Source organism: Bacillus massiliigorillae (genome assembly GCF_000380245.2).
Lineage (GTDB): Bacteria > Bacillota > Bacilli > Bacillales > DSM-1321 > Bacillus_AD > Bacillus_AD massiliigorillae.
Genome location: NZ_HG428741.1, coordinates 3,248,044 through 3,305,714, shown reverse-complemented (window position 1 = coordinate 3,305,714; position 57,671 = coordinate 3,248,044). Strand labels below are relative to the sequence as shown.

Here is a 57,671-nt window from a genome sequence, read left to right as displayed (position 1 = left end):
ACATATTTATATTCTGCTGAATTTATTTCACCGCTTTTCAAGCTTTCAGACAGAATAATTCGCAATTCTTCTTCGGAATGTGCCATATCATGTTCGGAGGCAGGCTTTAAACCGAAAATCCCGATAATAAATGCTGCTGAGTGATTTAAAATCCAAATAAATGGGAATAAGATTCGATAAAACCAAATAAGAGGTTTTGAAAAATTTAATGTAACAGCTTCTGCTTTTTGAATGGCTAGTGTTTTTGGTGCGAGCTCTCCAATAACAACATGAAAAAATGTAATCGTTGTAAATGCAATTGAAAAGGATAAAAAAGTCGTTAATGCTTCATTTGCAGAAATACTTTCAAATAAAGGCTTTAGCATATGTTCAACAGTTGGCTCGCCCAACCAACCAAGTCCGAGTGATGTAAGTGTAATACCTAATTGACAGGCTGATAAATACTCATCTAGTGAAGAAATAACTTTTTTCGCAGCGATTGCTTTAGTGTTTCCTTCTGCTAATAATTGGTCAATTCTTGTACTTCTTACTTTAACTATTGCAAATTCAGAAGCAACAAAAAATGCTGTAAATGCTAGTAATAATATGATGATTAGAATATTAATCATAACAAGGAATGTCCAGTTACCTCCTCCTAGAAGCATAGTTCATCTTCTTGTTTTGATTTTGCCCAATGAAATCATAACCATACGAAAAATAAACTATTCATTTTTTGCAAATGTTGTTGCATATATTAAAAAGTAAAATGGTTGCTTGAAGATTAATACATAGCGGCATGATGTTTGTTCGATTGGTATAATGTAAATATCGGAATTGTTAGAATATGTACCGGTGAAATTAATAATTGGGGGTATTAGCTTATGGAAACTGTAGGCATGCTAATTAATGGACAAGAAGTGTTTAGTGAGACAAGTATTGTTGTAACAAATCCTGCTACGGGTGAACAAATAGCTACAGTACCAAATGGGGGAGAGAAGGAGGCAAGAGCGGCAGTTGATGCTGCACATGAATCTTTCTTAACATGGTCGCAAAAAACAGCAGCAGAGCGGGCGACATTATTACGAAAATGGTTTGATTTAATAGAGGCGAATAAAGAAGAATTAGCTAAAATGATGACAATGGAGCAAGGAAAGCCTTATAAGGAAGCATTAGGTGAAATCGCATATGCGAATAGCTTCGTTGAATGGTATGCAGAAGAAGGTAAACGTATATATGGAGATACAATTCCTGCTAGTGATCCATCTAAACGTATTCTTGTATTGAAGCAACCAGTTGGAGTTATTGCAGCTATTACGCCTTGGAATTTCCCAGCTGCAATGATTACAAGAAAAGTTGCGCCAGCATTGGCAGCAGGTTGTACTGCGGTAATTAAGCCTGCGAAACTAACTCCACTAACCGCTATTAAGCTGGTGGAATTAGCGTATGAGGCTGGAATTGATAAAGGAGCAATCAATGTTGTAACAGGAAGTGCGCAAGCTATTTCAGAAGCGTGGATGAAGGATAGTCGTGTAAGGAAGGTATCTTTTACTGGTTCTACTGAAGTAGGAAAGCAATTAATGAAGGATAGTGCGGACACAATGAAGAAGGTTTCATTAGAGCTTGGAGGTCATGCACCATTCATCGTTATGGAAGATGCAATCATTGATGATGCTGTAGCAGCTGTTATTCAATCGAAATATCGAAATGCTGGACAAACATGTATTTGTACAAATCGTGTTTTTGTTCACGAAAACATCTACGAGGAATTTTCTAAGAAAATGGTAGCAGAAGTTAGCGAATTGAAGGTAGGTAATGGACTAGATGAAGGTGTTACAGTTGGGCCTTTAATTGATGAAAATGCTGTTAATAAATTACATGAACATGTTGAAGATGCAATGGATAAAGGTGCTGAACTATTAACGTCTTCGATTAATCAAACGGGATTATTCGTTTCTCCAATCATAATTGGGAAAGCGCAAGATGATATGTTATGTATGAATGAAGAAACCTTTGGTCCTTTAGCACCGATTTCGACATTTAAAACGAAAGAAGAAGTCATTGCGCGTGCCAATAATACGCCTTATGGATTAGCAGCCTATATTTTCACGCAGAATATATCTAATGCAGTTAAAATCGCGGAAGGGCTTGAGTATGGAATCGTTGGATTAAATGATGGATTACCTTCCGTAGCTCAAGCACCGTTTGGAGGTATGAAGGAAAGCGGTATTGGCAGAGAAGGCGGTAAGTATGGAATTGAGGAATATTTAGAAATTAAATATATCTCTTTGAAAATATAGTTTGTCAGAAAGCCAAAATCATAGAATGGTTTTGGCTTTCTAATATCATCTCTTCATATATCTCCACTCTTAATGAAATCATCGTGTTTTAAACATGTATAAACGTAACAGTTTATTGTCCATCATATATATTTCTAGCTTTAGTAATTTTTATAAAATAATCCTAAATTGCTCATGTCCTTACATGATATTTCACTCCTTATTTTTTCATGGATATTGAAGATGAAATGAATAATGAAAAAGGATGAAAGCGATGTTGAGTAAATTAGAAGCTTTTATATTAGGGATTGTTCAAGGGCTGACAGAGTTCTTACCGATCAGTAGTACCGGACATTTATATTTAGGGCGGCATATGTTTAATTTGCAAGAAGCAGGTTTGACGCTGGATACGATGCTGCATATTGGAACATTAGTAGCGGTTTTTGTATTTTATAAACATGAATTTATAGCTATTCTAAAGAATCCTTTTGGAAAGTTAACTTGGCTGTTAGTAGTCGGAACAATTCCTGCGGTCGTGGTTGGCTTTGCTTTTAAAGATTACTTTGATGCGATTTCGAAAACGGGTGTAACCATCGGATGGGAATTCCTTCTTACAGGCTGTTTTCTTTGGTTTGCAGAGAATATCCAGCAAGGTCGAAAAAAAATGAATGATATTACTTATGGTGATGCACTATTTATTGGCGCCTTTCAAGCTGCGGCTATATTTCCTGCTATCTCAAGATCGGGTTTTACAATTGCGGCTGCATTAATACGAAAGTTAGATCGTGAAACAGCTGCTTACTTCTCTTTTTTATTATCTACTCCTGCTATTGTTGGGGCGATTGTTTTACAAATGTTTGATTTGTTTGAAGGAAAGGGAGAGCAGATTTCGATTAGTGCTTTGTTAATTGGAATCCTTTCATCTGCAATTTTTGGCTATATAGCGGTTAAGTGGATGATACATTTCTTGAAGAATCATTCATTGAAGATATTTGCAATTTATGTATGGATTCTTGGTATTTTCATTTTGATAATGCAATATATGGGGAAATTTTAACGGTTTTTGATAGCTGATTTCTTTTCTATATGCTGTGAAAAAGCAAGAGACCGTTCAATACCCAATTGAGGATGTTTTAACAAGTTGAAAATCAAAAAGAGGTTGTTTGATTAACAACCTCTTTTGATATGAAAATACGTGATTAAAATCACATATTTTCGTTATTTGTAATGTCTTTTTTTATTTCAATATATTGAATATGATGTCCATCCATTTGATTTACGGTAAAGATATAACCGCTATCTTCAATAGAATCTCCAAGATGAAGGTCATACTCCTTTGTTAGGAGCCAACCACCGATTGTATCAATGCCTTCTTCTTCTAGGTCAGTTGATAAAACAGTATTCAATTCTTCAAGTAGTAGCTTAGAATCTACAATATAATGATTTTCTGCTATTTTACGAATCTCAGGAATTTCATCTATATCGAACTCATCACGAATTTCTCCTACAATTTCTTCAATAATATCTTCAGCTGTTACTATTCCTGCAGTTCCACCATATTCATCGAAAAGTAATGCCATATGATTTCGTTCTTTTTGCATTTTAATAAGTAAGTCATTAATTGGAATTGTCTCAATCACTGAAATGATTGGGTGGATGTAATCATCTAGCTGAATAGAAGAACGATCAGACTCCATAGCAACTGAAATTAAATCTTTTAAATGAACAACGCCGACGATAGAATCTTTATCACCGTCTATGACAGGATATCTTGTATATCTTTCATGCTGTAACTTTGAAAATATGTCATCCCAACTATCATCAATAGATATACTTATGATTTCTGTTCTAGGAACCATGATTTCTTTTGCAATACGATTATCAAAATCAAATATGCGATCTACATATTTATATTCTGATTGATTAATTTGTCCTTTTTCGTAGCTTTCTGTTAAGATAATACGCAATTCTTCTTCGGAATGAGCCATTTCCCCTTCTGATGCAGGCTTTAATCCGAACGAACGAGCAATCAAATTAGCTGAACTATTTAATATTTTTATAAAGGGGTACATCACCTTGTGAAATATAATAATAGGTTTAGCTATACGTAATGTGACTGCTTCCGCTTTATGGATGGCAAATGTTTTTGGTGTTAATTCACCTAGAACAACGGAAAGAAACGTCATTAAAGATAATGCGATGACGAACGAAATGGCATGTGTAGCAGATTCGGGTATATTTAATTTATTTAATAGGGGAGCAAGGAGTGCTTGAATAGTAGGGTCCCCTAACCAACCTAATCCTAAAGAAGCGATTGTAATGCCCAATTGTGTCGCTGATAAATATTCATCTAATGAAGAAATAACTTTTTTAGCGGAAATCGCTTTTTTATTTCCTTCAGCAATTAATTGGTCTATTCGAGTTGGGCGTACTTTTATGATGGCAAATTCCGTTATAACGAAAAACGAAGTACAAATGATAAGAAATGCCACTAATGCAATGTTAACGATAATCACTTCTTCAAAGAAGACTGTTGAAAAATACAGTCTTCCTTTCACCTCCTGGATGTTAATACTAATATGTAACCTTTTAATGAAAAATTAAAACCATATTATTAGTATAATCTTTATACGGAGGAAATTATATTATTGGATACTGAAAAGTCTAAAATTTCTATTTTGATAAAACAAAATGCGGACTAAAGAGTTCGAGAAGGTAGACTAGTAACTGTTCTTCCTTTACCTTTGCAAGATGGGCAAGACTTATTAAAGATTTGTAAAAATGGAACCTTTCCTTTTCCTCTACAATGCTGGCATAATTCAATATACTTCAAGTGAATCTCTCCTTAGTTGAAAGTTATATAGTTGTAGTATGGGCGGATGACTAAAGTAATATCCCATAATTTGTAATGTTTTCTAAAAAAATAATGCCCAGCGAATTCATAAAATCGCTGGGCATTATCACATTATATTTTAGGATACAACTTCCGTTTTTTGAGTCAATGGAATCTTTTCAGATTGCGATTGTTCTTGTGGTTGAGTTTCAATTGAAATCTCTTTGACTGCTTTTGTAACTTCTATATATTGAATATGGTGGTCTTCCATTTCGAGAATTTGAAAGTTAAAGCCTTCATAGGAGAGAACATCACCTTTTTTCGCTTCATAATTCTCTGTTAAGAACCAGCCACCAATTGTATCTATATCTTCATCAGAAATATCAATTCCAAACAAATCATTTACTTGGCTAATTAACACTTTCGCATCAATAATATAATGATTGTCTGCCATTTTTCGAATTTCAGCTACTTCATCAAGGTCAAATTCATCACGAATTTCTCCAACGATTTCTTCGATAATATCTTCAACAGTAACTAATCCTGATGTTCCGCCGTATTCGTCCATTAAGATTGCCATATGAATGCGTTCCTTCTGCATTTTAAGTAGCAAATCATGAATAGGAACAGTTTCGATGATACGAATAATAGGTCGGACTAAAGGTTCAACGGACTGATCCTTATAATCATCATTAGAAATCATAAATGTGAATAGCTCTTTCACATTGACCATACCAATAACATGGTCCTTATCACCATCAATGATAGGATAACGAGTGAACTTCTCTTCTTTAACGACTGAGAAGGCGTATTCAAGTGTATTGTCTTTTGATAAAGTAATAACTTCTGTTCGTGGCACCATTATTTCTTTGGCGATACGATCATCGAATTCAAATATTTTGTTTACATACTTGAATTCGGATTGGTTAATTTCTCCGCTTTTGTAACTGTCTGACAGAATGATTCGTAATTCTTCTTCAGTATGAGCTATTTCATGTTCAGAAGCTGGCTTTAATCCAAATGCTTTTGTTACTAAACGAGCGGAACCATTTAAAACCCAGATGAATGGGAACATCACTTTATAAAAAAGAGCTAAAGGTTTCGCTACTAATAAAGTAATTGTTTCAGCTTTTTGAATTGCAAGTGTTTTTGGTGCTAACTCTCCAACTACAACGTGTAAAAATGTAACAATGGAGAAAGATAGTACGAAAGAAAGTACGGTTGTTGCTGATGATGGAATGTTCAATTGTGTGAACAGAGGGTGTAGAATGGCTTCTATACTCTTTTCTCCAATCCAACCAAGACCTAGAGCTGTTACAGTAATACCTAACTGGCAGGCAGATAGATATTCATCTAAATGACTAATTACTTTTTTGGCAGCTAATGCACCGGCCTTACCTTCTTCTACAAGCTGATCAATACGCGTGCTTCTTACTTTTACTATGGCAAATTCTGAGGCTACGAAAAATGCTGTTAAAGCAATTAACAGGGCCAAGATAACCAAGTTTAATATGTCGTCCAAATATTTTTCCTTATCCCGCCATTATAACGAGAAAGGAGTCACCTCCTGAAATAATAAAATCTTACTAATTTTCAATACAACACCTAGATGCTAAGATATAAAAATGCATGAAGTTAATGATGTGTTCTATACTTAGATTCAAGGTTAAGAGAATTTTCTCTAATTCTATTTAAGTGAGTGTTATTAACGTTCATAACTGCCCCATCAACATCACCTCTACATAACTCGTAAGATTAAGATAATTATAGAAAAATTTGAACGGTCAGTCAAACTTACTGAAAGTTGAAAATCAGGGTATATTCAGTATATGAGGCGATTTTCTAGAATAGTAGCGGTATTTTCTTACTGATTTAATTTTTATATAATTCTGACTTTTTTATAAAAAATAATTTTTTTATAAAAATGCTGTATTTTCATAAATGCTTCACATTTATATTTTATTATAGAAGTATGAAGATAATAAAGTGCTTACAAATATAATATTTTTTGAAACATCAGTGGAAGTGATTATAGTTAATTCGTTTTAAATGCATGAATGTAATGGATTATATAAGGGGAAATTCTTACACGTATGTATATGTAGATCAATTTATTCGTAATCAAAAGGGGTGAGCAAGTTGATTGACGATATAATGAAGAAGCTTCAGTTAAAAGGAATTAAAGTGGAAAAAACAATATCACGATATGAAGTAATTCGCACTTTGTTTAACCACGATTCAAAGCCTACTATTATATTACATGATTCTTGTTTTGAAGAAAAGAAAGATGCTCTGCATAAATATTTAAGTTAGTGAATACATCATAGGTTTGATACTATAAGAAGTCATTATTATATTGTAAAAATAGAAAAACCTTTATATTTCTGATTAAATCAGTAATATAAAGGTTTTTTTTGATTTTATTAAAACGAAAAATGTTTTCAGTATACTAATTAAAGAAGTATAACTCAAGGGGAAACAGTTGGAAGAGATTACATTTTATGAATGTATTGGTTTTTATGTATAATAGAGTATGCTAAGGATGAATAAATTATGCATATTATACAACTCTTATACTTGGAGCACCGTTGTTACAAAGCACATCTCCTCTAAAAAAATAAACTACCTCATAAAGCAGCAGAAAGTATTCACAAGAATTAAAGGAACCTAAATAGGACAAAATGACGACTATCTGCATATTTGGTAGTTTTTTACTTCATTTCTTTATGTGATATTAAACCATGATTTGAAAGTACAAATGCTCTTTATTGTAAGGCTCAGATAGAATCGTGCGAAAATTATTCCAATTTACACCTTTAATAAATAGAAAAGGACGATGCAAATGAAGCAAATGAGCTTAACAACCAAAATCATTATTGCGCTTATTTTAGGGGCGGTAGTGGGTTTAGGATTAAATATTTTTTCTCCTGAACTATTTGAATATTTCAATGCGTATTTATTTAATCCAGTTGGGAAATTCTTTATCAATATTATATCGATGCTTGTTGTACCAATTGTTTTATTTTCTATCATTTTAGGAACTGCGGGTCTAGGTGATCCGAAAAAGCTTGGAAGAATTGGTTTGAAAACAATCCTTTTCTTTTTAGTTACAACAGCTATTGCGATTGTGATTGCGATGACAATTGCAATTGTTATTTCTCCGGGAACAAAGGGAGAGTTTGATTTATCGAATGCTACTTTTACAGCAGCAGAAGCTCCACCTGTGGGCAATACTTTATTGAATATTATCCCCAAAAATCCATTTGCTGCTTTAATGGAAGGAAATATGTTGCAAGTAATCGCAATGTCTGTATTAATAGGCTTCGCCTTAACTGCGCTAGGAAAGAAAACAAAAGGGATTTTAGATTTAGTTGAGCAAGGAAATGAATTGATGATGTATCTTGTTCATTTAGTAATGAAGCTTGCTCCTTATGGAACTTTTGGTTTAATTGCTACCGCTGTTGGAAGTCAAGGGTTGAGCGCGATGAAAGCGATGATTCTTTATATGGTGGTAGTTGTCATAGCCTTACTTATTCATGGCATGGTTACCTATGGAGGAGCCGTCTACTTCCTAGCGAAGAAGAATCCAATTTGGTTTCTGAAGGGCTTTGCTCCAGCAATGGCGGTTGCTTTCAGTACGTCAAGTAGTAGTGCAACGCTTCCGTTATCGATGGAGACAGCTCAAGAGAACTTAGGAGTTAGAGAATCCATCAGTAGTTTCGTTCAGCCTCTTGGAGCTACAATTAATATGGATGGAACAGCTATTATGCAGGGTGTTGCTACCATCTTTATTGCTCAAGTATATGGCGTAGATTTAACAAGTGTAGAAATGCTTACAGTTGTTTTAACAGCAGTATTAGCAAGTATTGGTACAGCCGGAGTGCCAGGTGTCGGGCTAATTATGTTAGCGATGGTACTATCATCAGTAAGCTTGCCGGTAGAAGGAATAGGTTTAATCTTAGGGATTGATCGTTTATTAGATATGGCAAGAACGGCACTAAACACTTCTGGAGATGCAGCTTGCGCATTAATTATTTCTGAACAAGAGAAAAGAAGAGAAGCAAAAAGTAAATCGTAAATAATAAAAGCGTAAAAGGGCGAACGAAATGTGATTTAAAAAACACTTTTCAGATAGCCCTTTTTTGAAATAAAGCAAATGGGTTTCGCTGTCCATAAAATTACGTTATCATTATAAATGGCATATTATCAAAATAATGTCTACATAATATGCATGCTTTTCATTTTCCTTCTTTATTTTCGAACTCTTCAGATGATAGAATTTATTTCTGTTCAAAACAAAGTAAAGCGCGATAAAAATAATCCTGAATCAATCACTTTTCTTTTAAAAGAAAGTTAGAAAACTAAAGAAGTGAATACATACCTTAAAAAGGACCGGTAACGGTTTTCAAAATATATTTAACAATAGGGAGGATGGTTTGTTGGATACCATAAGGAATGAAACAATCCAGAATATACAAGATCGAGGGATAACAGTTGTACGTATAAATAAAGGACTTCTAGTTTTTAAAAGAGGAATTGGGTGTATTTTATGAATCGTAAACATAAATGGATAGTAAAGACTTTGAGAGTTTTAATAATTATTCTTGGAGGATTGATTGCGGCATATGGATTAGAGGCAGTCTTAATCCCAAATAATGTATCAGACGGTGGCGTGACAGGTCTTAGTATCGTTGCCTCAAGGGTATTAAATATACCATTAGGAATTCTAATCGCTGTACTTAATATTCCGTTTATATTTTTAGGATATAAGCAAATTGGTAAAAGTTTCGCTATTAATTCAATAATAGGTATTGTTTCACTAGCGGCTGGAACTGTTCTAATGCACGGAGTACCAACAATTATACATGGGGATACATTGCTAGTAACTGTTGTTGGTGGTATTATTATCGGTTTTGGTATGGGTATTGCTTTGCGTAATGGTGGGGCACTTGATGGAATTGATATGTTCGCTGTATTACTTTCTCGCAAATTACCGTTTGGTACAAGTGATTTAATTCTGTTCTTGAACGCATTTGTTTTTATTGTTGTTTCAACCGTGTTCGGATTACAAGGGGCATTACTGTCAGCCATTGCTTACTTTATTGCTTCTAAAGTAATTCATATTGTTGAAGAAGGTTTAAGTGGTTCTAAAAGCTTTAAAATTATTACAAATGAACCCGATGTAATGGTAGAGACAATACGTGATCGTTTAGGACGAAGTGCAACGTATAATATTGTTCAGGGTGCCTATTCTCATCAGCAATTCAAAGAAATTACTTGTGTCATTAACCGTTTGGAAGAAAGCAAAATGAAACAAATTATTCAAGAAATTGATCCTACAGCTTTTGTTACAGTCTATGATGTAGTAGAAGTTAGGGGAGGGAATTTCAAAAAACGTAATATTCATTAATTAAAAACTTAGTAGTTGTAGTGCAAAATGATGTGCTGTAATTACAGTTCGTTTTTTATGTCATAGTCGAAAAGAGATTGTCAGAAGAGTTGCTTTTTCTGACAGTCTCTTTTTTAAAAGATAAGAAAGCATATAATTTTGCGTGGTGTCTAACCTTACACCTGCTATGCTCGGAAATAAGCCAACCTGTTTTGAAAACCAAGTGCGGTTTTTCAAGAACAGCTCGTCTTATTTCTCCCGCATAGCTCTTTTTTGATTGGGAGTAAATCAAGGAGCTTAAACATCAATCAAAAAAGACCGGTGCCGGTTTTTCTTATTTCTTAACTTATGTAAAATGGCTAATTGGTAAGGTTATGATGAAAGATGTACTAGTTTCGGTAGATACGCAAATTAATGTTCCATTATGTTTTTCAATAATTTGCTTGCATACGAATAATCCTAGCCCTGTTCCTATGTCCTTTGTTGTCATAAAAGGCTTGAAAATATCTGCAATAAGCTCTTCGCTGATTCGAGGTCCATTATTAGTAATAATTAGTTGAATAATATTTGCTTCATTTTTTTTGCTGGATATGGTGATGGTTGGATTTTGTATATTATGTAACACATCTAATGCATTAAATATAATGTTTAATAAAACTTGCCTAATTTCCTCAAGTTGTCCAAGAATGAAAATATCATTTTCTACAAAAGTTTCAACGTGAACATTAATATCCACAATACTAGGATATAAAAAGGTAATTACTTCATCTATCAATCGATCTAATGAAAAAACAATGAATTTTTGTTCTACTTCACCTTTGCGAGAGAATGCCAAAAATTCAGATATTCTCGTATTCAATTGTTCAAGCTCACTATATATAATATCTAAATAATGTAAGTCAGGGTAATCAGCTTTCAACAATTGAATAAAGCCTTTTATAGATGTAAGTGGATTTCTAAATTCATGAACAAAGCTGGAGGTCATTTGACCAAGTAAGGTTAAACGTTCTTTGTGAGCTTCGGATAAAATTTCATTTTGCTTTTGAATAATTTCATTTTGCAAGTCAGCAAAGTAAGAAGCTGTATGAAATATTAAAGAATCGAAAATAGTTTCTAAATCACTGGTCCACTGATGGGTTTTCGATAGCTCTTTGAAATTTTCCTTAATACTGTTTGCGATTTGTTGTTTTACAGTAGAAATGTTGGCAAGAACATTGCGTATATGTACTCCGGTTTTTACTCTTTCTGATGCAATTTTCATAGATAATGCTTTTATTTCTTCTATTAAATCCATCTCTGAGTGTTGTAACTTTAATAAATATAGAGCGTAGATTGCGCGAGAATTACTCAATATTGTATCCTTCAGAGATTCATCTGGTGAAAAAGTAAATTTATCTTTCCAAGTTTCATAAATATCTTCTTCATGTTTTTGCAAGAATTGAACAATTATATCATTTTCTGTATTCATTATTAAAAAACACCTCCTGTTAAAATAAGATAGTTTGAACTTATTCAAGAGAAGAATAGTAAATAAAAAATAAGTTGTACTCTTTGAAAATGTAAGTTGATGAAAATAAGAATAGATTATACAAATAATAACATTTTTCTTCTGAAATAAGGTGAATAAATTGGTAAGTGTATCTTAGCAATTTTGAAGAGTGGGAGAATAATAGTTGAAGTTAGTAGTTTTTTACTAGATACAAATAGCTCCATCATTTTATAAATATAAATTGAACGGAGCTATAAATTAATTATACCACTTATTGTAAAAAATGTTCTTGCTTTATGATTATAAATACTCTATTTAAATTGTTAACAGATATAAAATTTAGTCTTTTGAACTAATTTTGCTTTTTCTTATTATAAAAATGGTTCAACGTGGATGAGAGCGTGGTGTATACCGTGTTTGTCTAATAATCGATGTTCTACATTGTCAGAAATATTATGACTATCAACTATATTCAAAGATTTATTTACTTGAATAGTAGCTTCGATTAAAACCTCGTTACCATGCATTCTTCCTTTTAAATCGCATGTATATAGCACACCAGGAGTTGTAGCGATGGTGTTCTTAATAGATGCTAGCAATTCTTTATCGAAGCCATCTGTTAAGCTGTGTGAAGCTTCAAAGAAGATGCTCCAAGCTGTTTTACAAATAATAAAACCAACAATAATGGCAGCGACGGTATCTAACCAATTAATCCCGATCCAAGTACCGATAATACCTACCAGGGCACCAATACTGACAAGTGCATCAGACAGATTATCCTTTGCAATCGCAAATAAAGAAGCATTATTTGTTTTAATGCTTAATTGTTTATTGTATTTATAAATGCCAATCATAAATATTGCTGAAAGAGCTGCTGTGATTGCTGTCATGAGAGTAGGCTGTTCGGTTCCTTTATCGACTAATGACTGAAAAGCTTGTGCAATAACACTTATTCCGACTGTCATCATAATAAAAGCCGCAACTAGTGAAGCTACTGTTTCAGCTCGTGTGTGTCCATATAAATGATCTTCATCAGGCGGTTTAACTGCAATTTTTAAGCCAATTAATACAGCTAGAGAGGCGATGATATCAGTGGAGTTGTTTAATCCATCGGCCCATAGTCCTTCTGAATTACCAAAGAAACCAATTGAAAGTTTAATTGTCGACATGAGTATGTATGCGGCTATACTGACCCAAGCTCCTTTTTGGGCTAAATTTTCAAGAGATTTGTCCTTTGTCATTTCGTCCGCCTCCTTTCTGGCGTGACTGAATTTTCAGTCGTTGAGCATGTTCTTTGTTCCAATCCTTTCCTAATAATTATTTATTAGGCTTGTCTTAAATAGGTTACATGGTTTTCAATAGGCAAGTATTGAAGAATAAAATTTTCATAAATACTTCTTATGATTTTTTCTGTGCTAAATAAAGATAACAAACGAAATTCATGTGTGTCTAGAGAAACATTGTGTGTGATATCCACAAGTATTGTGTGCTTTCAGGCTTATTGATAGGAGCTAAAGAAGTTGCGTAAGGTAAAAATATACGGAGATTTTGATAATTAATTTGGAGAGCTTCTAAAGTGAAGAAAGCTATACTAAAAGTGATTGAAGAATACTTTTGGGACAGCTGCAGTGAGAAAATGGGGAAAGTAAGTGATTTAACTATATAAATCCTATTGCATTAAAATAGCAAAAATATTCTGCTATATGTGGATTTCTGTCATTTCGAAAGCTTAAAAGGCTGTGCAAAAAGGTTTTTTCTTTCTGCACAGCCTTAATGTTTATTCCTTGATTATTTATAACTTCCGCCTAATTGTTGCTCAGCCATTTGTACTAATCGTTTCGTAATTTCTCCTCCAACTGACCCGTTTGCACGAGAAGTTGCGTCTGGTCCAAGAGTAACACCAAACTCAGTTGCAATTTCATACTTCATAGAATCAATCGCAGCTTGTGCTCCTTGAACAACTAATTGGTTAGATGAATTTCCTGATGATTGGTTTTGCATAATTAACCCTCGCTTTTTTTATGTTTTTGCTGAAGCTTCAATGCATGACATATGTATTCATTAAAATACTTCAACGTATAATGGTTGGGTTACCTGGAGTTGCACCAGCATTAGTAAGCTATTGAAGTATTGTCATGTATACTACAAAAGCCTCTTGATCCTTTTGTATGATGTAACCCAAAATATTAAGTTCTTATAAGTAGTATGGTAATAGGAGAGTAGAAATATGTTGGTAATTACTGGTTTGTATGAATGGAGTAATTTCACTGAAAATATGTATATAACGAAGTGTGGAAAAGGAATGATGTAATGTGCCGATTTGTCCGTTATGTAATGGTTTACAACAAGTATCATTACCATGTAATAAATGTCAGTCTGTTTTGATAGATAAAGGAAAGTTGACGGATTATCTAGATAATTATAGTGCATATGAAGATATTGAAACTTTAAAACAAGTAGATGGTGTAAGTGATTCCATTCAAAGACATCAGTGTGTTCACTTCTTTTTCTGTGAAAACTGTGGTGGAGAAGAGAGTGTAGTAATTGAAGAGTAAGAAAAAAGTTTTTGTTTATGGAAGAAGAAAATAGTGAGCAATGATATAAATCCAACCATACACCTACCATGCTCGAATATGACACGAGCATGGCTTTTTTGATTAGAAGTAAAAAAAGTGTGAATTCTAATCAAAAAGACCGGTGCCGGTTTTTTGTGGTGTCTAACCTTACACCTGCTATGCTCGGAAATAAGCCAACCTGTTTTGAAAACCAAGAGCGGGTTTTCAAGACCAGCTCATCTTATTTCTGCCGCATAGCTCTTTTTTTATTGGGAGTAAATCAAGGAGCATAAACAATAATCAAAAAAGACCGGTGCCGGTTTTTCTTATTGTCTAGCTCCAGAGCCCAGCTCCTAGTGTGCTTCACCAACTTCCCTACGATAAGTCCACATCGATTCGCTTATCAGCACTTCGTGTTTCCTTTATCTTAAGGAAGCGGGCTCCAGCACATACGGAGCTATGCGGGGCACTTGCGCTTTTCTTATTATCTAATACGTGATTCCGTTTCTTTGTCGAAGAAATGTACTTTGTTCATATCAAGTGACATCTCGATGACATCGCCAGCTTTAACAACCGTTCTTGCATCAACACGCGCTACGAAGTTTTGACCATCGATGTTTGAGTAAAGCATGAATTCAGCACCCATTAATTCAGAAACTTCGATTGTCGCACTGATTTTGCTCTCTGGTGAAGCTTGAATGAATAAAGGCTCATCATGGAAATCTTCTGGACGAACACCCATAATGATTTCTTTATTTACATACCCTTGATCGCGTAATATTTTCATTTTCCCTTCAGGAATCGCCAGTTTTGTTGTTTCGAATTGTACGTATCCGTCTTTTAACGTACCGTTTACGAAGTTCATAGCTGGTGATCCGATGAAACCGCCAACGAATACATTTTCAGGGTTTTCATAAACATCTTTCGGGGTCCCGATTTGTTGGATAATACCATCTTTCATTACTACAAGGCGTGTTGCCATTGTCATAGCTTCTGTTTGGTCATGTGTTACGTAAATAGTAGTAGTCGCGAGACGCTTATGAAGTTTTGCGATTTCAGAACGCATCGCAACACGTAGTTTAGCATCTAGGTTTGATAAAGGCTCATCCATTAAGAATACTTTTGCATCACGTACAATTGCACGTCCTAATGCAACACGTTGACGCTGACCACCAGATAATGCTTTTGGTTTACGATCTAAGTACTCCTCTAAACCTAAGATTTTTGCTGCCTCTTGTACACGACGATTAATTTCATCTTTTGGCATTTTACGAAGCTTTAAGCCGAATGCCATATTATCATATACAGACATATGAGGATATAGTGCGTAGTTTTGGAACACCATCGCAATATCACGATCTTTTGGAGGTGTATCATTAACACGCTTACCATCGATAAAGAAGTCTCCTTTTGAGATTTCTTCTAGACCAGCAATCATTCGTAATGTTGTTGATTTACCACAACCAGATGGTCCTACGAATACGATAAATTCTTTGTCTTCAATGTGTAAGTTGAAATTCTCAACTGCTGTTACTTTATTATCATAAATTTTATAAATATTTTCTAAACGTAATTCTGCCATGTTGTTATACCTCCAAGAATCTGTTTTGGAATGTTTATAAGCTCATTGTAAACGTATTCATGTTTTGTGGATATGTTCACATTGCACAAAATGTGAAAGCGCTTTTTTGTGCATCGTTATTCAGATATAACTTCATAACAGTAAAATACACAAGTATGCTAGCGTAGCATCGTGAAAATCTTTAATATCTAGATTGGTTTTTTCGATGAACTTATCGATGCGATATTGTAAACTATTACGATGAATAAATAATTCCTTAGCAGTAAGAGTTGCATTACGATTTAATTGGATATATGTTTTGACTGTTTTAATTATCTCTTGATCATCAATCGTTTCACCAAGGAGTTGTTGTAAATACCAATCCTTTTGTTGAATTATACCGTTCAATAACAGATATGGGAAAACGGTCTTAAGACAATGATGCTTTGTATGCGAGCAATGTTGCTTAGCGATAGCGAAGCACTGATTTTCCGCACTGAAATGTGTAAGCAAGCTATAAGATACTTCATGAATGTTTCCGACGAATATTTGTACAGTATTATAGAAATCGCTTTCAATAGTACTGATAACTTTGGGGAAATCATGAAACTCGAGCAGATTTCTATGTTTTCCTTCAATAATATAACCGCTCGTTTTATTTTCCCAAACAAGAACGGAATCGCTATGGAAAAATGACAGTATTGCTTGTTCAAAATCAACTAATGAAACGTCCCCATCTGCAATTGTAAAATAGATAAGGCGTATATATTTCCAGTTGGTAAGTGGTAATTCACTTTGTTTAGTGAAGAATTGATACCAATTTTTTTGACTGGCTGTTATGTTTAAAGTATTCTCTAATGCTGAATCATTAAAAAGCGTTGTTAATAGTTTTTGTTCCTGAGAAGTTAGGTTTTCTAATGGGATTCCTAGTTGTTTTCCATCTGTAGAAACCCAAAAGTATTGGTGAGTTAAGTTTTGTGGTGCGCTTTCTACAGCACTAGGGTATTGTTTTTTAAGTTTTTGTAATAACATGATTCATTCCTCACGGTTAGAATTTGATGGCTATTGAAAAGAGCTCGTCTTGAAAGTGTTCCAATCATTTTTAGTTGTTTCGCTTTTCAGGTAGTCTATCAATGAATAAGACAATTTCGATATTGAATAAATTATAATTTATCTTTCTTCAACAAACATACTGTTATATTCAACCAATCAAATAAGTGTGGTAAAAGATATGTATATTCCTTTATTTGCTATTACAGTAGCTTGTACTATAATATTGTACGTATACAATAGAGTTGAAAAATAGACTTGAAGGGGTATGAATATGAATAACTTTCTCACCATACTATTTATGGTTATTATTGGGGCAATCATTGGTGGGTTTACAAATTATTTAGCTATTAAGATGCTTTTTAGACCGTATCTTCCCATTTATGTATTTGGTAAGAAGTTGCCTTTTACGCCAGGGTTGATTCCGAAACGAAGAGCGGAGTTAGCGGAACAACTTGGGAAAATGGTTGTAGAACATTTATTAACAGTAGAAAGTATTAAACAAAAGATTTTTACGCCACAATTTCGTGGTGAGGCTATTCGATGGTTACAAGATAAGCTTAAACAGTATCAGTATAGTGATATTACAGTCGAAGAAGCTATCGGTAAATTAGGTTTTAAGAATGCCCAACAACAATTAGAAGCGAAAATCGTAAATTTTGTTTCAACTAAAGCATCTTCATGGTACTTTGATAATAAAAATGCTAGCCTTCACGAGATTCTTCCGAGCAAAGTATCTGAAGTGGTTGATGAAAAGTTACCGGATGTATCAGATTTTATTTTGCAAAAGGGTCATGATTTTTTTACTAGTATGGAAGGTAAGAAGCAATTAGAGAAAATGATTGAGGATTTCTTTAAAGATAAAGGAATGCTTTGGAATATGTTGCAAATGTTTATGAAGAATGAAAAATTAGTCGATAAAATTCAACCGGCTATTCTTCAATTTCTTAAATCTGAAGGTACAAAGGATTTTCTAACGGAATTAATCCGTAAAGAATGGAATACTTTGAAAGACCGTAAAGTAGAATATGTATATGAACAATATGAATTAGAAAAAGTCGTTGCACCTATGCAACGGGAGCTCATTAACATGTTACAATTAGAGCAGTACTTGAATATGCCGATTGGTAAGGTAGTAGAGCAAAATGCTGACATTCTTAACGAGCGGATTATTCCGGGTGCGATGGATCTTTTCTTTGACGGTATTTCAAATAATGTAGAACAATTTATGGAGAAATTGCATTTACAAGGAATTGTTAAGGGGCAAGTTGACGCATTTCCTGTTGAAAGACTTGAAGAAATGGTATTGTCTATTATGAAGAGTGAATTAGGAATGATTACGTATTTAGGTGCTTTATTAGGTGGCTTAATTGGTGTAGTTCAAGGTGTTATTGCTATACTTGTGTAACGTGAGTGAGCAATGTTAATTAGAAGGAGTGACAGCTGTGAGTGTAAATGTATATGATGTAGCGTATGAATTAGAAAAAGGTATTCGTCAAAGTAAAGAATACATTGAATTACAAAATTTATTAGAAGCAGTTAATAAAGATGAAGTTGCTAAAAAAATGTTTGATAATTTCCGTCAAGTTCAAATGACGTTACAACAAAAACAAATGACAGGTCAGGAAATCACTCAGGAAGAAGTGGAACAAGCACAGAAATTATTACAACTTGTTCAACAAAATCCTACGATTTCAAAACTGATGGAAGCAGAGCAACGTATGAGCATGCTAATTGGTGAATTAAATAAAATCATCATGAAACCATTAGAAGATATTTACGGAATGCCACAAGCATAATACATAGGAAGCACTATCTAAAACAGTATTTTTTAGGTAGTGCTTTTTTTGTGCCAATTTGTTCTATGGTTTTTCTACTAATCATACTATTAAAAGTAGTACATCTTGATTAAGGGGAGATCATCATGATATATAAACTATTGGCAATTAATATAGATGGAACGCTACTACAATCCAATGGGCGTTTTAGTAAAGCTGCTAAAGAAGCAATTGAATATGTGCAGGCGAAAGATGTAGTAATCGTGCTAGTCACTTCACGTAATTATCAATTGGGTAAAAAAGTAGCTAAAGCTTTGAAAATAAATCCGATGATTGTCGCTGCTCAAGGTGCTTACGTTGCTACAGCAGTTGATAAACCATTGTATATCAGAAAAATATCTAAAAAAACGACCGTAGATTTTGTGAGGATATTAGAAGAAATGGAATGCCAGATTAAATTGAATTATGAAGAATCGGAAGTTCGAAATCGCGTGAATTTACCAGAGAACTTATTAAGTAAAGCGGTTATGTATGTGAGTGAACAAAAGATGTTTGCTCAAAACTATGTAGATTCTATTAGTGAATATGTAAAGACGCATGATTCACAGCCGCTAAGTATTGAAGTTAACTTTCAGAGTAATAAAGCTCAACAGGAGCTAATATCCGTAGCTAGAAATATGTTCGATGATATAACGGTAGTTAGTAAGGAAAATCATCGAATCATCATAGTTCCGGAGAATGTGAGTAAGTGGAAAGGCATTCAAACCTTAGCTAATCATTTGAAAATTGCTACACGTGAAATTGTGGCGATTGGTGATAGTAAAGATGATGAGACAATGATTGCGGGGGCAGGAGTTGGAGTAGCGATGGGGAATGCACCTCAAGAAATAAAGCGTGTGGCAGATTGGATTACAAGAGGAAATGATGACGATGGAGTAGCTTATATGGTCAAGGAGCTCTTTCGGAAGCAATATCAGCTACAATTTCTAGAGAAATTGAATTTATTGAAATAATGGAATGAGAGGCTGTCCTAGAAGTGATTAATAATCATTTTCGGGACGCCTTTTACATTTTTATAGTATCTAATAGTTTGCGCTTTACAATCGTAACGACATAATATATCGACATGATAATGTAGGTATCAAGTCTTACTAACCAACCGCTTTCGAACTGGTTGACCTAATGCATGCCTTTCGGTACACTTGTAGCTACAGAAAATATACGAATATAAAGGTGATATGGGTGCGAATTGAAATAAGAGGACTGCAGGATGAACGTTTTCAAAGACCATTGCAGTTAATTACGAATTTATTTTATGAAGAGTCAAAAGTTAAGTTAACTACCCTTAATGATGCGGAAATGTTAGCGACATTTACTATAGAAGAAAAAGATACTGTGAAAGTAACTTTACAATTATTAGATGTAGAGACGAATGAAACATGGACAAGCTGTAGCGAAAGAATATATGTACAGTTATCAGAAAAAGAAAAGTACAAGCAATTGAAAAATGCTATTTCTCATGCGTATTTAACAGCACTTCAAGAACGGACAGGTATTATACAAAAATGGGGCTTTCTAACTGGTATTCGCCCAACTAAGCTTCTTCATAAAGCTTTAAGAGATGGGAAATCAAAAGAAGAAGCACATGAAATGTTACATGAACAATATCGAATAACCGATGAAAAAATCGATTTAATGCAACAAATAGTAGAGCGTCAATTAAAGGCTATTCCTGATTTATATGATTTGAAGAATGAAGTAAGTATTTATATTGGTATTCCATTTTGTCCGACTAAATGTGCTTATTGTACATTTCCAGCCTATGCGATTAGAGCGAATAAAGGATCGGTTAGTACGTTTCTAGCTGGGCTACATTATGAAATAGAAGCAATCGGTAACTTTTTGAAAGAAAATAATATAGCTATTACAACGGTTTATTTCGGTGGTGGTACTCCAACAAGTATTACAGCGGAAGAGATGGATGCTTTGTATAGTGATATGTATAAATACTTCCCAGATGTAGAAAACATTAGAGAAATAACTGTTGAAGCGGGTCGTCCAGATACTATTACTCCTGAAAAATTAGCTGTCTTAAATAAATGGAATATAGATCGAATTAGCATTAATCCGCAATCATACACGGATGAAACATTGAAAGCGATTGGTCGTCATCATAGTGTTCAAGAAACGATTGATAAATTTCATTTAGCGAGAAGTATGAATATGAATAATATCAACATGGATTTAATTATTGGGCTACCAGGTGAAGGTACTGAAGAGTTTCAACATTCATTGGACGAAACAAAGAAACTTATGCCAGAATCATTAACAGTTCACACGTTATCGTTTAAACGTGCTTCCGAGATGACACAGAATAAACAGAAGTATAAAGTAGCTGATCGAACTGAAGTAGAAAAGATGATGCATTTAGCGGAAGACTGGACAGCTGCTAATGGGTACGTTCCGTATTACTTATACCGCCAACAAAATATTTTAGGTAATCTTGAAAATGTAGGCTATTCTTTTGCTGGGCAAGAAAGTCTTTATAACATCATGATTATGGAAGAACAACAATCCATAATTGGAATTGGTTGTGGTGCGGCAAGTAAATTTGTTCATCCGGAAACAGGTATTATTACACGATTTGCGAATCCAAAGGATCCTAAATCATATAATGATACGTATGAACAATATACGCAAGAAAAAATCGATATACTAAAAGAATTATTTTTAAAAAGCCAAAGCTGATTTTTATTAGTTTTGGCTTTTTGTATGTCGAGTTTACCTAAAATTCAAATTTATTTAACAATTAATTTGCGAGTCAGTGCACAAACGTTATAAAATGATAGTGAATAGATATTTTAACGAACTAAAGGGGGAATTTTTTTTGACTGAAGTAGATTACGCCTCTCAAACTGAACCGGTGCTTGTTCATACAAATGGTCGTGTTGTTACTGTTGAGTTAAATAGACCGCAATCATTGAATGCACTGGATGTAGAACTTTTAAAGAGCTTGGGGCAAATATTGAAAGACATCTCAATTGATGATGAAGTTGAGATTGTTATTTTAAAAGGTGCGGGGAAAGCGTTTTCAGCTGGGGGAGATATTAAATCTATGCTCCAGTTGGATGGAAGTGAAAGAGATTTTCATGCAATTATGGATTGTGTGAATGAATTAGCGCTGACACTGTATTGCATGCCAAAGCTAACTTTATGTGAGGTTCAAGGTGCAGCAGCGGGCCTTGGTTTAAGTATTGCATTAGCAACTGACTATATTATTGCAGATAAAGATGCAAAAATTGCTATGAACTTTATTGGCATTGGTTTAATTCCAGATGGTGGAGCACATTTTCTCTTAAGTCAAAGAATTGGGGATATCAAGGCAAAAGAACTTATTTGGGAAGGCAAGGTTATGACAGCTCATGAAGCACTTCAGAAAGAGCTATTGCATGAGATTGCTAAGACAAGTTTAGAAGAAGCGGTTAAGTCGAAGGTAGAGCATTGGTTACAAAGTCCACTACAGGCGATGATTAAAACGAAGAAAATTCTTGCTGAACGTAATAGACCATATATGTTGAAGATGCTTGAAATGGAAAAATGTGGTCAATCAGAAATGAGAAAAACAGAAGATCACCATGAAGGCGTAAAAGCATTTATGGAAAAAAGAAAGCCTGTTTTTAAAGGAAGATAAGGACTCACTTTAATTCTTTCATATTTATAAAGATAACAGTAAGTATTAGTTTATGAAGCTTTCGGAAAAAAAGTATGATTTTTCCGGAAGCTTCTTTATTTTGTTTACTTTTGTTAAACAAGTTAACATACAAAATTTTAAGTTGGATGATGTGAAAAAATAACAACGCTTACAGGCTTTAGTTATCAGAGTTGTAAGCGTTGTTATTTTTTTGCAAAGTTCTTTTTATGTAAGAATTAATAATGTTAAATATTCTAAAAATATTGACAATTAATAAAAAGATGGTAAATTATTAAATATAATTCAAATGTTAGTTTTTCTGACATTAAAAGGTTAATAAAAATAACATTAAAGAAGGAGTGGAAAGAACATGGATGAAATGTTTTTAATGAATAGTCTTTGGACTATGGTTTCTGCAATTTTAGTTATTTTTATGATTGCTGGATTTATTCTACTTGAAGCTGGTTCAACAAGAATGAAAAATGCAGGGCATATCGCGGGTAAAACGGTTTTTACTTTTGGTTTATCAACATTAGTATTTTGGGCTGCGGGCTATGCATTTATTTTTGGTGATCATGCTAATTTTTTCGTAGGGTTATCGGACTTCTTTTATTCAGGTGGTTTAGCTGAAGGTGATGGACTTGCAAAGACAGTGTTCTTCGTTTTCCAAACAGCTTTTGCTGGGATAGCGATAACCATTGCGTTAGGTGGCTTTGCAGAAAGAGCGAAGTTTTCAGCTTATGTAATATTCACAATTCTTTTCGGTTTATTAGTGTATCCGGTTGTTGCGCATTGGATTTGGGGAGGTGGTTGGTTAAGTGAACATGGAAAACAAGACTTTGCGGGTTCAACCGTTGTTCACTTAACTGGAGCAATGGGTGCTTTAGCCGCAACAATTTTGTTAAAACCTCGCATTGGAAAATATAACAAAGACGGATCTGTTAATAACTTAGCTGGTCATAACCAAGTTTATACAGCTTTAGCCGTGTTAATTTTATGGGTAGGATGGTTTGGGTTTAATGCTGGTAGTACCGTTTCTGTAGATGGTGCATTTTTTGGATTTGTTGCTTTAAATACAAACTTAGCTGCAGCAGCTGGAGCGGTTTCAGCCACAATTATTTCTTGGTTAGTTCTTGGTAAATCTGATATACCAACTATTTTAAATGGAGCTTTAGCTGGGCTTGTTGCCATAACAGCGTCGTGCGCTTTCGTTAACCCTTGGGCAGCAGTAGTAATTGGCTTAATAGCTGGAGTTCTAGTATTCTACAGTGTTAAGTTCTTTGATAAAATGAAAATTGATGATCCAATTTACGCCTTATCGGTACATGGTGCTGCTGGTGTGTGGGGGACATTATCAACAGGTTTCTTCGCAACAAAAGAATTAGCAGACCAAGTTGGTGGAAAAGCAGGTTTGTTTTATGGTGGTGGATTTGAACAACTAGGTGTTCAATTTATGGGTGTAGTGACGAGTGGTGCTTATGCATTTACGGTTTGCTTCATTATTTTATATATTACAAAGCTTGTTCTTGGAGGCCTACGTGTTTCTGAAGAAGAAGAAATTATGGGTTTAGATATGAGTGAGCATGGGAGCTATGGATATCCAGAGCAAATGTCATCAGAGAATAATACAAAAATATCATAATAGAGTAGGTTAATATAAGGTAGAGGAAAGCGAAGGTTTTCTCTGCCTTATATTGTTTAAGAGCTTTCTTAGTAGTCATAAATGAAAAAGGAAGTGTGATATGAAAACGTTGGAAACATATGAAGATATTAAAATGTGGAAAGATGCTCATATCATTCATAACCTAACTGATACGATTTCTTTAAATAGTTTTCATGATGTTGTTATGAGGAAGGTTTTCCGATTAGCAAGTGCTCAGATTAATAATGAGAAACCCCATTGTGATTTTTGTTGGTTTATAACTGGAAGTGGTGGTCGTTTCGAACAAGGTTTAATTAGCGATCAAGATCATGGAATAATATTTACGTCCTATTCAGAAGAAAATAGGGATTATTTTTTGCAATTAGGAAAGGAAATATCGGATGGTTTAGATATTGTTGGCTATCCGTATTGTAAAGGTAATATTATGAGTTCGAATCCTCTTTGGTGTAAATCAATCGATGAATGGGAGAATCAGCTTTATTTGTGGATGGATGAAGGGAGTTACGAATCTATTCGCAACCTGCAAATATTTATTGATTGTCGTTGTTTAGTTGGAGAGGACCTCTATATAAGCGAGTTGAAAAATTTTATTTTTGATTTTCAAAGAAATAATCCTTCTCTTCTTAAAAGAGTAATGGAGAATGCTTTATATATTAAGAAGGCGATAAGCCCTTTAGGAAAATTACTTGTCAGTAATGTTAACGGATATCAACACTCGATTGATTTGAAATATTCAGCTTTTATACCTTATGTGAATGCTATACGTATTTTAGCTATAAAAGAAAATTTACTCGAATCCTCAACGGAGGGTAGGATGAAAGAATTATTGCTAATAGAAAAGTATAGGGGAATTATAGAAGAGTCTTTAATGAACTTTCAAATCTTATTACAATATCGATTATCTCAATCAAAAGTTGACACTTATGAAGATACTCATTTTTTAAATCTTACTAATTTAAATCAAGCGGAGAAAAAAGAAATCAAAAAGATATTAAAGGATGGACAAAGTTTGCACCGCTATGTAGTAAATCTTATTAAAAAGGATGTTAGTTATGGCGTTTGAACCAATTATTCATTTAATGCGTGGTATTCAAACTCGACTTACAGGGAATATGCAAAGTGTTGATAATGCGCAGCATATGGCATTTTTAAGACAGATGCAAAGAGAATTAAATCAACAAGAGGTGTTGAAAATCCCTTTACATCAATTAGATGTTGTTGTGTTAGATATAGAAACAACAGGCTTTTATCCAGAGAAAGGAGATGAAATTATTTCGATAGGAGCGATTAAAATTAAAAAAGGGATTGTTCTAGAGGATCAATCGTTTTATTCATTAATTCATTGTAAACGTGAAATCCCTAAAGAGGTTACAGATTTAACTTCTATTACAAATGAGCAGGTGAAAAATGCACCTTTACTCTTGGATGTGCTTGTTCACTTTTTTAAGTTTACTCAAAATTCCCCACTTGTAGCTCATCATTCGAATCACGAAAAAAATTTTTTGCAGCACACAAGCAGGCAGCTATTTCGCTCACCATTAAAACATCGGATATTAGATACTTCTTTTTTATATCGAGTTGCTGAGCCGAATGTAAAAATGGTTCGTTTAGAAGAATTTTGTGAATTTCATCAAATACCGATTATTAATCGTCATAATGCTCTTGAGGACGCCAAAGTAACCGCAAAGCTTTGGTGTATCTATGTTGAAAAAGTGGTGGAGATAGGGTGTTTGACTTTACGTGATGTTTATGAAAAGTTAGCTCTATTGAAATAGGATAACTAAGCTATTTCGAAAAAACTTAAAAGCCTGTTTCTCATGATTAGAAAATCATGAAGAAATAGGCTCAACGATTTGTGGAAAAATATGCTTGATGTGTAATGTCATACCTTATTTTATAATAGATATAAGAATATTTTAAAACTTACTTATCTATGGAATAATATAAGTTTGCCACGAGGAGATGTACAACGATGTGTGACTTCTTGTAAGTCTTTCTCTGATAGCAGATTGCTTCCTAATTCTTTAGCGTGCTGGTCATTTTCAGCTTGGAAAGCTTCGTCAATTAACTTCTCACCATCTGGACTAAAAGCAGTAAGTTTATAAGTTTGCATGATTTCACCCACTTTTATAATTTTCTGATTATTTATTATTGTTGCATAAATAATCTAGTTTTGTAAAGAAAAGTGAAAGTCATGAAACTTTTTTTTATTCTATTCGTAAAAACATATTATTAGGAGGTATCAAGTATATGGCATTAGTAATTGATTCAGTAACAAAGAAGTTTGGCACATTTACTGCAGTAGATCGTATTAATTTTAATATTCCAGAGAATGAAATCTTCGGTTTTCTCGGAGCGAATGGTGCAGGGAAAACAACAACATTTCGTATGATCCTTGGTTTACTTAATATCACTGAAGGAAGCATTACATGGAATGGCAAGCCTGTTGATTATTCTGTAAGCTCAAAAATTGGCTATTTACCTGAGGAGCGGGGATTGTATCCGAAGTTGAAGGTAATTGACCAAATTGTATATTTAGCTAGATTAAGAGGAATGAAGAAAGCAGATACTTTAAAAGAGCTTGATTATTGGCTACAAAGATTTAAGATTCCTGATTATAAGAATAAGCGAGTAGAAGAGTTGTCGAAAGGGAATCAGCAGAAGATTCAATTTATTGCGAGTATTATACATAAACCAAAGCTATTAATTATGGATGAGCCATTCAGTGGTCTGGATCCAGTTAATGTTGATTTATTAAAGGATGCGGTACTAGAGTTAAAGAATACTGGAACTACTATTGTATTCTCTAGTCATCGAATGGAACATGTAGAAGAACTATGTGAACATTTATGTATAATGGATAAAGGTAAGCCAGTTGTGCATGGAAGTTTGAAAGATATTAAACGTTCTTTCGGGAAGAAAAACTTAATAATTCATTGTGATTTTGACTTGGATTTTTTATCGACAATTTCTGGCGTTACAAAAGTTCGTAAAACAGCTGAGGGTGTTAATTTACAAATAGTTGATGAAGAAGTGGCAAAAGTAATTCAGCAAGAAGTCTTTTCGAAAGGCTTTGTTCGCAAATTTGAACTAGAAGAACCGTCATTACATGATATCTTTGTTGAGAAAGTAGGTGCTTCGCTTGAATAAGTTTTGGGTAGTTTTATCGCATACATATTTATCAAAGTTAAAAACAAAATCATTTATTACTACCACTGTTATTATGCTGGCTATTATTCTACTTATGAGCAATATATCAAATATTATCGGATTTTTTGATAATGGAAAAAAAGATACAATTGGAGTAATGGATGAAAGTGGTCAATATTATGAATCTTTCTCTGCTCAATTAAAGGCAATGAAATCAGATTTGGGTATTAAAAAGATTGATAATGAAAAAGAAGGTCTTAAGAAAGTTGATAAAGGTGATTTAACAGGTCTTCTTATTATTAAACAGGATGCTCAAGGTTTACCGAGCGGTGTTTATAAATCAAACACAATTTCGGATGAAAGTATTAATAACGAGTTGACACAAACATTAACGACTATTAAAAATATGCAAGTTACGCAAAAGTTAAATATTTCGCAGGAGCAAGTGGCAACTTTATATGCACCGGCAGCTTTTGAAAAAATCGCAATTGAAGATAGTGCGAAAACAACAGAAGAGTTAAATCAAGCTCGTGGATTAGTATACGTAATTCTATTCATTATTTATTTTGGCGTTATTGTTTATGCTGGTATGATAGCATCGGAAGTTGCAGGAGAAAAAACATCACGTGTTATGGAAATTTTAATTTCAAGTATTTCCCCTGTTCAACAAATGTTTGCGAAGATTTTAGGAATCGCTCTTTTAAGTATTACGCAAATGGTAATATTCTTTGGAGCGGGTTACTTCTCTATGAAAAAAGCTCTTGCAGATTTGCCTGACGATTTTTCATCTTATTTAGGATTTGGAGGAGCTTCCACTTCTACGATTATATATGCAATTGTTTTTGCTTTATTAGGTTACTTCCTATATGCAACAATAGCTGCATTCTTAGGATCACTTGTTAGCCGAGTGGAAGATGTTCAATCTATGATTACACCAATGACGATGCTAGTTGTTATTGCGTTTATGTTAGCGATGTTTGGATTAGGTAATCCAGAAGCGAGCTTTGTAAAGATTACTTCCTTTATTCCACCATTTACACCAATGTTAATGTTCTTACGTGTAGGAATGTTGGATGTACCTGTTTGGGAAGTGGCAGTAAGTATTGGATTATTAATTGCAACTATTGCTGTATTAGCAATCTTTGGAGCGAAAGTATATCGTGGTGGCGTTCTTATGTATGGAAAAGGATCCTCATTTAAAAACATTAAACAAGCGATAGCTCTTACGAAGAAAGATTGATTTAAACAAGCGAATTTCTTCAATAAGTAAAAAAGTAATTATTAAAAGAAGGCTACTCCGTGTTAGATTTTCATTCTAATATGGGGTAGTTTTTTTGTACATCTTTTTTTATTTCTAATTAAGAAAGTATGTTCCCATCTATGGTAAAATAAATGCAATATGAGGTGATGAGAAGTGAAAGAAATAACCTTTATTCATGCTGCAGATTTGCATTTAGATAGTCCATTTTCCGGATTGAAGCATATCTCAGATAATGTATTGCAGGAAATGAAAGATGCGACATTTGTAGCGTTTCAAAAAATAGTGCAAGAAGCTATTAAACGTAAAGTTGATTTTGTTTTATTAGCAGGGGATTTATACGACGGAGAAAATCGGAACCTTCATACACAAGTCCGTTTTCGTAAAGAAATGGAGAAATTGAAGCAGTATGATATTGATGTTTATATCATACATGGTAATCACGATCATTTGAGTGGAAAGTGGATTTCTATTGCACAACCTAGTAATGTTCATGTGTTTGGTAGTGAATATGAAGTGAAAACATTCACGAAAGCAGATATAACTGTTCATATATATGGCTATAGTTATCCTGAGCAACATGTGAAATGGCGGATAATTGATGAGTATTGTAAGCAAGAGGGAGCAGACTATCATATTGGAATGTTACACGGGAATTTAGAAGGACAAAGTGAGCATGGTCAGTATGCTCCATTTAGTTTAGATGAACTACAAAGCAAAGACTTTGATTATTGGGCGCTTGGTCATATTCATAAGCGACAAGAATTATTATTATCTCCTCCAATTATTTATCCAGGGAATATTCAAGGTAGGCATAAAAAAGAAGCTGGAATAAAAGGATGCTATTATGTCAAACTAGCTGACAAGCATGCTGATTTGGAATTTGTACCAACTTCTCAAATCGTTTGGGATACTCTCGCAATTACAATTAATCAAGAAGATGATTTCGATGCCGTTCTAGCAAATTGTCAAACTGCGTTAGAGCAAATTCGAAGTAATATTTATCGTTTCTTCGTCTGTTTACAGTTTATTAATCATAATCAAAGCTTACAGGTTGAAGAATTTAGTAATGAATTGGTAGAAATTTTACAAGAAGAAGAAAAACATGAAGTGAACTTTGTCTACCCTTATGCATATACCGTAGATTACGGTAGTGTGAATAAAGCTGTCAATCAGCCTTTAATGGAACTTATTCAGAGTTTTGAATGGTCTGAGCAAGATGTGAACGAGGCGATTCAGCCCTTATTTAAACATGCATTAGGAAGAAAATTTCTCACATCGCTTTCTGCTGAAGAAAAAGCAGAGCTAATCAAGGAAGCCGAGCAATTACTTACAAGCCAGCTATGTAAGGGGGGAGGCGAGTAATGCGAATTAAAAATATACATATATATGGTTATGGCAAAATGAAAGATGTCACATTCTCTAACATTGGCAATCTTCATGTCTTTTATGGAGTAAATGAAGCGGGAAAATCAACGATTATGAGCTTTATTCATAGCATATTGTTTGGTTTTCCTTTGAAAACACAAGCTGATAATCGTTATGAACCGAAGGAACATTCTACTTACGGTGGTAAGCTAAATTTAGTAACAGACACATATGGAGAAGTAAGTGTCCAAAGATTAAAAGGAAAAGCGACTGGTGATGTTACAGTTACATTTTCTGACGGTCAAGTTGGTGGTGAAGAAGCGTTAAAGAGTATCCTTCAAGGTTTAGATAAATCAACGTATCAATCTATTTTTTCATTTGATTTAAATGGTCTTGCTGGCTTACAGAAATTAAGTGAAGATGAAGTGAGCCGTTATTTATTGTCAGCTGGGTTATTAGGTAGTGATCAATTACTGACAACGGAACAGCGATTACAGAAAGATATGGATCAACTGTTCAAGCCGTCTGGAAAGAATCCAAAGCTAAATATATTGTTGACGAATGTAAAGCAATCATTTGATCATTTATCGCAGGCAATGAAAGAGCAAGATCAATATGAGAATCTGTTAGAAGAATATAAACAATTAGAACGAGATAAATCACAGCTAGAAGAGGAAATTACAGAATTAGATCGCAATATAGCTTCTAGCTATAATTATCAAGCGGCAAAGCCATTGTTAGTTGAAGCGACCCATATTCGACATAAACTAAATGACATAGAAGATGTATCAGTTCCACTTGATGCTGAGGAAAGATATCAACAATTGAAACAAGCGAAATTACCTATTGAAACGGAAATGCAGTCGCTTAAGCATCAACAAGCCTTATTAGAAGAAAAAGAGAATAAAGTTCAAGTTGATTTAAGATTATGGCAGGATAAAGAACGTGTTCAAAGAGCTTTAGAGCAAACGACGTTGCTTGATAATCTTACATATGATCTGCAAAATATTGAGCATAACTTACAAGAGAAAAATAATAGTATTCAACAGTTGAAAGATTATGTTCATATTACGTTATCAGAAGAAGAAATTAAATCGTTAGATAGTAGTTCCTTCAAAAAGGAAAGAGTGCTTTTGTTGGAGAAGAAACAACAAAAGTTGCAACATGATAAACAGTATTTAGATGAAAAACAAGATAATGAACAACGCGTCTTGAAAGCTTTAGAACAACGTATTTGTCATTTAATGGATAGCGTTCTAAATAGAGAACAAAGGCAAAGCTTACAAGAACAGGTTGATTATGATAAAAATCAAAATCAACGAGACGTGGAACGGAAGTATGTAGAGAAAGCAATCGAAGCGAAAGAAAAACAAATAGCGCGGACAAAGCGAAGTGAAGTGTCGAAGGGAAAAAACTTCTCGCTAGTAATGATGGCTAGTATGCTCGGCTGTTTCATTGCTACACTTCTTTTGATTTTTATGAAGCAATGGGTATTAGCGGCTGTATTTGGCTGCTTGACAGGCATTGTGTTTATTTTAAAAAATATGCTAAAACCTACTTCTCTTTTACCTGAACTTGAAAAAGAGCTGCAGGAATTACAACAAAATCTAGCTGATTTAAAAGGGGAGCGAGGTAGCTCTTCAAGTAGTGAAATCGAGCAAGCGAAGTTCCTTTTACAAAGAGATGATGAGGTTAGGCAGCAATTACACAATGAAAAAATTAAAAAGGCGGAACATGAAGCAACTTTTCATAAGATTGTAGATGAGTTTGAACAGTGGGAGCAAGCAACTATGCAGTTGAAACAAGCGGTTGCAGAGCTTCTCCAAGAATGGAGTATTCCTCAGCATCGAACGTCTACCATCATGTTAACTTCACTGTATGAGACAATTACAGCTTTAAAGCAACATATATATGAAAAGCAGCATTTGGTAGAAAAAGCTCGAGAGCTATCAGAGAAGATCGAATCGATAAAAGATACGTTATTTTCGTACTGTCAATTATATGCTGATTCAACAACGGATTCTTATCAAGAGGCAGTTATCCTTATGAGAAAGAAGCTAGCTAATGTAGAGCAAGCGATGCTTGAAACAAAGCAAAATAATGAAGCGAAACAAGCGATTCATGAGCGATTAACAAATGTACAATTTCAACTGCAACATGTAGAGCAGCAATTACACAAATTATTTAATGAATCACATTGTGATAATGAAGATCAGTATATGCAGGCCCTTCAAATGTGGAAGGAGAAAACCGCTCTGCAGGAAAAGTATGAGCTGCTGCAAATACAGCTTAAGCCATATGAGCAAGAAATGAAGAAATGGGAACAAGATGATTATCTTGTTAATGATTATACGATTCATACATTAGAAAAGCAGAAGCAAGTTAGTAATCAGAATCGCAATCAGGTTACTGAACGACTTGCTGAAGTGAAACATAGCATTCAAGTGTTAGAAGAGGGTGGAACGTTTGACGAGCAATCTTTTCAATATATGTCAGAACGCTCGGCTCTTGATGTAGAAGCGAAAGAATGGATGAAATATGCATTAGCTAAAAGTATGCTAAATAAAGCTGTGAACAAATATAAAAATACAAAATTCCCGAAAATCCTTCAAACTGCTGAACAATATATGGTGACAATTACAGATGGAGAATATGTTGGCTTAAAGTGGATAGAGCATGATGGTGGATTAATGTTACAACGAAAAGATGGGATAGTATTTGAAGCGAAAGAAGTAAGTAGAGGGACACAAGAAGCAATTTACGTAGCTTTACGACTATCGTTAGCGGAGCAGTCATTCACAGATGAATCGATGCCAATTATTATAGATGATAGTTTTGTTAATTTTGATTCTCGAAGAGTAGAGAACGTCATAGATATTTTACGAAGCTTACAGAGTGAGCATCAAATTATCTTTTTTACATGTCATGATTATTTATTATCATCATTTGAAGATGCTTCTATTACTAGGCTAAAAGCATATAATTAATTAACAAGAACTGACTTCAGTAAAAAAAGAAGTCAGTTTTTGTTTACGTCAAAGCATATTAGCCATAAAATGAAAACAATAGAGTAGTAAATGCAAAAGGAAGTGAGTGATTCGTTATGACTCATAGTACGTCATATTTTTATAATAATATTCCGCTTGAATATTCAAGTACAGAAGAGCAGCGCCAGCAAATTTTAGAGGAATTCCCGCCTCCTATTCTTCCAACCTCAGAAGAGACGTTCACGTTAGATAATGAGACTGCTGGGAATAATGTCAAAGTTATGTTGCTATTAAATGAGTTTTCAGTTGAAACAACGAAAACAAATAAACAATTTTTGAAGATTCGTTTTAGTAATACTAATGGTATTGTGAATACGAAGATGTGGGATAACAACGGAGAGGTAGATACATATGTGCCGTTACTGGAAGAACATTCTGTTTTTACAGTAGAAGGTAGAGTAGATGATTATCGAGGTCATAAATCGATTACTGTTCATAAATTAACACCTTGTAAGGCTGATGTTAATCCATTTTCATTATTAGCATATACGCAGCAAGATTTAAATGAAATGACTGTAGAGTTATTTACGTATTTACATGAATTACAATCACCATTTAAAGAAATTACATTAGCGGCTATGAAACGCTTCTGGAATCAATTCTCCCTTCGTCCAGCAGCTAAAGGTTTTCATCATAATTATTTAGGTGGATTATTAAAGCATACTGTTGGATTAATGCGTTTTGCGCGTTACATAATGAAAACAGAAGAAAATCATTACCAAGCTGTATTGAAATTAATAAGTATTGTTGAAAAGGCACACAAAAAAGAGCTATGGGAACAAATGAATGCAGGTGCAATTAATACGCAAAACTTAGTTTGGAAGGAAACGATTGATCATCTGTACAAGATGTTCTACGGTATGATGAATTATCAAGAAGATGAGCCGAATTACGATATTATTATGACGAGTATTCTATATCATGATATCGGAAAATTACTTGAGTATGATCACGCTGGTAAAGAATATGATGAATTCTCTTTCTTGTTCCCGACAGCGTTAGCTGATTTCAGTAATAGAAAGCCTTCCGGAATCATTATGGATCAGTTAGGAGTAATGGTTGGGCATATTCCTTATGGAGTCTTACTTTTCACAAAGGTAGTTGAAGTAGAGAATATCGCTATCACAATGGATGATTTGCATGCGGTATCCCATTGTATTTTAAGTCATCACGGTTTGCCAGAGTGGGGAGCGTGTATTCGTAGCCCGCAAACTGTAGAAGGGTATATCGTGCATATTGTTGATTATTTAGATAGTCGATATGAAAATACGGAAGTAATCAAATAGTATATTCTATGATTTTGCAGCATACAATGTAGCAATACGTGGACAACCTTTTGAAAGGGGATAATTTATGTCTATTTTTATTGCGCTAATTATTGCAGGAATCATTGGAAGTGGCATAATGGTTATTAAAACAGGTAGAGAAGAAAGACAAACAGAGAATGATTGGATTGAGCAAGAGGGAGAAAAATATATTGCTCGAATGAATGAAGAGAAAACGCGACGTTTAGAAGAGCCCCCACAAGAAGTGTCATAAATAATGTATGTACAAGGAAGCCCCATAGAAATATATCTGTGGGGCTTCTATTTTTATAATACTTTTAAATATTATTGTTTCTCAATCTTAATTTTATCATCTACAAGAACAGCCTTTAATACTTTTGATTCTGGTTCATCATAGATGAAATCAGCAATTCCGTCTTCAAGATGTTCTTGAATAGCTCTTCTTAAAGGTCGAGCACCGAATGTAGGGCTATAGCCAAGTTCAGCAAGTTTTTCTTTCACTTCCATAGGAACTTCTAATGTTAATCCTTCTGCTTGAAGCATTTCATTTAGCTCAGCAAGCATAATATCAACAATTTGAACAAGATGTTCTTTTGTAAGGCTTCCAAATTCAATAATGCTATCGAATCGGTTTAAGAATTCTGGTTTGAAATAGTTACTTAAAGATTGAAGGATAGTTACTTTTTCTTCTTCAACACCATCTTCTTTATTGAAGCCAACAGTCATGCGGTTATCGTTGACACCAGCATTACTTGTCATGATGATAACAGTGTTTTTAAAATTCACCATACGACCTTGACTGTCAGTTAGACGTCCATCTTCTAGAATCTGTAGGAACATATGCATAACATCAGGGTGAGCTTTTTCAATTTCATCAAGTAAAACGATGCTATAAGGGTGCCGTCTTACTTTCTCGGTTAATTGTCCAGCTTCTTCATGACCCACATATCCTGGAGGTGAACCGATAAGTTTAGATACACTATGTTTTTCCATGTATTCGCTCATATCAAGGCGAATCATTGCATCTTTAGTACCGAATAGTTCTTCTGCTAGTACTTTGGATAACTCTGTTTTACCGACACCAGTTGGACCAACGAATAAGAATGAACCGATTGGACGGTTTTTAGATTTTAAACCTGCACGGCTTCTTCTGATTGCTTTAGCGACTTTTTGAACAGCTTCTTCTTGACCAATTACTTTATGATTTAAGTCTTCTTGTAAGTTCTTCATGCGCTTAGCTTCGTCTTCTTGCATTTTACCAACTGGAATACCTGTTTTATTAGCTACAATCTCTTGAATATGATCGACAGTTACCACTGGTTTTGAAGTAGTGCCACTTTCGAGCATTTTTTCTAATTTTTCTTCTTCCTTACGCAAAGCTGCTGCTTTTTCATAATCTTCTTTTTCTAAAACAGATGCTTTTTCTTTGTGGATTTCTGCAAGTCTTTGATTGATTGAATCTTCACCGGCTGTTTCAATTGTTAAATTCAATTTAGAACCTGCTTCATCCATTAAGTCGATTGCTTTATCAGGTAAGAAGCGGTCTTGAATATAGCGGTGGGAGAGTTCAACTGCAGCTTGTAATGCATCATCATTATACGTTACGTCATGGAATGCTTCATAACGTTCTTTTAATCCTTGTAAAATATGGAGTGCTTCTTCTGTAGTTGGTTCATCAACTTGCACAGGTTGGAAACGACGTTCCAGGGCTCCATCTTTTTCAATCTGACGATACTCAGCTAACGTAGTAGCACCCACTAATTGAAGCTCTCCGCGTGCTAAGGCCGGTTTTAAAATGTTTCCTGCATCCATTGAACCTTCTGCAGAACCAGCTCCGACTAACTGATGAATTTCATCGATGAAGAGAATAACATTTTTTCTTGTTTGTAATTCGGAAATGAGTTGCTTCATACGTTCTTCGAATTGCCCACGAATACCTGTATTAGAAACAAGAGAAGCTACATCTAGTAAATAAACTTCTTTTGATTGAAGCTTTGTTGGAACATTTCCTTCTGCAATTCTTAAAGCTAGCCCTTCGGCGATAGCTGTTTTACCTACACCAGGCTCTCCAATAAGAACAGGGTTGTTTTTCGTACGTCTATTTAAAATTTCAATTACTCGTTTAACTTCTTTATCTCGACCGATGACAGGGTCGATTAATCCCGCTTTTGCATTATACGTTAAGTTACGCCCATACTGATCAAGTAATCCGTTACCACGCTGCGACTGACCTTGTGCTTGTGGCTGGTTTTGATTCATAAATCCTTGTTGATGAGGCATAGTAGGTTGTTCATTTGAGCCATTAAAGAATGAGCTTGCTAAAAATGGCTCAAATCCAAAAGGTGTGTTTCCCATTTTAGAAGCTGCACCTAATTTATTGCGTTCTTCTTTATAGCAAGAAGAGCACAATAAATGTTTTTCTTGATGCCCATTAACACGAAGCTGAAGTTGAACCGTTGCTTGATTTTGCTGACATTTTTCACATAACATATGTGACTCCTCCTTATGAACAATAATTTCTCCAATCCAGATAGTTAGTTTGACTTTGACTATCTTTGACCTTAACTACATTATACTTTGACCTTCTTTGACTTTCAAGTACTTTGATCAAATTTTTTCATTATGGTCAAAAAAGGAGGGAGGGGCTGCAGTTGATATTAAATTAGGTTTGAGGTAATGACGAATTTGAATGAAAAGAAAACATACAATCTCATGGTGTTTTTAACTTAACACCGTACTAAGAAAAACCGTCACCGGTCTTTTTTGCTTGATGTTTATGCTCCTTGATTTACTCCCAATCAAAACAGATTGGCTTATTTCCGAGCATAGCAGGTGTAAGGTTAGACACCCCGCAAAATTATTTACTTTCTTATCTTTAAAAAAACAAAAAGAGAGCTTGTCTGATGGCAAGCTCTCTTTACGTTATAAGAAGTATTATTGACCAGAAGTATTTAAAGCGTCTTTTAAGTCTTTGTCTTTAATTTCTACTTTTGCATCTTTAATTTCTTTTTGCATTACTTTTTGAACTTTATCACTGTCTAGTTTTGAAGCTTTTACTTGAGCTTCAATTTCTTTTTTCATTTTATCAAATGATTCTTTTTCTTTCTTATCTGTTACTTGAATGATATGGTAGCCGTGTTGAGATTTAACAGGGTCACTGATTTGATCTTTGTTTAGAGCGTAAGCAGCTGTTTCGAATTCAGCTACCATTTTACCTGGACCGAACCAACCTAAATCTCCACCCTTATCTTTAGAACCTGGATCTGTTGAATATTTTTTCGCTAAATCTTCAAACTTTTCACCAGCGTCTAATTTAGCTTTCACTTCTTTTGCTGTTTTTTCATCAGCTACTAGGATGTGACGTGCTTTAATTTCTGGTTTTACTTCATTATCGTAATAGTCTTTAAGTTCTTTATCTGTTACTTTAATGTCTTTAGTTGCAGCTTTTTCTTGTAATAAAGACAGTTTAAGGTTTTTCTTAAAGTCAGCTTCATCTTTAAATCCGCTTTGTAGAAGAGCCATTTGGAATTGATCGCCGTATTGTTCTTTTAGCTTATCCACACGCTCGTTTACTTCTTTTTCATCCACTTTATATTTGTCAGAAAGAATCTTTTCAAATACTAGTTCTTGAACGACTTGGTCGCCAGCTTTTTCTTTAAGAGCTGTATATAGTTCTTCTTTTGTAATATTGCCAGCTTTTGTTTCAACGACTGCTTCTGAATCTCCGCCACCAGAACATGCTGTTAGGCCTGCAATACTAGCTGTTAGTGCAACGGGTAGTAACCATTTTTTCATTTTCACAACTCCTAATTTTTAAAATACAGTTCTTTCATAAAACCTACTATATCATAAAATGAGTTTTGAGCAAAAATTTATTCAAGGTGAAAAGGAAATTTAGGTAAAAAATAGGCTTTTATCTAACCAATTTTGTACCTTTGACATAGAATGTAGCGAACAGAGAAAAGGAGGTATGAAAATGAGCTGCTGTAACAACAATGGATTTGCTTTATTAGTTGTATTGTTCATTTTGCTGATTATTGTGGGTTGTTCATTTGTTTGCTAAAGAAAACAGCTTGTAATCATGTTAAAAGCCTAGTCTCATGAAACAGTCTTGGAATAGTATATGGTAATTACTTCGTTAGGGGGGTGTTACCATGAGCGGCGGTTTTCACAATGGATTTGCAGTGTTAGTTGTTTTATTTATTCTTCTTGTCATCATAGGTGCTAGTTGGTTGTAAACGGAAGAGCGTCTCTAATATATATAGCAAATAGACAACATTAAATTTAAATCAGATAAATCAACCGAAATAAAAACATTACTTTTGACTAGACAGGATTTTACAACAGAATAAATAGGATATTTAGGCTAGAGAGGGGGAGTCTGTTATGTCAGGTGTCGGCGGATGCGGCGGAGGTTTCGCTTTGCTAGTAGTCTTGTTCATTCTTTTAATCATTATTGGATGTTCTTGGTTTTAAGAAATAGAGAATAAGATCCGCATAAAAACGGGTAAAATAAAAAGGTGAAGCTAAAAGCTTCACCTATTCTCATTTTACATGGCATTATGTAAAGGTAATTTTAATAAAGGATGATAGCAATAAAATTGTAAAGCATACATTAATAGTGCGGAATACTCCTGGTTGTTTCTCTTCTGGGATTTCTTTTTGTAAACATAGCTTATTTGTCATATTATTAATGTTGTACAGGATCATTCCTGCAAAAACAATAAAGGCCACAATATAAAGTGAGGGCACTGGAATTCCTCCTTACAAACATTTTCCGTAACATTACAATATCAAATTCAGAAAAAAAAAGATAGTATGGAGTTTAGAGAAAAGTCATACTATCTTATAAATCTAGTTCTTGCGAAATAGAAAACTATGATTTTCGGACCAATAATTGTATATCATCTTCGAATTCTTCAATTAAACATCTAGGTGGAGAAAAGAAGATATTCTTTAATGTTATCAAGTCAGACACACACAATCCAATATGAAGTGAAAGTAGAATCGTTAAGTAATGGGCGTAAGATGGAAACATAAGTGTACATAATAAGACAAAGGTTGAAACAACAATAAAAGGTGTTAAAAGTGTTACGATAAATAACCATTTGCTAATCGGTTCAACAATTTTAATCGTAATGATTGGTAAGTACATAAAAGGTTTATTTAAAATTTTAATTTTGCTTTTTACAAAAAGTAAAGGTAATAAATGCAAAATTTTATGGATTGGATACATAAAAAAGATAATCAATAAGAAAAAAACAATATGATTATCATTTAATCGATCACTTGCAATCCCAGTGCTAATAAAAGTATATATTATAATGAAGGAAAGTAGCATTGTTAACAGCGATAGAATAACAATTTTGTGATTACCATATTGTTTATTTAGATTGATTGATTTCCAACAATTCATTTAGTTTTCAGCCTCCAAGGGGAGATTCACGTTAAGAATAAAACACTTAGAATAATGTACGATTTTTTATTTAAAAAAGCAATAACATTTTTAAACGAAAATGCCATGATTTATAAATATATGATTAGTGTTTTAATATTATGATACATTCATTTGAATTGTTGTTTACAGAGGAGAGATTACTATGGATGATTTACAAAGAAGAATAGAGACATTAGAATACCACCAGCAGCTATTAATTAGAATGTTAAAGTTTTCGAATGATCAATTATATTATTTAATTATCCTTAAAAATTTATCCAGACAGGAAACCGAAGCATTGTTAGATGTTTGTGAATCGATGAGCGAAAAACTCCAAAAACAAAAAGCGGAAGGATATGTAACATTTTATCCGCTTTTGAATGAGTTGCAGGCTCATTTACCGAATTCAATTTCTATTAATGAGCTAGTACAGGCTTGCTTAAAGCAAGGTGTATATGTTGCTCTAATGCAAAATATGAAAGAGCTTTTAGAAGAGGGAGATTGTTTTTTTTAAACAGTCTCTACTTCTTGTTCTTGCTGTTGTGTATGAACGATTTTTCCATCTGATTCAGAGATCTTTGCTTTGATATTGGAAAATGAACTTTCAAATATCTTCATAAAATCATCACCATAAATATTTCGAATGATGGCCATAATTTCAATCATCTCTGGGAATTTTCCATACAAGTTATGAAGAGGTAATGATGCTTCGAACACCGCATTATTCGTCGGATCATAATTTTCCATTAAATCTAATAGAATTTTTTCACCTTCTTCAGTGATTTGGATATACGTATTTCGTTTGTCGTTTTCTTTTTTAGAAAATACAAGTAACTTTCTCTCTTCTAATTTTTTAGAAAAATTAAATGCTGTTGATACATGCATTACTCCAAACTTTGCAACATCTGAAATGGACGCACCGTTTAAATGATATGCAATCCAAAGAATATGATGTTCATTGATGTTTAAATCATACGGTTTAATCCAATTTTGCCAATCTTTTTCAATAGATTTCCATAAAGCTTTACTAAGCTGTGCTACTCGATGGCTGAAAAGCATTGCTTCTTTAATAGAATAATTTTTTTCTTGCATGATAGGTACACCTACTTTACAAATCATTTGTATTTATTATGACAATAAAATAAAAATTAATAAAGAAAAAATTTACTAAATTTTTTGAAATTTATTACTATTATATTTTTCTTTATCAATATTACTTACTTAAATATTATACAAGGAGAGGATTATCTCCTTGTATAATGTGGCCAATGAACTAGTGGGAACGGTAACTTCAAGCGAATGCTTATTAGCATATGTTTGAATGAATCATTTTACGTTTCGCTTTATTCTTTTTTTACCGGAATTGAAACAACTTGTTCTAATTCTCCAAGAGCACTTTCAATTTCCTTGATTCGGAATTGAATTTCGTTTTTGTGAGGTTCGATATCCTCTTTCCATGATTGGATTAGAGCTTTTACATCTGTAATAAAGAGCGAAATAGCCTCTTTACTAACTTGCGATGCAGATATCGTTTCCTGCTTCATTTCTTGTATCTTTGATTTGATATCTTGATAAATATTTTGAAAGTCATCTTTATTATTTGAAATGTTTTTGCGTAAATCTTTACCAGAAGCAGGAGCGTAAAGGAGCGTGCCAATTCCAGCAACTGCAGCACCAGCTAAAAATCCAAGCATAACATGTTTTGCATTCATTTACTTCACCTCTTAAAATATAATTTTATTCTAGTTTAGAATAGTATTGATACTATCACTTAACAAGAATAAAAGAGTAAAGTCAATAATAATTTCCAAAATGCTTAAAAATAACCATATAACTATTTTTCTACAAAAAGATATAAAATCCTTTTTTAAAAGATAAGAAAATTGATATTTTTAAAAAAATATGAGAATTAAGCTCAATATCTTGTCGAATTGCTTATGTTTTTCAGAAAAGGTAGGATAATTACCCTATCTTTCGTCCAATTTATAATGGAATCTTTCCCTATGAAAATTTCTTCTTATCTTTAAGGTAGTATATTGAAAAAAGACTATTTACCAATTATAGAAAGTTTCAAAAAAGATAATAAGAAAATTCCTATAACTTATATATATCATAAGTCACGTATAAAAAACCAATATTTTGCTGTAAATAATTATTTAAAGATAATTATTTGTGTGTGACTCTCTATTTATTCCTTGTTGGAAAAATAGCTGCTAGTAATTGTATCTTCATATTTGGAATACAAGTAAAGTAAGGTGTTGTATTTAAAAAAGGGGGAGAAGACTAGAATGATGTATATCTCTTTTTTGTTTGCCTTAATCTTTTTTTTAGGGACACTTTATTTTTTATTACATTTTCTTAATGCGGGTGTGTATCCATCAAAGTATATATTACAAAAACGGATGGTGGCTTGTTCTGTTGGAAGTGTTTTTTTCTTACTCATTGGCTTTGTTTTTCGATAGAGCAATAAAAGTCTTAATGCCATCTACCAATAAGAAAGATGGGTTAAGACTTTTTGTTTTGGTGAGTATTAAAAAAAGGATACCTATTAATAGGTATCCTCATTAAGTGTAAAATTATGCTTCAATCGGTACATTTGATTTCTTTAGAATGGCAGTAACAATTGGATAGATGATTACCATCAAAATAGCATTAATGACCATTGCTGGAAGTACAGCGCTAGCAAATAGTGCAAAGAATGATTTTGGTAAATCTGCTATCATATAAGCTGATCCTAAAAATACAGTACCAGAAATTAATGTTCCAATTACTGTTAAGAACCCGATAGTTTTAATTGAAAAATGGATTTTTTTCAATAGAACTAACAATAAGTAGAAAACAATTGCTGTAACGAATTTGTCAATTACATTAGGAATAAATCCACCAGGGAATGTTGTTGTTAAACCGGAAATAATTCCAGTTACAATTCCTAGTACGATGACATTTTTCATTTGTGGAAATAGAATAATTGCTAAAAACATCATTGTTAGCATTAAATCAGGCTTAATAAATAAAATTCCTGGAACTACAGCGTGAAGAACCGCTCCAATCCCTACTAGTAATGCCATAGAAACCAACGATTTTGTATTCATTTATAAAATCTCTCCTCTGCTCATCTAAGCTAAATTGTTTTTCCAGTAGTGCACTCTTTGCCTACTGCGAAAAAATGATTATGTGTAATTATATCATCATAGTGATTATTTTTGAACTAATATATTTGCCTCTTGGAATTTCTTCATGAAAGAAGCTAATGCTTCACAATGTTCTACTGGTACTGCATTGTAGATTGATGCACGGCATCCACCTACTGAACGGTGACCATTTAAGCCTACGAATCCTTCTTCCTTCGCTTGTTCTAAGAACTTCTTAGATAATTCATCGTTAGGAAGTGTAAAAGTAATATTCATGTGAGAACGGCTATCTTTCTGTGCATGTCCTTTGTAAAAACCTTCACTTTCATCAATTACGTTGTAAATGATGTTAGCCTTCTTCGTATTAATTTTTTCGATTTCTGCTACGCCACCTTGTTCTTTAGCCCATTCTAATACTAGAGATAATAAATAGATTGCAAGAGTTGGTGGTGTGTTATATAAAGAATTACTATTAGCATGAGTTGCATATTGTAGCATTGTTGGTAAATGTGTTAACTCGTCACTAATTAAGTCCTTTTTGATGATGACAACAGTTACACCTGATGGTCCTAGGTTCTTCTGTGCACCTGCGTAAATAACGCTAAATTTATTCACGTCAATCACTGTACTTAAAATATCACTGCTCATGTCAGCTACTAATGGAACATTTCCTGTTTCAGGATATTCTTTCCATTCAGTTCCGTAAATCGTATTGTTCGTTGTAATGTGTAAGTAAGCTGCATCATGCTCATAATTAATGCTGTCTAAAGAAGGAATATGTGTATAATTGTCCTCTTTAGTAGAAGCAGCCACTACGGCTTTTCCAAGTTTTTTCGCTTCTTTAAATGCTTTATCAGACCATGCACCAGTCAGTACATAAGCTGCTGTTTGATGATCAGATAATAGGTTCATTGGAATCATTGAGAATTGAAGACTTGCTCCACCTTGTAGGAATAATACTTCGTACTCGTCTGAGATTCCCATTAATTCTTTCAATAATGTTTTCGCTTTGTTATGAATTGCATCATACTCTTTGCTTCTATGACTTAATTCCATCACACTCATCCCAGAATTGTTGATGTTAAGCCATTCGCTGTTTGCTTTCTCCAACACTGCTTGAGGCAATGCTGCTGGACCTGCGTTGAAATTGTAAGCTCTTTTCATAATTTAGTGTCCCCTTCCACTATAGTGAAATAAAGTAGTTTAATCGTATCAAATTATGAGCAGAAAAAACATAATTTTATTAAAAAATTAAAAAATTGAGTAAATTCTACAAAAAAAGTGACTAAGAGCAAATGCTCTAGTCACTACTTTTTTTAAATATGTTGGTTAATATTTTTAGCCATTTGTTGTAATTCTTCAGGTGTGTAATCGCTAGTATTTGTTTTCCATACTGCACCAAATCCATCGCCTTCTCCGTATCTAGGCAGAAGATGCATGTGGAAATGGAAAACAGTTTGTCCAGCAGCTTCACCGTTGTTATTAACAGTATTTAAACCAATAGGTTGATATTCCGCTTTTAAGGCATTTGCAATCTTTGGTACAACGCTGAAAATATGACTAGCCATTTCAGATGTTAATTCGTAAACATTTTCTTTATGTACTTTAGGAATAACTAAAGTGTGTCCTTTTGTTACTTGGCTTATGTCTAAAAAAGCAAGTACATGCTCATCTTCATACACTTTTGAGCTAGGAATTTCTCCATTAATAATTTTACAAAAAATACAATCGCTCATTATTTCCACCCTTTCCTTATCTGTAAAAGCTTACACATATTTTACCACATTCATAAGCGATACTGGCTATTCTTTTGGGTGTTGTTTTTTAGATTGAATTGTCCTTATGGTTGTCCTTTATATCAATAATAAAGTACCAAATAATGAAAGACAGGATGCACATATAATGTACACCCTGTCCGCGTGAGGAGGAATTAATCTGTTGTAAGTTTACTTTGCTATTATATCTCTGCAACAAACACCTCATTTATTTTTTTAAATAAAATGTGTGATCGCTTATAGAGAAAGTTTCTTCGTCCAATGCAACCATCTCCTACGTTTGTAACTTTATATGTTTTACAACTTATAAAGCGATAGGATACCTGCTGCAAACACCTCATTTCGTTAGAAAAAAGTTATGTGTTTAATTGTGAACGGATAGAACTGTGCAAGCTAACCATCTCCTTGCATTTAGGAAAGCTACTTATAATTGATTTTACTGTTTAAAACAGAATACTGTCTTTAACAGACACCTCATTTCAAATTTTGAAATGTTGAATGTGACCAATCACTAGAAGAATTCCTTCCTCACTAATTATGATAACCATTTTATCGGATTATATAACAAGAAAATAAAAAAGTTTAAAAAAGAGTTTTCAGTTGCTGGAGTGTATATCATCACGATTATTTGATAAAATCAAAGGAACAAAGAAAAGCGGAGGCGCCTGTTTAGCTCCGTATGGATTGGAGCCTTCCGACTGAGATAAAGGAAACACGAAGAGACGCTAGTCAATTCGATGTTGACTTATCGTAGGGAGGTTGATGAAATCCATTAGGAGCTAGGCGCTGAAGCTGGACAAAGAAAAGCGGAAGCGCCTGTTTAGCTCCGTATATGTATGGAAGAAAGGAATAATACAATGTCACTTTTACAAATAAATGGTTTATCTGGTGGATACACCAAGAATATGGTTTTAAAAGATGTTAGTTTTGAAGTGAAGCAAGGTGAATTAGTCGGTTTAATTGGATTAAATGGAGCAGGGAAGAGTACGACAATTAAGCATGTAATCGGTACGCTGGAACCAAGGAAAGGTGAAATTACGATTAATGGACTTTCTTTAAATAAACAGCTTGAGGAATATCGTAAGCAATTTTCATATGTTCCTGAAACACCTGTACTGTATGATGAGTTAACTTTAGCCGAGCATATGGAATTAACAGCAATGGCTTATGGAATACCAGAAGCGGAATTTCATGAGAGAAAAGATAAGCTATTGAAAGAATTTAAGATGGAGAAGCGTCTTAAATGGTTTCCAGCACATTTCTCTAAAGGGATGAAACAGAAAGTTATGATTATGTGTGCTTTTCTAGTTCAGCCATCATTGTATATTGTTGATGAACCATTTGTTGGATTAGATCCACTTGGTATCCAATCACTATTAAACTTAATGAATAAAGTTAAAGATAGTGGAGCTGGAATTCTTATGTCGACACATATTTTAGCAACTGCCGAAAAATATTGTGATTCATTTGTGATTTTACATAATGGTCAAATACGTGCGAAAGGTACATTGTCTGATTTGAGAAGGGAATTTGGAATGCCAAATGCATCATTAGATGACTTATACATTGAATTGACAAAGGAAGAAGCCAATGAATAGTAATGAGCTTTGGAGTAGTCGTTTTTCCCTTTTTATACAAGAATTACAAAAGTATTTACGATATATTTTTAATGGCCATTTATTATTTGTGCTTATTATCGGGCTTGGAGGATTAGCTTATTATTATAGTGAATGGGTGAAAACATTAGATCATACATTTCCAGCTGCCCTTATTTTGGCTGTAATTATTGCTATTCCTTTAACGAATAGTCCGATTTATACATTACTGAAAGAGCCAGATATGTTTTTCTTATTACCGATAGAAAAACAGCTAGCCAAGTATTTTAATAAAAGCATACGTTTAAGCTTTGTCGTACAAAGTTATGTTTTATTAATGTTTTTGGCGGCAGCAATGCCACTGTATGCCGCGGTTGAGAACGGAGCGTTTTCTGATTTCTTTTGGATTCTCGCTTTATTAATGGTGGCAAAATACATGAATCTACGTTTGAAGTGGAGTATGTTAAAGTATCAAGACGTCTCATCTCGTTTATGGGATAGTGGAGTACGTTACTGTGTTAACTTTGCTCTAATATATGTCACGTTATCAAAAGCAGGAGTCTTATATATTTTGTTAGTGCTTGTCTTATTAGCGGCAATTACCTTGTATTTTAATAAAGTAACACAGCATAAATTATTACAGTGGGACACTCTAATAAGTTTAGAAAGTAAGCGAATGTTAACCTTTTATCGCTTTGCTAATCTTTTTACAGATGTACCAAAGTTAAAAGAAAAAATTTCACGAAGAAAGTGGTTGGATCCATTATTGTCGACTATTTCGTACAAACATGAAAATGCATATATGTATTTATATATGCGTACGTTTATCAGAAGTAGCGATTATTTAGGGTTATTTGTAAGATTAACGATAATTGGCATACTTGTTTTATGTTCATTAACTTCGTTATTACCACAACTTCTTGGTGCTGGCTTATTTGTGTATATTACAGGTTTTCAATTAATTGTGTTACGAAAACAGCATGAGAATTTAATTTGGCATGACTTGTATCCAATTCGAGAAGAAATAAAAAATAAAGAAATCCAACGCATATTAGTTAGATTACTTGTGTTACAATCGCTTATTTTTGCTGTAGTTGGTTTGATTACGAATGGGCTCAGTTCTCTAGGGGCGATTATAGTTGTATGTATCGTGATTATTTTATTATTGCGTTCATACTATGCTAAGGTTGTTCGTGCAGCACAAGATAAGTGGGATTAATTTATGAACCAGACATCTGTCTGGTTTGTTTTTTTGGATTTCTTTTGGACAAAGTAGAATAGTACATAGTTTTATTCATAAAGTGTATTAATGAGTTCAATTTGAAGGAGGCATGAAATATGGACAAACAGCGTCAAAAGGTTGCTGGTCCAATGACATATGTAGTTACGGCTTTACTTCTTTTTGCTTTTATATCGTTTTTAATCATTATGTATACTATTAATAGCGGAATTGAATTTTCCTGGGAAAAACCTGTACAAACTTATTTTCAAAATTGGAATAAGGGATTTACACATACTTTCTTTAAGTACGAAACTGAGTTAGGCTCACGATTAATTATCGGCATTATCACATTAATGCTAATGATATGGCTATGGTGGAAGAAAAGAGATTATATAGGGATGGGAATTGTAGCTATTGCGGTGGCTAGTACTGACCAGTTGAACAAGTTTGTAAAACATTTAGTTGCACGTGATCGACCATCCATTAATCCATCTATTGATGCTGTTGGCTATAGCTTTCCTAGTGGCCATGCGATGCTTACAATAGTAACTTTTTTATTAGTTGCTTATTTTGTTTCACATCATTTTGAATTAAAGGGACCAAAGGTACTTGTTTGGATGGGGGCTTTTGTACTGATTCTTCTAACTGGTATAAGCCGAATTGTTTTAAGTGCTCATTATCCTTCCGATATTGTTGGCGGATACTGCTTAGGGCTGTTTTGTTTAATTATCGCGCTAAAGCTATATAGAGTGTTGAAATCATTAATTAAGAATAAGCAAGTTCCTCTACCGTAAAAATTGAACTTATCGGATAGATAGAATATAAAAAAGGTATACAAAAAGGGATTCTTCCATCTTTTTTGTATGCCTTTTTGAGATTTGATAAAAAAATACCGATGACGGTTTTGTATATTATATTAAAAACATCGCTACAATTGTTGTGACTAGCAATCCAATACCGACGGGAATGATATTTCTTCTTGCTAGTTCGAACGGATCGACATTGCAGATAGCGGCAACAGGGATTAATGCCCAAGGTATGATTGTTCCGCCTCCAACCCAGATTGCTGCGATTTGTCCTAGTGCTGTTAATGTTGCGATACCAGATGATAAGGATTCTGAGAATAGGTGGGCAACAGATCCAGCAAGTGATATACCTGAAAAACCTGAACCGTCTAGTCCAGTAATACCACCAACAATTGTTAAGGTTACCGCAGCTATTTCTTTTGTTAATGGCACAGTGCTAGCTAACGCTGAACCAAGGTCGTTAACGATACCATGGGAGGCCTGTGGTAAATACTCCCCAATTATTTTGGTGAAGCCTGCATCACCTAAATAGAAGAATGCCGCGATTGGAATAACAGGGCCGAATACTTTAAAGCCAAATTGAAAGCCATCAATTAAATATTGAGTTGTTTTCTCTAGACCCTTATTACGATGGGCCAACATAGTAAGTAGTATAAGGATGAAGATAGCTGTTCCTCCGATTAAAGCGGTAGCATCTCCTCCTTGAAGGTTAAGAACGAACATAGCAACAACGTCTAAGGCGAATAAAAGGGGAATAAGGAAAGCGAACCATCTCTTTTGAGAGTTAGAAAGTAGAGTTTGATTCGGAGTAGAAGTATTTATGTGGGTCATGTCAGTATTAATGGCTAATTTATTTGCTTTCATATCTCGTTTTAGAAACCAGAAAGCAATGATGGTTGTGACGAGTCCCATTGTAATGACGAGAGGAATACTTGCTGAAATAACGTCACCTACTGGAATACCTGCTGCATCACCGGTTAGTTTTGGTGCTGCCTGGATAATAAAATCTCCTGATAAGGCAATTCCATGCCCGAATAGGTTCATTGCGACGGCTGCTCCTAATGCCGGCAAACCTACTCTAATTGCAACTGGAAGAAGAACGGCACCGATTAGGGCGACAGCGGGAGAAGGCCAGAAGAACCAAGAGGTTACCATCATAATAATTCCAATCGTCCAAAAACTAAGTGTGGGAGTTTTCATTAATTTAGTGAAAGGTGCGACCATAATATCGTTAATACCAGTATCCGTTAATACTTTACTCATAGATACAATAATTGAAATAATTAAGATTGTTGGTAGTAATTCTGATATGGCATAAATAAAACTATTAAAAACTCCACTAATGGAACTTGTTAAGTTATTTGTTGCTAAGACAGCAATTGTAAAGATACCGATGATACAAATGAGAGATGTATCTCTTCTCATCACCATAAATGCAATAATCCCAATGATAAAAGCAACGTAAATCCAGTGTATGAGTGTTAATTCAACCCCCATAAAAAAACCTCCCTCATCTGTAATTAGGCAAATGCCCGAAATTCTACTACAGAATATGAGGAAGATTCTATTTGGTGCTATGGCATTAAAACTTAATTGCTTATTCTTTTTCGAATGTTGGAACAAAAAATTTCGTTACAAAAGCTTCACCAGAAAAGATTTTTTGCGAACTATTTGTAAAAGTTTTCGCTGGCTTTTGGCTATGGGCATCTTGGAATGATTTTGACCGCTGCCAAGCATCGAAGGCGCTTTCGGTATGCCATTGTGTTAGAATGATATAGGTTTCAAAACCTACTGGTCGTAGAACACGAAGGGCTTGAAATCCAGGTTGTTCTTCTACTTTACCAGCGCGATTTTTGAACATATGCTCAAAGGTTGGACGACTTTCTTCTGATACAGGAATGTTGTTCATAATGACAAAACCTTCTTGTTTTAAATCGCCAATACCATCAACAATTTCATACTTTCTTGGATGTTTAAAGAGTGTAGGTTCATTCGTTTCTTGTAGTAGAATCGTTTTATCTGCACTGTGCAAGAGAATTAGTTGTTCGTTTGCATTTTTCAGTTTAACTTGACGTAAATATTCGAAAGTACCTGAAGTCATATAAATATTCATATTGATTCACTCCTTATAAAATTTTTCATTATTTAATGTGTAAAGGCTAAAAAAGTAAATTTTTCGACAATTTACTACACTATCTATACAATGGAGATTGAAAAGGATATATTGAAATTATCTGCCCATAATTAGGAAGCTACACAAACATAGCAATGTTTAGTCTTTCTATAATGTGTATGAATCCATATATATTATTCTAAACAATTCTAGACAAAAAAGACATATGCTTTACAGATATACAATTTAGAAAAATAGATTAAAAATACAAACTTCAAAGTCGAAAGGTGGATGTACGATGGTTAACAGTTTTAATGATACATTTTTAAAAGCTGCGAGAGGTGAACAAACAGATTATGTACCAGCATGGTTTATGAGGCAGGCAGGGCGTTCACAACCTGAATATCGCAAAATTAAAGAGAAATATTCTTTATTTGAAATTACGCATCAACCTGAGCTTTGTGCCTATGTAACGAGACTTCCAGTAGAACAATATAATGTTGATGCTGCGATTCTGTATAAAGATATTATGTCACCGCTTCCAGCAATAGGTGTAGATGTTGAAATTAAGTCTGGAATCGGTCCAGTTATTTCAAATCGTATTACTTCACTTGCTGACGTTGAGAAGCTTGGCGAAATTACACCTGAGGAAGATGTTCCTTATGTGTTAGATACTATTAAACTATTAACAGAAGAACAATTAAATGTTCCGTTAATTGGATTTGCGGGGGCACCGTTTACATTAGCTTCTTATATGATTGAAGGCGGTCCTTCTAAAAATTATAATAAAACAAAAGCTTTTATGTATGCTGAACCGAAGGCATGGTTTGCTTTGATGGATAAGTTGGCAGATATGACTATTACGTATGTAAAAGCACAAATAAAAGCAGGTGCAAAAGCTGTTCAAATTTTTGATTCTTGGGTTGGTGCTTTAAATGTTGCAGATTATCGTGTATTTATTAAACCAACAATGAATCGTATTTTTTCAAGCCTGAAGGAAGAAAATGTACCTTTAATTATGTTTGGTGTAGGGGCTAGTCATTTGGCTTTAGAATGGCATGACCTACCATTAGATGTTGTCGGATTGGATTGGAGATTACCAATTTCAGAAGCACGTGCAATGGGTATTACAAAGACTGTACAAGGAAATCTTGACCCTGCAATATTACTTGCTCCATGGGAAGTTATTGAGGAGAGAGCAAAGGCTATACTTGACCAAGGTATGGCACAACCAGGTTATATATTTAACTTAGGTCATGGAGTATTCCCTGAAGTAAATCCAGATGTGTTAAAGAAATTAACAGAATTTATTCATACGTATTCGGCATCGAAGTAATTATTGTGCGAATCATAAGGAAGTAAGACATTAACTATTCTAACAAAGGTGGAAGAATTACATTGAAGAATAAAATTGGGTTATTAGTTATGGCTTATGGGACTCCATATCGTGAAGAAGATATAGAACGTTATTATACACATATTAGAAGAGGGCGAAAACCTTCTGAAGAAATGCTACAAGATCTAAAGAATCGTTATGAGGCAATTGGAGGGATTTCACCACTTGCTGCTATTACAGAACAACAGGCAAAGGCGCTGGAACAACGATTAAATGAGATTCAAGATGAAGTAGAATTTAAAGCTTATCTTGGATTAAAACATATTGAGCCTTTTGTAGAAGATGCAGTTACACAAATGAAAGAGGATGGTATTGAAGAAGCGGTAAGTATCGTTTTAGCACCACATTTTTCTACATTTAGTGTGAAATCTTATAATGGTCGAGCTTTAGAACAAGCGGTAAAAATAGGCGGTCCGCACATTACATGTGTGGAGAGCTGGTATGATGAGCCGAAATTTATTAATTATTGGGTTGAGCGTGTGAAAGAAACAGTTCAATCTATGAGTGAGGATGAACGTAATCAGATGGTAATGATTGTATCAGCTCATAGTTTACCTGAAAAGATTCTTCTACATCAAGATCCATACCCAGAACAAATTCGAAAAACTGGGGAACTAATTGCTCAAGGTGCAAATATTGCGAATTGGGAAATGGGATGGCAAAGTGCTGGTAACACACCTGAACCTTGGCTTGGACCGGACGTACAAGACTTAACGAAAGATTTATACGATGAATACGGATATAAAGCTTTCATGTACTTACCAGTAGGATTTGTATCAGAGCATTTAGAAGTTCTGTATGATAATGATTACGAATGTAAAGTAGTAACAGATAAGTGTAATGTGTCTTATTATCGTCCATCAATGCCAAATGTACATGAAGATTTCATTGATGCGATGGCAACGGTTGTATTACAAAAATGTAAAGTGAATGCATAGAGAATAAAGCTACCCGGGTATAATGAGGGTAGCTTTTGCTATTGTTTAAATATAAAATAAAAAAATATTTACAATTTAAAATAGATATGATAAATTGTTATTTGTACTTTATGACCAAATTGGTCATTCGGTCATATTTTATTACATAAGGAAATGTAGAGGTGGTTGAATGGCAATTGATCGCAAGCAACTTATTATAGAAGCGGCGACTAAATCATTTTCACTATTTGGTTATAAAGCTACAACGATGGATCAAGTGGCTAAGCTTGCGAATGTTGGAAAAGGAACGATTTATAACTTTTTCACAAATAAAGAGCAGCTGTTTCAAGAAATCGTTCATTCGCTTATTTTAGAGATTAAAAGTGCAGCTGAAGAGAGTCTTAAAGAAGATCAAAACTTTCATGAAAATTTACAAGCGGCTCTAAATCAGATTCTAGAATATCGAACAAAGCATCAGTTTATGATGAAGTTGTTTGAAGAAGAACGTGAAATGGGAACACCAGCTGTAGCTGAGATGGTTAATCGAATAGAATTAGCCATTATAGCATACATTCAAGAGAAAGTTGAAATCGCAGTGAACAAAGGAGAAATAACTGTTTATAACTCCGAGGTATCTGCTTTCTTAATGTATAAGGTGTATAAAGCTTTAATCTTTGATTGGGAGAAGAATCATGAACCATTGAAGAAAGAAGAAATCGCCAAGATTTTTCAAAATTTTATTTTTAAAGGATTATCAAACTACTGATAGTCCTCATTTTAAACACATATATGACTAAATGAACAAATCGGTCATGTGTTCGAGGGGGAGAAGCATGAAAGGAAACTCATTCTTGGGAGAATGGAAGTCTATTTTTACAAATAAGGCACTTTTAATCCCAATAATCGCTGTAATGTTAATACCAGTTATGTATGCTGGAATGTTCCTTTGGGCATTCTGGGATCCGTACGATAAGTTAGAGGATTTGCCAGTTGCTATTGTTAACGAGGATAATGGTGCCTCATTCGAGGGTGAAGAGCTTCATCTTGGGGATGAACTAGTTAAGAATTTAAAGAAAGATAAGCAGTTTAATTTTATTTTTGTTGATAAAGAAAAAGGCTATAAAAATTTAAAAGATCAAGATTACTATATGCTTGTAGAAATTCCGAAAGATTTTTCGGGAAATGCAACAACGATTCTTGATGATACGCCAAAGAAATTAGAGTTGAAGTATGTACCAAATGAAGGGTATAACTTCTTATCTGCACAAATCGGTGAAACAGCTATAGAAAAAATTAAAGCAGCCGTATCTGAAAAAATTATTAAAACATACTCAGATACAATCTTTGATAAGATGCAAACAATGGCAGATGGATATCAAAATGCAAGCGATAAAGCAGGCGAATTATTTGATGGTGCATCAAAAGTAAGTGATGGAAATAAAACAATGAAAGAATCACTTGCTACACTTGCTGCGAAACAAATTGAGTTCAAAAGTGGAGTTGACACAATCTATGAAGGTGTTGGCAAACTTAGCAGTGGCTCAGATACGTTAGCTAGTGGTGTTGGCCAATTAAGCGATAAGTTTGGTGATATTCAAAAGGGTGGATCTGAGGTAAAAGCTGGTATCGATACACTTGCTTCTAAAAGTAAAGAATTAAATTCAGGTATGAATACGGCTTATTCAAAAACAAATGAACTTGTTAATGGAGCCAAGGAACTTCATAGTGGTTCAGTAGAGATTCAAAATGGCTTACAAGCTTTAAATGGAAAAATTCCTGCATTAGCTGAAGGAGTTAAGGAAGTTTCTGCTGGTGCTAAAAGTATATCGGATAATGCCAATAAGTTATCAAGTGGTGCTGGTGCTGTAGCAGAAGGAGCTAAAAACTTACAAAATGGCTTACAGCAATTACAAAACAGTTTATCTGCACTTCCACCAGAGGTACAACAACAGCTTTCAGGTGTTGTGTCTCAACTAGTTACAGGGAGTCAACAAGTAGCCGCTGGTAGCCAGGAAGTTGCTACCGGTAGTAAATCGTTAGCAGCTGGCAGTAATCAATTAGCTAATGGTGGTACAGAATTAGCTTCCGGAGCAAATGCTGCTCAAGCAGGTATTGATAAATTAGCTAATGGATCACAAACTTTGACAGCTGGACTAAATCAACTTAGTAATGGAGCATCAGCTCTTCATGATGGTTTGGGTCAATTAAGTGATGGTACTGGTCAATTAATTACCGGTGTTGGTCAGCTTCAAAAGGGTCAAAACACATTAGTAGCAGGTATGCAACAATACGGAAGTAAAATGAAAGAAGCTTCTAAAGGCGCACTAGAACTAAACCTTGGATTACAAACTCTCTCAGGTGGTGTTACTCAATTAGCTGATGGCTCTAATCAGTTAGCCGATGGAACAAGTAAAATTTCAGCAGGTGCTAATGAATTAGCAGATGGTTCAGGTAAAGTTCAAGATGGTACAAAACAATTTAAAACCGAGCTTGGTGATGCTGCGAAAGAAAGCTCAAAATTAAATGCTACAGAAAAAACATCTGATATGATGTCTGAGCCTCTTGCAGTTGATAAAGAAGCAGTCGATCATGTTCCAAACTATGGTACAGGATTTGCACCGTATTTCTTATCACTTGGATTATTTGTTGGTGCTTTAATGCTTTCTATTCTTTATCCAATGGTAGAACCAGCTGTCATTCCGAAAAATGGATTTAGCTGGTTTGCTAGTAAATTTGGTGTATTAGCTATTGTTGGGATTATCCAAGCATTAATTGCATCAGCAATTCTATTAGTTGGATTGAAGATTGAAGTACAAAGCGTTCCGTTATTCCTTCTATTTAGCATTGTAACAAGTTTAGTGTTTATTGCTTTAATTCAATTCTTTGTTACATGCTTCGGAAACCCAGGACGTTTCATGGCGATTATTATTTTAATACTGCAATTAACAACGAGTGCAGGAACATTCCCACTTGAGTTAATTCCAACACCATTACAATTCTTTAATTCATTCTTACCGATGACTTATTCGGTTCAAGGGTTTAAAGCGGTTATTTCAAGTGGAAACTTCAGTTTTATGTGGTCTAATGTAGCCATCCTTGCAGGATTCATCGTTGTATTCATGCTTGGTACATTGTCTTACTTCATGTTGAAGTTTAAGAAATCATATAGCAAGTTTTCAACAGAAGAAACAGCATAAGGCTCAAAGAAGCAGTCGCATTTGCGGCTGCTTTTTATATGGAGTTATTGGAGATATGAAGCTTGATAAGAAGTATGTACTTTAATATTTAGGTCAAAAAAATACCAGTCGCAATAATAGGCGACTGGTTCATGATCTCTTAGAGATAGTCAAGGGATATCTCTAATTTGTATGTACGAGTTAGGGGTGTACATACAAAAGCAAAGAGGGAGTATGAGTCAGAAATCTGACATCACAATATGGAAGCAAAATACTATTTAAGTATTTTGACGAACCCAAAGTAATTAAGACAAATGGTTACATTGATCACATTTGTTACCATAGCATTCATGTTGTTCTTCAATTTTGTTACCACACTCAGTACATTTCTTTGGTGGTAGGTTTTTGAAAAATTCGATACTACTTTGAATCATTGGATTACCTCCTAATTCAGATTATTTAGAAAATAGTATTCTTAAAAAATCGATGGATTAAATTTGGTATGTTCATATTGTATTATAACAGAGTTGTTCGTGTCAATTATGTTTTATAACAATTTTTATATTTTTTTGTAAAATGGGCCAAAATTTCTTCATTTTAGCTTGAATTAGGAGAGGATAAGAACATATAGGCAGAGCGGTTGAGTTACTACTCTTTGTTTGATTATAATCAGGTTAGGAATTATAAAAATAATGCCTATTGTGTTGTATTGGAGGAAATCACATGCTTTTTATAGATAATAAAGGGATTACAGATCCACAAATTAACCTAGCTATTGAAGAATATGCTTTAAAGAATTTAGGCACAGATGATTCATATTTACTGTTCTATATCAATGAGCCATCTATTATTATTGGGAAGAATCAAAATACGATTGAAGAAATTAATACAGAGTATGTTGAGAGCAATGGAATTAAAGTTGTGCGACGTTTATCAGGTGGAGGCGCAGTTTATCACGATTTAGGTAACTTGAACTTTAGTTTTATTACGAAGGATGATGGAGATAGCTTTCATAACTTCCGCAAGTTTACAGAACCTGTTGTACAAGCTTTGAAGAAAATGGGTGTTCATGCAGAACTAAGCGGACGTAATGACCTTCTAGCAGAAGGTAGAAAAATTTCTGGGAATGCTCAATTCTCTACAAAAGGTAAAATGTTTAGCCATGGTACACTATTATTTAATTCCGAAATGGACCATGTGGTGTCTGCCTTAAAGGTACGAAAAGATAAAATTGAATCAAAAGGTATTAAATCAGTTCGAAGTCGTGTAGCAAATATTTCCGAATTTCTGTCTGAACCAATGACAATTGAACAATTTCGTTCGGAGTTATTGAAGAATATTTTTGAAGGTTATGAAGAAATTCCTGAGTATGTGCTGACGGAAGAAGATTGGAAAAACATCCACCAACTTTCTAAAGAACGATACCAAAGTTGGGATTGGAACTATGGTAAATCACCTAATTTTAATATTCATAATTCGAATAGATTTCCTGTAGGACTTATTGAATTTCGTTTAGAAGTGAAAAAAGGTGTAATAGAACAGTGTAAAATTTTTGGTGATTTCTTTGGAGTCGGTGATGTGAAAGAGATAGAGAATCTTCTTGTAGGTGTACAATATGAGAAGGGCGCTATTGAAGATGCATTAAGTGAAGTGAATGTTCAGCATTATTTTGGTAATGTAACAAAAGAAGAAATTGTCCATTTAATTTATTAATATAAAAAAGCTGACAT

54 protein-coding genes (1 of these 54 running past the window's edge) are annotated in these 57,671 nt (G+C 34.0%); 33 read left to right on the top strand and 21 right to left on the bottom strand.

Annotation, left to right across the window (positions count from 1 at the left end; all coding sequences use genetic code 11):
- Positions 1-644 carry the 5' portion of a hemolysin family protein gene (locus tag TX86_RS15240; protein ID WP_230203625.1) on the bottom strand. It extends 700 nt beyond the left edge of the window, so the window shows 644 of its 1,344 coding nt (coding positions 1-644); its start codon is at positions 642-644; its stop codon lies off the left edge, out of view.
- A 231-nt stretch (positions 645-875) separates the two neighbouring features.
- Between TX86_RS15240 and TX86_RS15235 the strand changes: the two genes are divergently transcribed.
- Complete coding sequence (locus TX86_RS15235; RefSeq protein ID WP_081707720.1) at positions 876-2,276, top strand: NAD-dependent succinate-semialdehyde dehydrogenase; 1,401 nt, start codon at positions 876-878, stop codon at positions 2,274-2,276.
- A 256-nt stretch (positions 2,277-2,532) separates the two neighbouring features.
- Entirely contained in the window at positions 2,533-3,312 is a 780-nt protein-coding gene (locus TX86_RS15230) for an undecaprenyl-diphosphate phosphatase (protein WP_042350529.1), read from the top strand.
- 148 nt (positions 3,313-3,460) lie between these two features.
- Here TX86_RS15230 and TX86_RS15225 read toward each other — a convergent pair whose 3' ends face one another.
- Entirely contained in the window at positions 3,461-4,771 is a 1,311-nt protein-coding gene (locus tag TX86_RS15225) for a hemolysin family protein (RefSeq protein WP_042349700.1), read from the bottom strand.
- Between the two features lie 456 nt (positions 4,772-5,227).
- Positions 5,228-6,610: a hemolysin family protein gene (locus TX86_RS15220; protein ID WP_042349699.1), complete on the bottom strand. Its 1,383-nt coding sequence runs from the start codon at positions 6,608-6,610 to the stop codon at positions 5,228-5,230.
- Positions 6,611-7,227: 617 nt separating this feature from the next.
- Here TX86_RS15220 and TX86_RS26755 point away from each other — a divergent pair.
- From TX86_RS26755 to TX86_RS15210, 3 genes are all read left to right on the top strand, one after another.
- Positions 7,228-7,401: a hypothetical protein gene (locus TX86_RS26755; RefSeq protein WP_154663117.1), complete on the top strand. Its 174-nt coding sequence runs from the start codon at positions 7,228-7,230 to the stop codon at positions 7,399-7,401.
- A gap of 538 nt (positions 7,402-7,939) precedes the next feature.
- Positions 7,940-9,166, top strand: a complete 1,227-nt coding sequence (locus tag TX86_RS15215; RefSeq protein ID WP_195892914.1) for a dicarboxylate/amino acid:cation symporter — start codon at positions 7,940-7,942, stop codon at positions 9,164-9,166.
- Between the two features lie 471 nt (positions 9,167-9,637).
- Positions 9,638-10,498, top strand: coding sequence for a YitT family protein (locus TX86_RS15210; RefSeq protein ID WP_042350527.1), 861 nt, complete (start codon positions 9,638-9,640; stop codon positions 10,496-10,498).
- Between the two features lie 325 nt (positions 10,499-10,823).
- Here the strand turns inward: TX86_RS15210 and TX86_RS15205 are convergent, their stop codons facing one another.
- The 3 genes from TX86_RS15205 to TX86_RS15195 form a co-directional block, all read right to left on the bottom strand.
- A complete protein-coding gene (locus TX86_RS15205; RefSeq protein ID WP_042349696.1) occupies positions 10,824-11,945 on the bottom strand; it encodes an ATP-binding protein in 1,122 nt (373 codons plus the stop codon).
- A gap of 392 nt (positions 11,946-12,337) precedes the next feature.
- The gene (locus TX86_RS15200; protein ID WP_042349695.1) at positions 12,338-13,207 is read right to left on the bottom strand and encodes a cation diffusion facilitator family transporter; all 870 of its coding nucleotides are present in this window, start codon (positions 13,205-13,207) and stop codon (positions 12,338-12,340) included.
- A gap of 547 nt (positions 13,208-13,754) precedes the next feature.
- Positions 13,755-13,967, bottom strand: coding sequence for an alpha/beta-type small acid-soluble spore protein (locus TX86_RS15195; RefSeq protein ID WP_042349693.1), 213 nt, complete (start codon positions 13,965-13,967; stop codon positions 13,755-13,757).
- Between the two features lie 311 nt (positions 13,968-14,278).
- Here TX86_RS15195 and TX86_RS15190 point away from each other — a divergent pair, with 311 nt between their 5' ends.
- On the top strand, positions 14,279-14,521 hold the full coding sequence (locus tag TX86_RS15190) for a hypothetical protein (RefSeq protein ID WP_042349691.1): 243 nt from the start codon (positions 14,279-14,281) through the stop codon (positions 14,519-14,521).
- A gap of 484 nt (positions 14,522-15,005) precedes the next feature.
- Here TX86_RS15190 and TX86_RS15185 read toward each other — a convergent pair whose 3' ends face one another.
- Positions 15,006-16,103, bottom strand: a complete 1,098-nt coding sequence (locus TX86_RS15185) for an ABC transporter ATP-binding protein (RefSeq protein WP_042349690.1) — start codon at positions 16,101-16,103, stop codon at positions 15,006-15,008.
- Positions 16,104-16,235: 132 nt separating this feature from the next.
- On the bottom strand, positions 16,236-17,114 hold the full coding sequence (locus TX86_RS15180) for a PucR family transcriptional regulator (RefSeq protein ID WP_042349689.1): 879 nt from the start codon (positions 17,112-17,114) through the stop codon (positions 16,236-16,238).
- Between the two features lie 292 nt (positions 17,115-17,406).
- On the opposite strand from TX86_RS15180, the gene TX86_RS15175 reads away from it, so the two are divergent.
- The 8 genes from TX86_RS15175 to TX86_RS15140 all read left to right on the top strand — a co-directional run bounded on the left by TX86_RS15175 (position 17,407) and on the right by TX86_RS15140 (position 26,039).
- Positions 17,407-18,540 (top strand): DUF445 domain-containing protein, encoded by a 1,134-nt coding sequence (locus tag TX86_RS15175; protein ID WP_042349687.1) that lies wholly within the window; start codon positions 17,407-17,409, stop codon positions 18,538-18,540.
- Positions 18,541-18,577: 37 nt separating this feature from the next.
- Positions 18,578-18,931, top strand: a complete 354-nt coding sequence (locus TX86_RS15170) for a YlbF/YmcA family competence regulator (RefSeq protein ID WP_042349686.1) — start codon at positions 18,578-18,580, stop codon at positions 18,929-18,931.
- Between the two features lie 125 nt (positions 18,932-19,056).
- The gene (locus tag TX86_RS15165) at positions 19,057-19,923 is read left to right on the top strand and encodes a Cof-type HAD-IIB family hydrolase (protein WP_042349684.1); all 867 of its coding nucleotides are present in this window, start codon (positions 19,057-19,059) and stop codon (positions 19,921-19,923) included.
- 229 nt (positions 19,924-20,152) lie between these two features.
- Positions 20,153-21,658, top strand: a complete 1,506-nt coding sequence (locus tag TX86_RS15160; RefSeq protein WP_042349683.1) for a coproporphyrinogen III oxidase — start codon at positions 20,153-20,155, stop codon at positions 21,656-21,658.
- A 139-nt stretch (positions 21,659-21,797) separates the two neighbouring features.
- Positions 21,798-22,601, top strand: coding sequence for an enoyl-CoA hydratase (locus TX86_RS15155; RefSeq protein WP_230203623.1), 804 nt, complete (start codon positions 21,798-21,800; stop codon positions 22,599-22,601).
- Positions 22,602-22,971: 370 nt separating this feature from the next.
- Positions 22,972-24,243 carry an ammonium transporter gene (locus TX86_RS15150; protein WP_042349681.1) on the top strand — a complete coding sequence of 424 codons (1,272 nt, stop codon included), beginning with the start codon at positions 22,972-22,974 and terminating at the stop codon, positions 24,241-24,243.
- 100 nt (positions 24,244-24,343) lie between these two features.
- Complete coding sequence (locus TX86_RS15145) at positions 24,344-25,327, top strand: DUF294 nucleotidyltransferase-like domain-containing protein (protein WP_042349680.1); 984 nt, start codon at positions 24,344-24,346, stop codon at positions 25,325-25,327.
- On the top strand, positions 25,317-26,039 hold the full coding sequence (locus TX86_RS15140; protein WP_042349679.1) for an exonuclease domain-containing protein: 723 nt from the start codon (positions 25,317-25,319) through the stop codon (positions 26,037-26,039). Before TX86_RS15145 ends, TX86_RS15140 begins: the two co-directional genes overlap by 11 nt.
- A 152-nt stretch (positions 26,040-26,191) precedes the next feature.
- Here the strand turns inward: TX86_RS15140 and TX86_RS15135 are convergent, their stop codons facing one another.
- Positions 26,192-26,377, bottom strand: a complete 186-nt coding sequence (locus TX86_RS15135) for a YhzD family protein (protein ID WP_042349678.1) — start codon at positions 26,375-26,377, stop codon at positions 26,192-26,194.
- A gap of 137 nt (positions 26,378-26,514) precedes the next feature.
- Here TX86_RS15135 and TX86_RS15130 point away from each other — a divergent pair, with 137 nt between their 5' ends.
- The 6 genes from TX86_RS15130 to TX86_RS15105 all read left to right on the top strand — a co-directional run bounded on the left by TX86_RS15130 (position 26,515) and on the right by TX86_RS15105 (position 34,626).
- Positions 26,515-27,414: an ABC transporter ATP-binding protein gene (locus tag TX86_RS15130; protein ID WP_042349676.1), complete on the top strand. Its 900-nt coding sequence runs from the start codon at positions 26,515-26,517 to the stop codon at positions 27,412-27,414.
- The gene (locus tag TX86_RS15125; RefSeq protein WP_042349675.1) at positions 27,407-28,654 is read left to right on the top strand and encodes an ABC transporter permease; all 1,248 of its coding nucleotides are present in this window, start codon (positions 27,407-27,409) and stop codon (positions 28,652-28,654) included. Before TX86_RS15130 ends, TX86_RS15125 begins: the two co-directional genes overlap by 8 nt.
- A gap of 174 nt (positions 28,655-28,828) precedes the next feature.
- A complete protein-coding gene (locus tag TX86_RS15120; RefSeq protein WP_042349674.1) occupies positions 28,829-30,037 on the top strand; it encodes a metallophosphoesterase family protein in 1,209 nt (402 codons plus the stop codon).
- Positions 30,037-33,027: an ATP-binding protein gene (locus TX86_RS15115; RefSeq protein WP_042349672.1), complete on the top strand. Its 2,991-nt coding sequence runs from the start codon at positions 30,037-30,039 to the stop codon at positions 33,025-33,027. The genes TX86_RS15120 and TX86_RS15115 overlap by 1 nt, the downstream gene beginning before the upstream one ends.
- Before the next feature lie 116 nt (positions 33,028-33,143).
- A complete protein-coding gene (locus tag TX86_RS15110) occupies positions 33,144-34,373 on the top strand; it encodes an HD domain-containing protein (protein WP_042349671.1) in 1,230 nt (409 codons plus the stop codon).
- A 67-nt stretch (positions 34,374-34,440) separates the two neighbouring features.
- Positions 34,441-34,626: a sporulation YhaL family protein gene (locus TX86_RS15105; RefSeq protein ID WP_042349670.1), complete on the top strand. Its 186-nt coding sequence runs from the start codon at positions 34,441-34,443 to the stop codon at positions 34,624-34,626.
- A gap of 71 nt (positions 34,627-34,697) precedes the next feature.
- Here the strand turns inward: TX86_RS15105 and TX86_RS15100 are convergent, their stop codons facing one another.
- Both TX86_RS15100 and TX86_RS15095 read right to left on the bottom strand, forming a co-directional pair.
- Positions 34,698-36,863, bottom strand: a complete 2,166-nt coding sequence (locus tag TX86_RS15100; RefSeq protein WP_042349669.1) for an ATP-dependent Clp protease ATP-binding subunit — start codon at positions 36,861-36,863, stop codon at positions 34,698-34,700.
- A gap of 444 nt (positions 36,864-37,307) precedes the next feature.
- Complete coding sequence (locus TX86_RS15095) at positions 37,308-38,168, bottom strand: peptidylprolyl isomerase (protein WP_042349667.1); 861 nt, start codon at positions 38,166-38,168, stop codon at positions 37,308-37,310.
- 175 nt (positions 38,169-38,343) lie between these two features.
- On the opposite strand from TX86_RS15095, the gene TX86_RS26330 reads away from it, so the two are divergent.
- The 3 genes from TX86_RS26330 to TX86_RS15090 all read left to right on the top strand — a co-directional run bounded on the left by TX86_RS26330 (position 38,344) and on the right by TX86_RS15090 (position 38,849).
- A complete protein-coding gene (locus TX86_RS26330; protein ID WP_081707671.1) occupies positions 38,344-38,436 on the top strand; it encodes a YjcZ family sporulation protein in 93 nt (30 codons plus the stop codon).
- A 91-nt stretch (positions 38,437-38,527) separates the two neighbouring features.
- Positions 38,528-38,611: a YjcZ family sporulation protein gene (locus TX86_RS25835; RefSeq protein ID WP_052343687.1), complete on the top strand. Its 84-nt coding sequence runs from the start codon at positions 38,528-38,530 to the stop codon at positions 38,609-38,611.
- A gap of 148 nt (positions 38,612-38,759) precedes the next feature.
- The gene (locus TX86_RS15090) at positions 38,760-38,849 is read left to right on the top strand and encodes a YjcZ family sporulation protein (protein ID WP_042349665.1); all 90 of its coding nucleotides are present in this window, start codon (positions 38,760-38,762) and stop codon (positions 38,847-38,849) included.
- An 84-nt stretch (positions 38,850-38,933) separates the two neighbouring features.
- On the opposite strand, the gene TX86_RS15085 is transcribed toward TX86_RS15090, so the two are convergent.
- Both TX86_RS15085 and TX86_RS15080 read right to left on the bottom strand, forming a co-directional pair.
- Positions 38,934-39,125, bottom strand: a complete 192-nt coding sequence (locus tag TX86_RS15085) for a hypothetical protein (protein ID WP_042349664.1) — start codon at positions 39,123-39,125, stop codon at positions 38,934-38,936.
- A 124-nt stretch (positions 39,126-39,249) separates the two neighbouring features.
- Entirely contained in the window at positions 39,250-39,789 is a 540-nt protein-coding gene (locus TX86_RS15080) for a DUF3267 domain-containing protein (RefSeq protein WP_042349662.1), read from the bottom strand.
- Between the two features lie 184 nt (positions 39,790-39,973).
- On the opposite strand from TX86_RS15080, the gene TX86_RS15075 reads away from it, so the two are divergent.
- Positions 39,974-40,324, top strand: a complete 351-nt coding sequence (locus TX86_RS15075; RefSeq protein ID WP_042349661.1) for a DUF1878 family protein — start codon at positions 39,974-39,976, stop codon at positions 40,322-40,324.
- Here the strand turns inward: TX86_RS15075 and TX86_RS15070 are convergent.
- Together TX86_RS15070 and TX86_RS15065 are read right to left on the bottom strand one after the other, a co-directional pair.
- A complete protein-coding gene (locus TX86_RS15070) occupies positions 40,321-40,902 on the bottom strand; it encodes an HTH-type transcriptional regulator Hpr (protein ID WP_042349659.1) in 582 nt (193 codons plus the stop codon). The two genes, TX86_RS15075 and TX86_RS15070, sit on opposite strands and share 4 nt — an antisense overlap.
- Before the next feature lie 251 nt (positions 40,903-41,153).
- Positions 41,154-41,522, bottom strand: coding sequence for a YtxH domain-containing protein (locus TX86_RS15065; protein WP_042349657.1), 369 nt, complete (start codon positions 41,520-41,522; stop codon positions 41,154-41,156).
- Positions 41,523-42,098: 576 nt separating this feature from the next.
- Here TX86_RS15065 and yhzF point away from each other — a divergent pair.
- Complete coding sequence (yhzF, locus tag TX86_RS27910) at positions 42,099-42,272, top strand: membrane protein YhzF (protein ID WP_500676232.1); 174 nt, start codon at positions 42,099-42,101, stop codon at positions 42,270-42,272.
- Positions 42,273-42,386: 114 nt separating this feature from the next.
- Here yhzF and TX86_RS15060 read toward each other — a convergent pair whose 3' ends face one another.
- The 3 genes from TX86_RS15060 to TX86_RS15050 all read right to left on the bottom strand — a co-directional run bounded on the left by TX86_RS15060 (position 42,387) and on the right by TX86_RS15050 (position 44,677).
- The gene (locus TX86_RS15060; RefSeq protein ID WP_042349655.1) at positions 42,387-42,902 is read right to left on the bottom strand and encodes a tryptophan transporter; all 516 of its coding nucleotides are present in this window, start codon (positions 42,900-42,902) and stop codon (positions 42,387-42,389) included.
- A 105-nt stretch (positions 42,903-43,007) separates the two neighbouring features.
- A complete protein-coding gene (gene serC / locus TX86_RS15055) occupies positions 43,008-44,105 on the bottom strand; it encodes a 3-phosphoserine/phosphohydroxythreonine transaminase (protein ID WP_042349654.1) in 1,098 nt (365 codons plus the stop codon).
- A 152-nt stretch (positions 44,106-44,257) separates the two neighbouring features.
- On the bottom strand, positions 44,258-44,677 hold the full coding sequence (locus tag TX86_RS15050) for an HIT family protein (RefSeq protein ID WP_042349652.1): 420 nt from the start codon (positions 44,675-44,677) through the stop codon (positions 44,258-44,260).
- An 896-nt stretch (positions 44,678-45,573) separates the two neighbouring features.
- Here TX86_RS15050 and TX86_RS15045 point away from each other — a divergent pair.
- The 3 genes from TX86_RS15045 (at position 45,574) to TX86_RS15035 (ending at position 48,327) form a co-directional block, all read left to right on the top strand.
- Positions 45,574-46,314 (top strand): ABC transporter ATP-binding protein, encoded by a 741-nt coding sequence (locus TX86_RS15045; protein WP_042349651.1) that lies wholly within the window; start codon positions 45,574-45,576, stop codon positions 46,312-46,314.
- A complete protein-coding gene (locus tag TX86_RS15040; protein WP_042349649.1) occupies positions 46,307-47,530 on the top strand; it encodes an ABC transporter permease in 1,224 nt (407 codons plus the stop codon). The genes TX86_RS15045 and TX86_RS15040 overlap by 8 nt, the downstream gene beginning before the upstream one ends.
- A 119-nt stretch (positions 47,531-47,649) precedes the next feature.
- Positions 47,650-48,327, top strand: coding sequence for a phosphatase PAP2 family protein (locus TX86_RS15035; RefSeq protein ID WP_052343686.1), 678 nt, complete (start codon positions 47,650-47,652; stop codon positions 48,325-48,327).
- Positions 48,328-48,444: 117 nt separating this feature from the next.
- Here the strand turns inward: TX86_RS15035 and TX86_RS15030 are convergent, their stop codons facing one another.
- Together TX86_RS15030 and TX86_RS15025 are read right to left on the bottom strand one after the other, a co-directional pair.
- A complete protein-coding gene (locus tag TX86_RS15030) occupies positions 48,445-49,836 on the bottom strand; it encodes a hypothetical protein (RefSeq protein ID WP_042349648.1) in 1,392 nt (463 codons plus the stop codon).
- A gap of 100 nt (positions 49,837-49,936) precedes the next feature.
- Complete coding sequence (locus TX86_RS15025) at positions 49,937-50,452, bottom strand: antibiotic biosynthesis monooxygenase family protein (RefSeq protein ID WP_042349646.1); 516 nt, start codon at positions 50,450-50,452, stop codon at positions 49,937-49,939.
- Between the two features lie 298 nt (positions 50,453-50,750).
- On the opposite strand from TX86_RS15025, the gene hemE reads away from it, so the two are divergent.
- The 4 genes from hemE to TX86_RS15005 all read left to right on the top strand — a co-directional run bounded on the left by hemE (position 50,751) and on the right by TX86_RS15005 (position 55,962).
- The gene (hemE, locus tag TX86_RS15020; protein ID WP_042349645.1) at positions 50,751-51,788 is read left to right on the top strand and encodes a uroporphyrinogen decarboxylase; all 1,038 of its coding nucleotides are present in this window, start codon (positions 50,751-50,753) and stop codon (positions 51,786-51,788) included.
- A 62-nt stretch (positions 51,789-51,850) separates the two neighbouring features.
- Positions 51,851-52,786, top strand: a complete 936-nt coding sequence (gene hemH / locus TX86_RS15015) for a ferrochelatase (RefSeq protein ID WP_081707670.1) — start codon at positions 51,851-51,853, stop codon at positions 52,784-52,786.
- Positions 52,787-52,955: 169 nt separating this feature from the next.
- On the top strand, positions 52,956-53,531 hold the full coding sequence (locus tag TX86_RS15010; protein WP_042349643.1) for a TetR/AcrR family transcriptional regulator: 576 nt from the start codon (positions 52,956-52,958) through the stop codon (positions 53,529-53,531).
- Between the two features lie 67 nt (positions 53,532-53,598).
- On the top strand, positions 53,599-55,962 hold the full coding sequence (locus TX86_RS15005) for a YhgE/Pip domain-containing protein (protein ID WP_042349642.1): 2,364 nt from the start codon (positions 53,599-53,601) through the stop codon (positions 55,960-55,962).
- A gap of 284 nt (positions 55,963-56,246) precedes the next feature.
- On the opposite strand, the gene yhfH is transcribed toward TX86_RS15005, so the two are convergent.
- Positions 56,247-56,375, bottom strand: coding sequence for a protein YhfH (gene yhfH / locus TX86_RS26325; RefSeq protein WP_081707669.1), 129 nt, complete (start codon positions 56,373-56,375; stop codon positions 56,247-56,249).
- Positions 56,376-56,664: 289 nt separating this feature from the next.
- Between yhfH and lplA the strand changes: the two genes are divergently transcribed.
- Positions 56,665-57,654 (top strand): lipoate--protein ligase, encoded by a 990-nt coding sequence (gene lplA / locus TX86_RS15000; RefSeq protein WP_042349640.1) that lies wholly within the window; start codon positions 56,665-56,667, stop codon positions 57,652-57,654.
- Positions 57,655-57,671 lie beyond the last annotated feature (17 nt).

Excerpts from the sequence above, each read along its gene's own strand:
- TX86_RS15235 (WP_081707720.1), top strand. The coding sequence starts at position 876 with ATGCTAATTAATGGACAAGAAGTGTTTAGTGAGACAAGTATTGTTGTA.
- TX86_RS15215 (WP_195892914.1), top strand. The coding sequence starts at position 7,940 with ATGAGCTTAACAACCAAAATCATTATTGCGCTTATTTTAGGGGCGGTA.
- TX86_RS15210 (WP_042350527.1), top strand. The coding sequence starts at position 9,638 with ATGAATCGTAAACATAAATGGATAGTAAAGACTTTGAGAGTTTTAATA.
- TX86_RS15205 (WP_042349696.1), bottom strand. The coding sequence starts at position 11,945 with ATGAATACAGAAAATGATATAATTGTTCAATTCTTGCAAAAACATGAA.
- TX86_RS15200 (WP_042349695.1), bottom strand. The coding sequence starts at position 13,207 with ATGACAAAGGACAAATCTCTTGAAAATTTAGCCCAAAAAGGAGCTTGG.
- TX86_RS15195 (WP_042349693.1), bottom strand. The coding sequence starts at position 13,967 with ATGCAAAACCAATCATCAGGAAATTCATCTAACCAATTAGTTGTTCAA.
- TX86_RS15185 (WP_042349690.1), bottom strand. The coding sequence starts at position 16,103 with ATGGCAGAATTACGTTTAGAAAATATTTATAAAATTTATGATAATAAA.
- TX86_RS15180 (WP_042349689.1), bottom strand. The coding sequence starts at position 17,114 with ATGTTATTACAAAAACTTAAAAAACAATACCCTAGTGCTGTAGAAAGC.
- TX86_RS15175 (WP_042349687.1), top strand. The coding sequence starts at position 17,407 with ATGAATAACTTTCTCACCATACTATTTATGGTTATTATTGGGGCAATC.
- TX86_RS15165 (WP_042349684.1), top strand. The coding sequence starts at position 19,057 with ATGATATATAAACTATTGGCAATTAATATAGATGGAACGCTACTACAA.
- TX86_RS15150 (WP_042349681.1), top strand. The coding sequence starts at position 22,972 with ATGGATGAAATGTTTTTAATGAATAGTCTTTGGACTATGGTTTCTGCA.
- TX86_RS15145 (WP_042349680.1), top strand. The coding sequence starts at position 24,344 with ATGAAAACGTTGGAAACATATGAAGATATTAAAATGTGGAAAGATGCT.
- TX86_RS15140 (WP_042349679.1), top strand. The coding sequence starts at position 25,317 with ATGGCGTTTGAACCAATTATTCATTTAATGCGTGGTATTCAAACTCGA.
- TX86_RS15135 (WP_042349678.1), bottom strand. The coding sequence starts at position 26,377 with ATGCAAACTTATAAACTTACTGCTTTTAGTCCAGATGGTGAGAAGTTA.
- TX86_RS15130 (WP_042349676.1), top strand. The coding sequence starts at position 26,515 with ATGGCATTAGTAATTGATTCAGTAACAAAGAAGTTTGGCACATTTACT.
- TX86_RS15115 (WP_042349672.1), top strand. The coding sequence starts at position 30,037 with ATGCGAATTAAAAATATACATATATATGGTTATGGCAAAATGAAAGAT.
- TX86_RS15110 (WP_042349671.1), top strand. The coding sequence starts at position 33,144 with ATGACTCATAGTACGTCATATTTTTATAATAATATTCCGCTTGAATAT.
- TX86_RS15105 (WP_042349670.1), top strand. The coding sequence starts at position 34,441 with ATGTCTATTTTTATTGCGCTAATTATTGCAGGAATCATTGGAAGTGGC.
- TX86_RS15100 (WP_042349669.1), bottom strand. The coding sequence starts at position 36,863 with ATGTTATGTGAAAAATGTCAGCAAAATCAAGCAACGGTTCAACTTCAG.
- TX86_RS15095 (WP_042349667.1), bottom strand. The coding sequence starts at position 38,168 with ATGAAAAAATGGTTACTACCCGTTGCACTAACAGCTAGTATTGCAGGC.
- TX86_RS26330 (WP_081707671.1), top strand. The coding sequence starts at position 38,344 with ATGAAAATGAGCTGCTGTAACAACAATGGATTTGCTTTATTAGTTGTA.
- TX86_RS25835 (WP_052343687.1), top strand. The coding sequence starts at position 38,528 with ATGAGCGGCGGTTTTCACAATGGATTTGCAGTGTTAGTTGTTTTATTT.
- TX86_RS15090 (WP_042349665.1), top strand. The coding sequence starts at position 38,760 with ATGTCAGGTGTCGGCGGATGCGGCGGAGGTTTCGCTTTGCTAGTAGTC.
- TX86_RS15080 (WP_042349662.1), bottom strand. The coding sequence starts at position 39,789 with ATGAATTGTTGGAAATCAATCAATCTAAATAAACAATATGGTAATCAC.
- TX86_RS15075 (WP_042349661.1), top strand. The coding sequence starts at position 39,974 with ATGGATGATTTACAAAGAAGAATAGAGACATTAGAATACCACCAGCAG.
- TX86_RS15070 (WP_042349659.1), bottom strand. The coding sequence starts at position 40,902 with ATGCAAGAAAAAAATTATTCTATTAAAGAAGCAATGCTTTTCAGCCAT.
- TX86_RS15065 (WP_042349657.1), bottom strand. The coding sequence starts at position 41,522 with ATGAATGCAAAACATGTTATGCTTGGATTTTTAGCTGGTGCTGCAGTT.
- yhzF (WP_500676232.1), top strand. The coding sequence starts at position 42,099 with ATGATGTATATCTCTTTTTTGTTTGCCTTAATCTTTTTTTTAGGGACA.
- TX86_RS15060 (WP_042349655.1), bottom strand. The coding sequence starts at position 42,902 with ATGAATACAAAATCGTTGGTTTCTATGGCATTACTAGTAGGGATTGGA.
- serC (WP_042349654.1), bottom strand. The coding sequence starts at position 44,105 with ATGAAAAGAGCTTACAATTTCAACGCAGGTCCAGCAGCATTGCCTCAA.
- TX86_RS15050 (WP_042349652.1), bottom strand. The coding sequence starts at position 44,677 with ATGAGCGATTGTATTTTTTGTAAAATTATTAATGGAGAAATTCCTAGC.
- TX86_RS15045 (WP_042349651.1), top strand. The coding sequence starts at position 45,574 with ATGTCACTTTTACAAATAAATGGTTTATCTGGTGGATACACCAAGAAT.
- TX86_RS15040 (WP_042349649.1), top strand. The coding sequence starts at position 46,307 with ATGAATAGTAATGAGCTTTGGAGTAGTCGTTTTTCCCTTTTTATACAA.
- TX86_RS15035 (WP_052343686.1), top strand. The coding sequence starts at position 47,650 with ATGGACAAACAGCGTCAAAAGGTTGCTGGTCCAATGACATATGTAGTT.
- TX86_RS15030 (WP_042349648.1), bottom strand. The coding sequence starts at position 49,836 with ATGGGGGTTGAATTAACACTCATACACTGGATTTACGTTGCTTTTATC.
- TX86_RS15025 (WP_042349646.1), bottom strand. The coding sequence starts at position 50,452 with ATGAATATTTATATGACTTCAGGTACTTTCGAATATTTACGTCAAGTT.
- hemE (WP_042349645.1), top strand. The coding sequence starts at position 50,751 with ATGGTTAACAGTTTTAATGATACATTTTTAAAAGCTGCGAGAGGTGAA.
- TX86_RS15010 (WP_042349643.1), top strand. The coding sequence starts at position 52,956 with ATGGCAATTGATCGCAAGCAACTTATTATAGAAGCGGCGACTAAATCA.
- TX86_RS15005 (WP_042349642.1), top strand. The coding sequence starts at position 53,599 with ATGAAAGGAAACTCATTCTTGGGAGAATGGAAGTCTATTTTTACAAAT.
- yhfH (WP_081707669.1), bottom strand. The coding sequence starts at position 56,375 with ATGATTCAAAGTAGTATCGAATTTTTCAAAAACCTACCACCAAAGAAA.
- lplA (WP_042349640.1), top strand. The coding sequence starts at position 56,665 with ATGCTTTTTATAGATAATAAAGGGATTACAGATCCACAAATTAACCTA.